Annotated in this window: 50 protein-coding genes and 1 pseudogene (1 of these 51 running past the window's edge); 25 read left to right on the top strand and 26 right to left on the bottom strand. The window is 65.4% G+C overall.

The genetic code is table 11. The features are described 5' to 3' along the window. The 9 genes from H162_RS0113445 to H162_RS0113405 form a co-directional block, all read left to right on the top strand. A protein-coding gene (locus H162_RS0113445) for an NAD kinase (RefSeq protein WP_020653998.1) crosses the window boundary here: on the top strand, positions 1-666 show its 3' portion. The gene continues 237 nt to the left of window position 1, outside the view; only the last 666 of its 903 coding nucleotides appear in the window; its start codon lies beyond the left edge, outside the window; the stop codon is at positions 664-666. Positions 667-694: 28 nt separating this feature from the next. Continuing rightward, positions 695-2,359 carry a DNA repair protein RecN gene (recN, locus tag H162_RS0113440; protein ID WP_020653997.1) on the top strand — a complete coding sequence of 555 codons (1,665 nt, stop codon included), beginning with the start codon at positions 695-697 and terminating at the stop codon, positions 2,357-2,359. 152 nt (positions 2,360-2,511) lie between these two features. Then, a complete protein-coding gene (locus H162_RS0113435) occupies positions 2,512-2,940 on the top strand; it encodes an organic hydroperoxide resistance protein (RefSeq protein WP_020653996.1) in 429 nt (142 codons plus the stop codon). Between the two features lie 265 nt (positions 2,941-3,205). Further along, positions 3,206-4,309 (top strand): ferrochelatase, encoded by a 1,104-nt coding sequence (gene hemH, locus H162_RS0113430; RefSeq protein WP_020653995.1) that lies wholly within the window; start codon positions 3,206-3,208, stop codon positions 4,307-4,309. A 433-nt stretch (positions 4,310-4,742) separates the two neighbouring features. Beyond that, positions 4,743-5,303: a nucleotide exchange factor GrpE gene (gene grpE / locus H162_RS0113425; RefSeq protein ID WP_020653993.1), complete on the top strand. Its 561-nt coding sequence runs from the start codon at positions 4,743-4,745 to the stop codon at positions 5,301-5,303. A gap of 92 nt (positions 5,304-5,395) precedes the next feature. Continuing rightward, complete coding sequence (dnaK, locus tag H162_RS0113420; protein WP_020653992.1) at positions 5,396-7,345, top strand: molecular chaperone DnaK; 1,950 nt, start codon at positions 5,396-5,398, stop codon at positions 7,343-7,345. A gap of 120 nt (positions 7,346-7,465) precedes the next feature. Next, the gene (gene dnaJ, locus H162_RS0113415; protein WP_020653991.1) at positions 7,466-8,590 is read left to right on the top strand and encodes a molecular chaperone DnaJ; all 1,125 of its coding nucleotides are present in this window, start codon (positions 7,466-7,468) and stop codon (positions 8,588-8,590) included. 99 nt (positions 8,591-8,689) lie between these two features. After that, the gene (can, locus tag H162_RS0113410; RefSeq protein ID WP_020653990.1) at positions 8,690-9,358 is read left to right on the top strand and encodes a carbonate dehydratase; all 669 of its coding nucleotides are present in this window, start codon (positions 8,690-8,692) and stop codon (positions 9,356-9,358) included. Between the two features lie 8 nt (positions 9,359-9,366). Then, complete coding sequence (locus H162_RS0113405) at positions 9,367-9,726, top strand: nucleotide pyrophosphohydrolase (protein WP_026354607.1); 360 nt, start codon at positions 9,367-9,369, stop codon at positions 9,724-9,726. 50 nt (positions 9,727-9,776) lie between these two features. Here H162_RS0113405 and H162_RS0113400 read toward each other — a convergent pair whose 3' ends face one another. Beyond that, positions 9,777-11,231, bottom strand: coding sequence for an NAD-dependent succinate-semialdehyde dehydrogenase (locus H162_RS0113400; RefSeq protein WP_020653988.1), 1,455 nt, complete (start codon positions 11,229-11,231; stop codon positions 9,777-9,779). 192 nt (positions 11,232-11,423) lie between these two features. Here H162_RS0113400 and H162_RS0113395 point away from each other — a divergent pair, with 192 nt between their 5' ends. After that, entirely contained in the window at positions 11,424-12,794 is a 1,371-nt protein-coding gene (locus tag H162_RS0113395; protein WP_020653987.1) for a S41 family peptidase, read from the top strand. 15 nt (positions 12,795-12,809) lie between these two features. On the opposite strand, the gene H162_RS0113390 is transcribed toward H162_RS0113395, so the two are convergent. After that, entirely contained in the window at positions 12,810-13,370 is a 561-nt protein-coding gene (locus H162_RS0113390) for a PEP-CTERM sorting domain-containing protein (RefSeq protein ID WP_211223701.1), read from the bottom strand. Between the two features lie 416 nt (positions 13,371-13,786). After that, positions 13,787-14,353 (bottom strand): PEP-CTERM sorting domain-containing protein, encoded by a 567-nt coding sequence (locus tag H162_RS0113385; protein ID WP_020653985.1) that lies wholly within the window; start codon positions 14,351-14,353, stop codon positions 13,787-13,789. 537 nt (positions 14,354-14,890) lie between these two features. Here H162_RS0113385 and H162_RS0113380 point away from each other — a divergent pair. The 3 genes from H162_RS0113380 to H162_RS0113370 all read left to right on the top strand — a co-directional run bounded on the left by H162_RS0113380 (position 14,891) and on the right by H162_RS0113370 (position 18,610). Then, positions 14,891-15,649 (top strand): gamma-glutamyl-gamma-aminobutyrate hydrolase family protein, encoded by a 759-nt coding sequence (locus H162_RS0113380; protein ID WP_026354605.1) that lies wholly within the window; start codon positions 14,891-14,893, stop codon positions 15,647-15,649. Positions 15,650-15,762: 113 nt separating this feature from the next. Further along, the gene (locus H162_RS0113375; protein ID WP_020653983.1) at positions 15,763-17,133 is read left to right on the top strand and encodes a glutamine synthetase family protein; all 1,371 of its coding nucleotides are present in this window, start codon (positions 15,763-15,765) and stop codon (positions 17,131-17,133) included. 43 nt (positions 17,134-17,176) lie between these two features. Next, positions 17,177-18,610, top strand: a complete 1,434-nt coding sequence (locus H162_RS0113370; protein WP_020653982.1) for an aspartate aminotransferase family protein — start codon at positions 17,177-17,179, stop codon at positions 18,608-18,610. Positions 18,611-18,720: 110 nt separating this feature from the next. Here H162_RS0113370 and H162_RS30800 read toward each other — a convergent pair. Next, a pseudogene (locus H162_RS30800) lies at positions 18,721-20,187 on the bottom strand (high affinity choline transporter 1). A gap of 128 nt (positions 20,188-20,315) precedes the next feature. Here H162_RS30800 and H162_RS0113360 point away from each other — a divergent pair. Continuing rightward, a complete protein-coding gene (locus H162_RS0113360) occupies positions 20,316-21,800 on the top strand; it encodes an aldehyde dehydrogenase (protein WP_026354603.1) in 1,485 nt (494 codons plus the stop codon). A 6-nt stretch (positions 21,801-21,806) separates the two neighbouring features. On the opposite strand, the gene H162_RS0113355 is transcribed toward H162_RS0113360, so the two are convergent. Together H162_RS0113355 and H162_RS0113350 are read right to left on the bottom strand one after the other, a co-directional pair. After that, positions 21,807-22,565, bottom strand: a complete 759-nt coding sequence (locus H162_RS0113355) for a LytR/AlgR family response regulator transcription factor (protein WP_020653978.1) — start codon at positions 22,563-22,565, stop codon at positions 21,807-21,809. Next, the gene (locus H162_RS0113350) at positions 22,562-23,641 is read right to left on the bottom strand and encodes a sensor histidine kinase (protein ID WP_040787345.1); all 1,080 of its coding nucleotides are present in this window, start codon (positions 23,639-23,641) and stop codon (positions 22,562-22,564) included. The genes H162_RS0113355 and H162_RS0113350 overlap by 4 nt, the downstream gene beginning before the upstream one ends. 156 nt (positions 23,642-23,797) lie before the next feature. Here H162_RS0113350 and H162_RS0113345 point away from each other — a divergent pair, with 156 nt between their 5' ends. Next, on the top strand, positions 23,798-25,135 hold the full coding sequence (locus H162_RS0113345) for a glutamine synthetase family protein (protein ID WP_020653976.1): 1,338 nt from the start codon (positions 23,798-23,800) through the stop codon (positions 25,133-25,135). A gap of 6 nt (positions 25,136-25,141) precedes the next feature. On the opposite strand, the gene H162_RS0113340 is transcribed toward H162_RS0113345, so the two are convergent. Further along, positions 25,142-26,695 carry a response regulator gene (locus H162_RS0113340; protein ID WP_020653975.1) on the bottom strand — a complete coding sequence of 518 codons (1,554 nt, stop codon included), beginning with the start codon at positions 26,693-26,695 and terminating at the stop codon, positions 25,142-25,144. 198 nt (positions 26,696-26,893) lie between these two features. Here H162_RS0113340 and H162_RS0113335 point away from each other — a divergent pair, with 198 nt between their 5' ends. Then, positions 26,894-28,045, top strand: a complete 1,152-nt coding sequence (locus H162_RS0113335; RefSeq protein ID WP_020653974.1) for an MFS transporter — start codon at positions 26,894-26,896, stop codon at positions 28,043-28,045. Positions 28,046-28,265: 220 nt separating this feature from the next. Here H162_RS0113335 and thpR read toward each other — a convergent pair whose 3' ends face one another. From thpR to H162_RS0113295, 8 genes are all read right to left on the bottom strand, one after another. Continuing rightward, on the bottom strand, positions 28,266-28,775 hold the full coding sequence (gene thpR, locus H162_RS0113330; RefSeq protein WP_020653973.1) for an RNA 2',3'-cyclic phosphodiesterase: 510 nt from the start codon (positions 28,773-28,775) through the stop codon (positions 28,266-28,268). A 9-nt stretch (positions 28,776-28,784) separates the two neighbouring features. Further along, a complete protein-coding gene (panB, locus tag H162_RS0113325; RefSeq protein ID WP_026354600.1) occupies positions 28,785-29,648 on the bottom strand; it encodes a 3-methyl-2-oxobutanoate hydroxymethyltransferase in 864 nt (287 codons plus the stop codon). A 74-nt stretch (positions 29,649-29,722) separates the two neighbouring features. After that, the gene (locus H162_RS0113320) at positions 29,723-30,070 is read right to left on the bottom strand and encodes a DMT family protein (RefSeq protein ID WP_020653971.1); all 348 of its coding nucleotides are present in this window, start codon (positions 30,068-30,070) and stop codon (positions 29,723-29,725) included. 4 nt (positions 30,071-30,074) lie between these two features. After that, complete coding sequence (gene folK, locus H162_RS0113315; RefSeq protein ID WP_020653970.1) at positions 30,075-30,548, bottom strand: 2-amino-4-hydroxy-6-hydroxymethyldihydropteridine diphosphokinase; 474 nt, start codon at positions 30,546-30,548, stop codon at positions 30,075-30,077. Next, a complete protein-coding gene (pcnB, locus tag H162_RS0113310) occupies positions 30,545-31,924 on the bottom strand; it encodes a polynucleotide adenylyltransferase PcnB (RefSeq protein WP_020653969.1) in 1,380 nt (459 codons plus the stop codon). The genes folK and pcnB overlap by 4 nt, the downstream gene beginning before the upstream one ends. Then, the gene (locus H162_RS0113305) at positions 31,917-32,591 is read right to left on the bottom strand and encodes a histidinol-phosphatase (RefSeq protein WP_020653968.1); all 675 of its coding nucleotides are present in this window, start codon (positions 32,589-32,591) and stop codon (positions 31,917-31,919) included. Before H162_RS0113305 ends, pcnB begins: the two co-directional genes overlap by 8 nt. Continuing rightward, positions 32,588-33,271, bottom strand: a complete 684-nt coding sequence (gene hda, locus H162_RS0113300) for a DnaA regulatory inactivator Hda (RefSeq protein ID WP_020653967.1) — start codon at positions 33,269-33,271, stop codon at positions 32,588-32,590. Before hda ends, H162_RS0113305 begins: the two co-directional genes overlap by 4 nt. Before the next feature lie 45 nt (positions 33,272-33,316). Further along, positions 33,317-34,399 carry an AI-2E family transporter gene (locus H162_RS0113295; protein ID WP_026354599.1) on the bottom strand — a complete coding sequence of 361 codons (1,083 nt, stop codon included), beginning with the start codon at positions 34,397-34,399 and terminating at the stop codon, positions 33,317-33,319. A gap of 117 nt (positions 34,400-34,516) precedes the next feature. Between H162_RS0113295 and purM the strand changes: the two genes are divergently transcribed. Beyond that, positions 34,517-35,560, top strand: a complete 1,044-nt coding sequence (gene purM / locus H162_RS0113290; protein WP_020653965.1) for a phosphoribosylformylglycinamidine cyclo-ligase — start codon at positions 34,517-34,519, stop codon at positions 35,558-35,560. Between the two features lie 65 nt (positions 35,561-35,625). Here the strand turns inward: purM and H162_RS0113285 are convergent, their stop codons facing one another. The 6 genes from H162_RS0113285 to H162_RS0113260 all read right to left on the bottom strand — a co-directional run bounded on the left by H162_RS0113285 (position 35,626) and on the right by H162_RS0113260 (position 44,496). Next, a complete protein-coding gene (locus tag H162_RS0113285; RefSeq protein ID WP_020653964.1) occupies positions 35,626-37,638 on the bottom strand; it encodes an alpha/beta hydrolase family protein in 2,013 nt (670 codons plus the stop codon). A gap of 97 nt (positions 37,639-37,735) precedes the next feature. Next, on the bottom strand, positions 37,736-39,772 hold the full coding sequence (locus tag H162_RS30795; protein WP_020653963.1) for an alpha/beta hydrolase family protein: 2,037 nt from the start codon (positions 39,770-39,772) through the stop codon (positions 37,736-37,738). A 105-nt stretch (positions 39,773-39,877) separates the two neighbouring features. Continuing rightward, the gene (locus H162_RS0113275; protein WP_020653962.1) at positions 39,878-41,926 is read right to left on the bottom strand and encodes a sodium:solute symporter family protein; all 2,049 of its coding nucleotides are present in this window, start codon (positions 41,924-41,926) and stop codon (positions 39,878-39,880) included. Further along, the gene (locus H162_RS30790) at positions 41,923-42,234 is read right to left on the bottom strand and encodes a DUF4212 domain-containing protein (RefSeq protein ID WP_020653961.1); all 312 of its coding nucleotides are present in this window, start codon (positions 42,232-42,234) and stop codon (positions 41,923-41,925) included. Before H162_RS30790 ends, H162_RS0113275 begins: the two co-directional genes overlap by 4 nt. Continuing rightward, entirely contained in the window at positions 42,224-43,759 is a 1,536-nt protein-coding gene (locus tag H162_RS0113265; RefSeq protein WP_020653960.1) for a sensor histidine kinase, read from the bottom strand. The genes H162_RS30790 and H162_RS0113265 overlap by 11 nt, the downstream gene beginning before the upstream one ends. A gap of 38 nt (positions 43,760-43,797) precedes the next feature. Further along, positions 43,798-44,496: a response regulator gene (locus H162_RS0113260; RefSeq protein ID WP_020653959.1), complete on the bottom strand. Its 699-nt coding sequence runs from the start codon at positions 44,494-44,496 to the stop codon at positions 43,798-43,800. 225 nt (positions 44,497-44,721) lie between these two features. Between H162_RS0113260 and recA the strand changes: the two genes are divergently transcribed. The 7 genes from recA (at position 44,722) to H162_RS0113225 (ending at position 52,191) form a co-directional block, all read left to right on the top strand. Next, complete coding sequence (recA, locus tag H162_RS0113255) at positions 44,722-45,798, top strand: recombinase RecA (protein ID WP_020653958.1); 1,077 nt, start codon at positions 44,722-44,724, stop codon at positions 45,796-45,798. 73 nt (positions 45,799-45,871) lie between these two features. Then, the gene (recX, locus tag H162_RS0113250) at positions 45,872-46,330 is read left to right on the top strand and encodes a recombination regulator RecX (RefSeq protein ID WP_020653957.1); all 459 of its coding nucleotides are present in this window, start codon (positions 45,872-45,874) and stop codon (positions 46,328-46,330) included. 427 nt (positions 46,331-46,757) lie between these two features. Continuing rightward, on the top strand, positions 46,758-47,321 hold the full coding sequence (locus H162_RS0113245; protein WP_020653956.1) for a DUF2889 domain-containing protein: 564 nt from the start codon (positions 46,758-46,760) through the stop codon (positions 47,319-47,321). A 72-nt stretch (positions 47,322-47,393) separates the two neighbouring features. Continuing rightward, entirely contained in the window at positions 47,394-48,563 is a 1,170-nt protein-coding gene (gene sucC, locus H162_RS0113240) for an ADP-forming succinate--CoA ligase subunit beta (protein ID WP_020653955.1), read from the top strand. An 18-nt stretch (positions 48,564-48,581) separates the two neighbouring features. Then, on the top strand, positions 48,582-49,463 hold the full coding sequence (sucD, locus tag H162_RS0113235; RefSeq protein ID WP_020653954.1) for a succinate--CoA ligase subunit alpha: 882 nt from the start codon (positions 48,582-48,584) through the stop codon (positions 49,461-49,463). Between the two features lie 626 nt (positions 49,464-50,089). After that, entirely contained in the window at positions 50,090-51,346 is a 1,257-nt protein-coding gene (ltrA, locus tag H162_RS0113230) for a group II intron reverse transcriptase/maturase (RefSeq protein ID WP_020653953.1), read from the top strand. Positions 51,347-51,663: 317 nt separating this feature from the next. After that, positions 51,664-52,191, top strand: coding sequence for a pilin (locus H162_RS0113225; protein WP_020653952.1), 528 nt, complete (start codon positions 51,664-51,666; stop codon positions 52,189-52,191). Positions 52,192-52,280: 89 nt separating this feature from the next. Here H162_RS0113225 and H162_RS0113220 read toward each other — a convergent pair whose 3' ends face one another. Next, positions 52,281-54,335 (bottom strand): S9 family peptidase, encoded by a 2,055-nt coding sequence (locus H162_RS0113220; RefSeq protein WP_026354595.1) that lies wholly within the window; start codon positions 54,333-54,335, stop codon positions 52,281-52,283. A 186-nt stretch (positions 54,336-54,521) separates the two neighbouring features. Between H162_RS0113220 and H162_RS0113215 the strand changes: the two genes are divergently transcribed. Next, positions 54,522-55,487 carry a MerR family transcriptional regulator gene (locus H162_RS0113215; protein ID WP_040787341.1) on the top strand — a complete coding sequence of 322 codons (966 nt, stop codon included), beginning with the start codon at positions 54,522-54,524 and terminating at the stop codon, positions 55,485-55,487. Between the two features lie 23 nt (positions 55,488-55,510). Here H162_RS0113215 and H162_RS0113210 read toward each other — a convergent pair whose 3' ends face one another. The 4 genes from H162_RS0113210 to H162_RS0113195 all read right to left on the bottom strand — a co-directional run. Next, positions 55,511-56,224, bottom strand: a complete 714-nt coding sequence (locus H162_RS0113210) for a flagellar brake protein (protein WP_020653949.1) — start codon at positions 56,222-56,224, stop codon at positions 55,511-55,513. 198 nt (positions 56,225-56,422) lie between these two features. Further along, entirely contained in the window at positions 56,423-56,974 is a 552-nt protein-coding gene (locus H162_RS0113205) for a hypothetical protein (protein WP_020653948.1), read from the bottom strand. 9 nt (positions 56,975-56,983) lie between these two features. Then, positions 56,984-57,322, bottom strand: a complete 339-nt coding sequence (locus H162_RS0113200; protein WP_020653947.1) for a hypothetical protein — start codon at positions 57,320-57,322, stop codon at positions 56,984-56,986. A gap of 144 nt (positions 57,323-57,466) precedes the next feature. Continuing rightward, positions 57,467-57,671 (bottom strand): cyclic pyranopterin monophosphate synthase MoaC (locus H162_RS0113195; RefSeq protein ID WP_020653946.1); only part of this gene is annotated, 205 nt, incomplete at its 5' end.

Below are 57,671 nucleotides of genomic sequence, written 5' to 3'. Positions count from 1 at the left end.
CTCGGCATCGCGCGCCAGCTCGCCAAGTACGACATCCCGCTGATCGGCATCAACCAGGGACGGCTCGGCTTCATCACCGACATCCCGATGGAAGACATGCTGCCCGCGCTCGGCGAGATCCTGCAGGGCGAGGCGCGCACCGAGAAGCGCACCCTGCTGGAAGCGCGCGTGGTGCGCGACGGCCAGGTGATCTTCTGCGGCCTCGCGGTCAACGACGTGGTGGTGGCGCGCGGCACCGGCGCCGGCATGGTCGAACTGAAGCTGATCGTGGACGGCGAGTTCATGTACAACCAGCGTTCGGACGGCCTGATCATCTCGACCCCGACCGGCTCGACCGCCTATGCGCTGTCGGCGGGCGGCCCGCTGCTGCATCCGAGCCTGCAGGGCACCGTGCTGGTGCCGATCGCGCCGCATGCGCTGTCGAACCGGCCGATCGTGGTGCCCGATTCCAGCGAGATCGTGGTCGAACTGGTGAGCGGCCGCGACATCAGCGTCAACTTCGACATGCAGACCTTCACCAACGCGCAGCTCGGCGACCGCATCGTCATCTCGCGCTCGCCCAACATGATCACGTTCCTGCATCCGGACGACTGGAGCTACTACCACACGCTGCGCCAGAAGCTGCACTGGAACGAATACCCGACCAACGAAGGCAAGCTCAAGTAAATCGCCACAACAGGAGACACGATTTTTCATGCTGCGCACACTTACCATCCGCGACTTCGTCATTGTCGACACCATCGAGCTTGAATTCTCGAACGGGTTCACGGTGTTCACCGGCGAGACCGGCGCCGGCAAGTCGATCCTGATCGATGCGCTGCAACTGGCGCTGGGCGGGCGCGGCGATGCCAGCATGGTGCGCGAAGGCGCGGCCAGGGCCGACATCACGGCGGACTTCGCGCCGACCGAAGCGGCGCGCGCATGGCTGGTACAGAACGAGTTCGAGGCCGACGAAGGCGGCGCGCTGGTGCGCCGCGTGATCGACAACGCGGGCCGCTCGAAGGCCTACATCAACGGGGTCGCCGCCACCGCCGCGCAGCTGCGCGAGCTGGGCGAGATGCTGGTCGACATCCACGGCCAGCACGCGCACCAGTCGCTGCTCAAGCCGGACGCCCAGCGCGACCTGCTCGACAACCAGATCGCCGTGCGCGATCCGGGCGCGCGCGCCGAGGTGGTGGAGGTCGCGAGCCTGTACCGCGCCTGGCGCGCACTGGTGCGCCAGCGCGAGGAATACGAGACCAATGCCAAGAACGTGCTGATGGAGCGCGAGCGCCTCGAATGGCAGGTGGGCGAACTCGACAAGCTGGCGCCGAAGCAGGGCGAGTGGACCGAGATCAGCAACGAGCACAGCCGCCTGTCGCACGCCGCCAGCCTGCTCGAAGGCGCGCAGGAGGCGCTGGCCGCGATCTCGGAATCGGACCATCCGATCCTGTCGCAGCTGTCGTCGCTGAACCAGAAGCTGGGCAAGCTGGTCGATGTGGACACCCAGCTGCAGGCGGTGCTCGACTGCATGGAGCCGGCCCGCATCCAGCTGCAGGAAGCCGTGTACGCGCTGAACAACTACATCGACAAGGTCGAACTCGACCCGGACCGCCTGCGCGAGGTCGATGCGCGCATGGAAGCGCTGCACAGCTCCGCGCGCAAGTACCGGGTCACGCCGGAAGAACTGCCGGAAGAGCACGCGGCGCTGGCCGCCAAGCTGCGCCAGCTGGCCGACGCCACCGACATCGAAGGCCTCAGGAAGCAGGAAGACAAGGCCAGGGCGGCCTATACCGAAGTGGCCAGGCGCCTGTCGGCGCGGCGCGCCAGGGCGGCCGCCGAACTCAGCGTGCAGGTGACGGCCGCGATGCAGGAGCTGAGCATGGGCGGCGGCAGTTTCGCCATCGGGCTCAACCCGGCCGAGCCGAACGCGCACGGCCTGGAGCAGGTCGAGTTCCTGGTGGCCGGCCACGCCGGGGTGGCGCCGCGTCCGCTGGCCAAGGTGGCATCGGGCGGCGAGCTGGCGCGCATCTCGCTGGCGATCTCGGTGATCACGTCGAATGCGACGACCGTGCCGACCCTGATCTTCGACGAAGTCGACACCGGCATCGGCGGCGGCGTGGCCGAGGTGGTGGGGCGCCTGCTCAAGCGCCTGGGCCAGCAGCGCCAGGTGCTGTGCGTGACCCACCTGCCGCAGGTGGCGAGCCAGGCCAACCAGCATTTCCAGGTGGCCAAGGGCCTGACCGACGCGGGCCGCACGGTGTCGCGCATCGATGTCCTCGACAGCCGCTCGCGGGTGGAAGAGGTGGCGCGCATGCTGGGCGGGATCGAGATCACGGAGACGACGCGCAAGCATGCGCGGGAGTTGCTGGCGTCCTGAATGCCCGTCATGACCGCCAATGGCGGTCATGACTCCCCTTTTCGGCCTATCGTCATCTTTCCTTCTCCATTCTGTGGCAAAGTTCTACTGATCCGCGGCCACGCCGCGGCTTTGCACTGTTTGACCCACCACTCACACAGAAGGGAGTTCGAATGAGCATCGAAAAAGTGCTGTACCGTGCCCAGGCCACCTCGCAAGGCGGCCGCGAAGGCAGCTCGAAGAGTTCCGACGGCGTCCTCGACCTGAAACTGTCCACCCCGAAAGAGCTGGGCGGCGCCGGCGGCAGCGGTACCAACCCCGAACAGCTGTTTGCAGCCGGCTGGTCGGCCTGCTTCCTGGGCGCCGTCAAGTTTGTGGCTTCCCAGCAGAAAGTGACTTTGCCGCCAGACCTGACCGTCACCGGCGACGTCGGCATCGGCCAGATCCCGACCGGCTTCGGCATCGAGGCCGTGCTGACCATCCACGGCCCGGGCATGGACAAGGCCCAGCTCGAGGGCATCGTCGAGAAGGCGCACATCGTGTGCCCTTACTCGAACGCCACCCGTGACAACATCGACGTCAAGCTGAACGTCACCACCTGACGCTCCCCCGATGCAGCCCGGTCCGCAGGGCCGGGCCACGCGCCCATGTTCGCGCCACGGGACCCTACTGAGAGCCTATCTCGGTAGTCAGGGGGCGCTACTGGCGCGCCTGACAAGCGTGGGCGGCGTTGCTCGTCATTGCATGGCTTGCCATGCGGCCTCCTCGCGCCTTGCCCTCGCTTGCCATGCATCGCCATTAGCATCCCCCCTGCCTACTGAGATAGGCTCTTATAATGTAAGCCGTCCCGTCACCATCCCTGCATCCATGCCATTCCGCAAAGAACCGCCGCACGCCCACGGCAGCATCCCGCAACATGCGATCGTCCTGGTCAATCTCGGCACCCCCGACGAGCCGACCCGCCCGGCCGTGCGCCGCTACCTGAAGCAGTTCCTGTCCGATCCGCGCGTGGTCGAGATCCCGAGCCGGATCTGGTGGTTCATCCTGCACCTGTTCATCCTGCCCTTCCGCTCCGGGCAGTCGGCCGCCAAGTACCGCACCATCTGGACCCGCGAAGGGTCGCCGCTGATGGTCCATACGCAGAAGCAGGCCAACTTGCTGGACCGCATGCTGGCCGAGCGCGGCCACGAAGGCGTCAAGGTGGTGATGGCGATGCGCTACGGCACGCCCGCGCTGTCCGACGTGCTCGAGCGCCTGAAGGAAGAACATTGCGACCGCATCGTGGTGCTGCCGGCCTACCCGCAGTATTCCGGCACCACCACCGCATCGATCTGGGACGCGGTCTTCGGCCACTACCGGCGGGTGCGCAACATCCCGGAACTGCGCCTGGTGAAGCACTACCATGACCACGAAGGCTATATCAAGGCGCTGGCCGCGAGCGTGGAAGCGCACTGGGACAACCACGGCCGCGGCCAGAAACTGGTGATGAGCTTCCACGGGGTGCCCAAGCGCACGCTGCTGCTGGGCGACCCGTATTTCTGCGAATGCCAGAAGACCGCGCGCCTGCTGGCGGCCGAGCTCGGCATCGGGCCGGAAGCCTACCTCGTCACCTTCCAGTCGCGCTTCGGCAAGGCCGAATGGCTGCAGCCCTATACCGCGCCCACCGTGCAGCAGCTGGCGCGCGAAGGCGTCGAGCGCATCGACGTCATCTGTCCGGGTTTCACCAGCGACTGCCTGGAAACGCTGGAAGAGATCAACATGGAAGTGCGCCACGAGTTCGAGGCGGCGGGCGGCAAGGAATTCCATTACATTCCCTGCCTGAACGAATCGCCGGCCTGGATCACCGGCATGGCCGAGATTGCCGAGCAGCACCTGATCGGCTGGCCGACCGTGACGACGCCGGTCCAGCAGGCCGCGCAACGGCGCGATCTCCAGGTCGGCGCGCAGCACGCGGCGCAGCTCGGCGCCTGAATCCTGCGGCACGCCGCCGGCGGTGCTCAGCGCCTGCCGCCGGCCGGTTTTGCCAACCTGTTAAAATGCCTGGTTTGTCAGGGCGTCGCGCCGATTCCCGCGTAGCACAACCAGGCCAGTGCGGCGATGGTGTACAACACGACGGCGCCACTGATCAGCTGTAGTCTCATGATGTCTGCTCCCGATGGCTTGTTCCCGGGCGGATGATCCGCCGGCAAGCTTGTCGATAAGGTTAATCTTTATCGTTGGGAAATGAATCAGGGAAATAGTAAATCCTGTAACAAATGTTGTCAGGCATTGTTACTGGCCATTTTTGAATGGCATTTCCACAATTCCCCTTGAAATTGTAGGAGTTCGCCCCATCTGGGGGGCTGTATGTCAGGCAGGACACGTTACTAACTCAGCCAAGTCCTTGATTCTAGGAGTTTTTTCGATGCAAGACCAAGAAAACAAAGAGGTGACCAATCAGCCGGAAGCCGAGGCAGTCGCCGACGCAGCGGCAGGGACCGCGCAGGCTGCGAGCGCATCGGCGGAGCCGGGCCTCGAAGAACAGCTGAGCGCAACCGAGGCCAAGCTGGCCGAGATGCACGATGCGTTCATGCGCGCCAAGGCCGATGCCGAGAACATCCGCCGCCGCGCCCAGGAAGACGTGAGCAAGGCCCACAAATTCGCCATCGAGAGTTTCGCCGAGGCCATGGTGCCGGTGCGCGACAGCCTGGAAATGGCGCTGAAGGTCGAAGCGCCGACGGTGGAGTCGATCAAGGAAGGCGTCGAGATGACCCTCAAGCAGCTCACCGCCGCCTTCGAGAAGAACCGCCTGGTCGAAGTCATGCCCCAGCCGGGCGACAAGCTCGACCCGAACCGGCACCAGGCCGTGGCCGTGGTGCCGTCCGAGCAGGAAGCGAACACCGTCGTCGCCGTGCTGCAAAAGGGCTACATGATCGCCGACCGCCTGCTGCGTCCGGCCATCGTGACCGCCGCACAGCCAAAATAAGAAGACAAGCTGCGGCCTAAACACTTGAAAGCACGCAGTTTTTCCCAATATTGAATCCATCCGAATTTCATCAAATATAAAAGGAACACATCATGGGCAGAATCATTGGTATCGACCTGGGAACCACTAACTCCTGCGTCGCGATCATGGAAAACGGCCAGCCGAAGGTGATCGAGAACGCCGAAGGCGCGCGTACCACGCCGTCGATCATCGCTTACCAGGAAGATGGCGAAATCCTCGTCGGCGCGCCGGCGAAACGCCAGGCCGTCACCAACCCGAAGAACACCCTGTTCGCGGTCAAGCGCCTGATCGGCCGCAAGTTCCAGGAGAAGGAAGTCCAGAAGGACATCGGCCTGATGCCGTACCAGATCCTGCAAGCCGACAACGGCGACGCATGGGTCGGCGTGCGCGACAAGAAACTGGCGCCGCCGCAGATCTCCGCGGAAGTGCTGCGCAAGATGAAGAAGACCGCCGAGGACTACCTGGGCGAGGAAGTGACCGAGGCCGTGATCACCGTGCCGGCCTACTTCAACGACTCGCAGCGCCAGGCGACCAAGGACGCCGGCCGCATCGCGGGCCTGGACGTCAAGCGCATCATCAACGAGCCGACCGCGGCTGCGCTGGCATTCGGCCTGGACAAGACCGACAAGGGCGACCGCAAGATCGCCGTGTATGACCTGGGCGGCGGCACCTTCGACGTCTCGATCATCGAAATCGCCGACGTCGAAGGCGAGAAGCAGTTCGAAGTGCTGTCGACCAACGGCGACACCTTCCTGGGCGGCGAAGACTTCGACCAGCGCGTGATCGACTACATCATCGACGAATTCAAGAAGATCAACGGCCTGGACCTGTCGAAGGACCCGATCGCCCTGCAGCGCATCAAGGCTTCGGCCGAGCGCGCGAAGATCGAGCTGTCGTCCTCGCAGCAGACCGAGATCAACGAGCCGTACATCGCCATGGCGAACGGCGCGCCGGTCCACCTGAACCTGAAGATCACCCGCGCCAAGCTGGAAGCGCTGGTCGAGGAACTGATCACCAAGACCATCGAACCGTGCCGCATCGCGATCAAGGATGCCGGCGTCAAGGTCTCGGACATCGACGACATCATCCTGGTCGGCGGCATGACCCGCATGCCGAAGGTGCAGGAGAAGGTCAAGGAGTTCTTCGGCAAGGATCCGCGCAAGGACGTGAACCCGGACGAGGCGGTGGCAGTCGGCGCCGCCATCCAGGGCTCGGTGCTGTCCGGCGAGCGCAAGGACCTGCTGCTGCTGGACGTGACCCCGCTGTCGCTGGGTATCGAAACCCTGGGCGGCGTGATGACCAAGATGATCCACAAGAACACCACGATCCCGACCAAGTTCTCGCAGGTGTTCTCGACCGCCGACGACAACCAGCCGGCCGTGACCATCAAGGTCTACCAGGGCGAGCGTGAAATCGCAGCGGGCAACAAGGGCCTGGGCGAGTTCAACCTCGAAGGCATCCCGCCGGCGGCGCGCGGCACCCCGCAGATCGAAGTGACCTTCGACATCGACGCCAACGGCATCCTGCACGTGGGCGCCAAGGACAAGGCCACCGGCAAGGAAAACAAGATCACCATCAAGGCCAATTCGGGCCTGTCGGAAGAAGAGATCCAGAAGATGGTGAAGGACGCCGAGCTGAACGCGGAAGAGGACAAGAAGGTCAAGGAACTGGCCGAAGCCCGTAACCAGGGCGACGCGCTGGTGCACTCGACCAAGAAGTCCCTGACCGAGTACGGCGACAAGCTGGAAGCCGGCGAGAAGGAAAAAGTCGAGGCGGCGATCGCCGACCTGGAAGGCGCCCTGAAGAGCGGCGACAAGGGCGACATCGACGCCAAGGTTGCGGCCCTGTCGAGCGCGGCGCAGAAGCTGGGCGAGAAGATGTACGCCGACATGCAGGCGCAGCAGGCAGGCGGCGCCGGTGCGGCTGGCGGCCAGCAGGCTGCCGGTGGCGCCGAATCGTCGGGCAAGCAGGACGACGACGTGGTCGACGCCGACTTCAAGGAAGTCAAGGACGCCAAGTAATACCTCTGGTAGGGCCCTTCCGGCCCTACCGCACGGGACCGAGCCGATGACCACACTGGTTCCCGGCTCGGTTTTTTTGCATAGACCGTTCGTTACTGAATTAACAGCAAGGTGCCGACAATGGCAAAGCGTGATTTTTACGAGATCCTCGGGGTCGCGAAGAATGCGTCGGAAGACGACATCAAGAAGGCCTATCGCAAGCTTGCGATGAAATACCACCCCGACCGCAATCCTGACAACAAGGAAGCGGAAGAGAAGTTCAAGGAGGTGAAGGAAGCCTACGAAATGCTGACCAACGCGGAGAAGCGCGAAGCCTATGACCGCTACGGTCATGCCGGCGTCGATCCGAATGCGGGCGTGGGCGGCGGTTTCGGCGCGGGCGGCTTCGGCGACGCGTTCGGCGACATCTTCGGCGACATCTTCGGAGGCGGCCGGGGCGGACGCAGCGCGGGTCCGCAGGTCTACCGCGGCGCCGATTTGCGCTACAACCTCGAGATCACGCTGGAGCAGGCGGCGCACGGCTTCGATACCACCATCCGCGTGCCGAGCTGGGACAAGTGCGACACCTGCCACGGCAGCGGCGCCAAGCCGGGCACCTCGCCCGTCACCTGCACGACCTGCGCCGGCCACGGCCAGGTGCGCATGCAGCAGGGCTTCTTCAGCATCCAGCAGACCTGCCCGAAGTGCCATGGCAGCGGCAAGATCATCCCGGAACCGTGCGCGGCCTGCGCCGGCGCCGGACGCATCAAGCGCAACAAGACGCTGGAAGTGAAGATCCCGGCCGGTATCGACAACGGCATGCGGATCCGCTCGTCGGGCAACGGCGAGCCGGGCACCAACGGCGGGCCGCCGGGCGACCTGTATGTGGAGATCCACATCAAGCCGCACACGGTGTTCCAGCGCGAGGGCGACGACCTGCACTGCGAGATGCCGATCTCGTTCTCGAAGGCTGCGCTGGGCGGCGAGATCGAGGTGCCGACCCTGAGCGGCAAGGTGTCGTTCACGGTGCCCGAAGGCACCCAGACCGGCAAGACCTTCCGTCTCAAGGGCAAGGGCATCAAGGGCGTGCGTTCCGGGTACGTAGGCGACCTGTTCTGCCACATGATCGTCGAGACCCCGGTCAAGCTGACCGAGAAGCAGAAGGACCTGCTGCGCGAATTCGACCGCCTGACCAACGAAGGCGGCTCGAAGCACAGCCCGCAAAGCAAGGGCTGGATGGACAAGGTCAAGGACTTCTTCGAGTAAGAAGTCGTCACTACCGCTGACCGGCGCGAGCCCTCAGCGGTTTTTTTTCAGCCCGGCCGGGCGGCCGCGACAAGGGCACAATACAAGATGAGGAGTCGTATGGACAAGACGAAGGGACTGACCGCGGAAGAGCTGTTCTCCCGCAACCGTAACTGGGCCGCCTCGATGGTGGCGGAAGATCCGAACTTCTTCAAGGCGTTGTCCGAGCAGCAGGCTCCGGAATACCTGTGGATCGGATGTTCGGACAGCCGGGTGCCGGCCAACGAGCTGCTCGGCATGGCGCCGGGCGAACTGTTCGTCCACCGTAACATCGCCAACGTGGTGGTGCACTCCGACCTGAACTGCCTGAGCGTGCTGCAGTTCGCGATCGACGTGCTGAAGGTCAAGCACGTCATCATCTGCGGCCACTATGGCTGCTCGGGCGTGCACGCGGCCTTGAACAACCTGCGCGTCGGCCTGGCGGACAACTGGCTGGGCCATGTGCGCGACGTGCGCGAGAAGCACGGCAAGTACCTCGGCAACGTGAGCGGCCGCGCGGCGACCAACCGCATGGTGGAGCTGAACGTGGCCGAGCAGGTGATCAACGTGGCGCAGACGACGATCGTGCGCGACGCCTGGGACCGCGGCCAGCCGCTGACCATCCACAGCTGGGTGTACGGCGTGCACGACGGCCTGCTGCGCGACCTGGGCATCACGGTCAGCAGCCAGGAAGAGATCGCGCCCAAGCTCGAGCGCGTGCTCAGTGGCTACCTGGAGCAGGGCGAGTGAACCAGGCAATGCCTGACGGCGAACTGGCGCGGCTGCGCGCCATCGTCCGTGAATTCGTGGACGAACGCGACTGGGACCAGTTCCACACGCCGAAGAACCTGGCGTCCGCGCTGACCGTCGAAGCGGCCGAGCTGCTCGAGCATTTCCAGTGGCTGCAGTCGGGACGGATCGACGAGCTGGGCGCGGACAAGCTGGCCGAGGTGAGGCACGAGATGGCGGATGTGCTGGTGTACCTGGTGCGGCTGGCGGACAAGCTCGATGTCGACCTGCTGGCGGCGGTGCAGGAGAAGATGGTGCTCAACCGCGCCAAGTATCCGGCGGAGCAGGTGCGCGGGGATGCGCGCAAGTACCACGAGTACAGGAAGTAAGCTGGCCGGCCCGCGCCCTCGGGGGCGCGGGCCGGTCGCAGGCGCGGCGGTTACACCCCGCCCATGCAGATGTACTTCACGACGAGGTAATCGTCCATCCCATAGATCGATCCTTCCCGTCCCAGCCCCGACTGCTTGACCCCGCCGAACGGCGCCACCTCGGTCGAGATCAGGCCGGTATTCACGCCCACCATGCCCGTCTCGATCGCCTCGGCCATGCGCCACACGCGACCGATGTCGCGCGAATAGAAGTACGACGCCAGCCCGAACTCGGTATCGTTGGCCATCGCGATCACTTCCTCCTCGGTCCTGAAGCGGAACAGCGGCGCCAGCGGCCCGAAGGTCTCTTCGCTCGCCACCAGCATGTCGGGGGTCACCTCGGCCAGCACGGTCGGCTGGAAGAAGCTGTGCCCCAGTTCGTGGCGCTTGCCCCCCAGCAGCAGCCTGGCGCCCTTGCCGACCGCATCCTCGATATGCTGCTCGACCTTGCGCACCGCCTTCTCTTCGATCAGCGGCCCCTGGTTCACGCCTTCCTCGACGCCGTTGCCGACCTTGAGCTTGCCCACCGCCGCCACCAGCTTGCGCGCGAACTCGTCGTAGATCCCGTCCTGCACGTAGATGCGGTTCGCGCAGACGCAGGTCTGGCCCGCATTGCGGTACTTCGATGCGATCGCGCCCTCGACCGCCGCATCCACGTCGGCATCGTCGAACACGATGAAGGAGGCATTCCCGCCCAGCTCCAGCGAGATCTTCTTGATCGTCGGCGCGCACTGCTCCATCAGCAGGCGGCCCACGGCGGTCGAGCCGGTGAAGCTCAGCTTGCGCACCGTCGGGTTGCCGGTCATTTCGCCGCCGATGGCTTTGGAATCGCCGACGACGATGCTGAACACGCCCTTCGGCACGCCGGCGCGCTCGGCCAGCACGGCCAGCGCCAGCGCGGAGTAGGGCGTCAGCTCGGCCGGCTTGACCACGATCGGGCAGCCGGCGGCCAGCGCCGGACCGACCTTGCGGGTGATCATCGCGGCCGGGAAGTTCCAGGGCGTGATCGCGGCGCACACGCCGATCGGCTCCTTCGTCACCACGATGCGGCGGTCCGGCCACGGCGACTGCAGCGTCTCGCCGGCGACGCGCTTGGCTTCCTCGCCGAACCATTCGAAGAACGAGGCCGCATACGCCACTTCGCCCCTGGCCTCGGGCAGCGGCTTGCCCTGCTCGGCGGTCATCAGGAGCGCCAGGTCGTCCGCGTTTTCCAGCATCAGGTCGCTCCACTTGCGCAGGATCGCGGCGCGCTCCCTGGCGCTCTTCCTGCGCCAGGCGGGCCACGCGGCTTGCGCGGCCTCGATCGCGCGGCGGGTCTCGAGCGCCCCCATGTGCGGCACCGTGCCCAGTGTTTCGCCGGTGGCCGGATTGATCACGGGGACCGTGGCCCCGCCTTCGGCGTCGCACCAGGCGCCGTCGATGTAAGCCTGCTGGCGCAGCAGGGAAGGGTCTTTCAGGTTCAGCATAAGGCTCCTTGTGCATGTGGCATCGGATTGCGATGCGTAATAGTAGACCCTTTTGTCACGTTCCGCGCCCGCCCCGGCGATGCAGGATGCGCAGCCTGCTCCACGAAAAACGCCGCCTGTCGCACGGCCCTGCGCGATGGGCCAGCCCATCCCTAGAATCCCGGCCATACCAACAACCGAGAGGAGACGCACATGGCACGTCGCATCATCCTGGCCGCGGCACTGGCCGCCCTGTCCACCGCCGCCTTCGCGCAGGAAGCCGTCGATCCGGCCGCCGAGCGCCGGCGCGCGTTCGACGCGAAGCTGTTCGATTCGCCCGCGCTGGCCACGCCCTACCGCGACAACCTGAGCGAGGACGAGAAGGTCGCCGGCCTGTCCAAGTTCTGGTCCGAAGTGAAGTACAACTTCGTGTACGTGGACAAGCTCAAGGAGCTCGACTGGGACCGCCTGTACCTGGAATACCTCCCGAAGGTGCGCGCCACCGCCAGCACCGCCGAGTACTACCGCGTGCTGGCCGAGCTGTGCGCGAAGCTGCAGGACGGCCACACCAACGTCTACCCGGGCGCGGAAGTGCGCGACCTCTTGATGGCGCGCCCGCTGTTCACCACCCACCTGGTCGAGGGCAAGGTATTGGTGCGCGAGGTGTTCGACGCCGCCTTGCGCGCCAGGGGCGTGGCGCCGGGCGTGGAAGTCGTCGCGGTCGACGGCGAGCCGGTGCAGGCGTATGCGAACCGCGAACTGCTGCCTTATCTGAGCGCGTCCACGCCGCAGGACATGGAACGCCGCGCCTACGGCTATTCCTTCCTGACGGGCGCGCTGACGCATACGCCGCGCGTGAGCTTCCGCAGCGCGGCCGGCAAGGCCTTCGAGGCCGACACGCCGCGCGTCAGCTGGGATGCCTTCGTGAAGGCGGCCATCATGAAGGAGCCGTTCGAACTGCGCATGCTGCCGGGGAATGTCGCCTACGTGGCCCTGAACAGCTTCGGCGACGACCGCAGCGCCGACGCCTTCCTGGCCGCATTCGACCGGATCGCCAGGGCGTCCGCGCTGGTGATCGACGTGCGCAATAACGGCGGCGGCAATTCCAGCGTCGGCTACCGCGTGCTGGCCACGCTGGCCGACAAGCCCTTCGACACCAGCAAGTGGGCGACCCGCCAGTACCTGCCGGCCTACCGCGCCTGGCAGCGCCCGATGCCGGACCTGGAAAAGAAGATGGATGCGTGGCCGGTCGACGACAAGCGCCATTTCAGCGGCCCGGTCGCGGTGCTCACGTCCGGCGCGACCTATTCGGCGGCGGAAGATTTTGCGGTTGCCTTCGATACGATGAAGCGCGGGATCCTCGTCGGCGAGGCCACCGGCGGCAGCACCGGGCAGCCGCTGCTGGTGCAGTTGCCGGGCGGGGGCAGGGCGCGCATCTGCACCAAGGCCGATACCTATGCGGACGGCACCGTCTGGGTAGGCAAGGGAATCCAGCCGACCGTCAGGTCGGCGCAGACGCTGGCCGACCTGCGGCGGGGACGTGACACCGTGCTGGAAGCCGCGCTCGCCCGCTTGGGCAGGTAAGCACGGCCGGTCCGGTCAGGCGCCCTGGCCGGACCGGCCCCTGCGCGCGGCGCGGCGGCGGGCCGCGCTCAGGCCGAGCAGGCCGGCGCCGAGCGACAGCAGGGTCGCCGGTTCAGGCACCGGGGTCGGGTTCGGGTCCGTGTGCGAGAGCTTGATCTTCAAGGTCGACCTGTCGAACCAGACATCCTGGGGCAGGCAGATGATGATGAGATTGGTGCAGCCGACGCTGATCTTGACGTTCAGGATGCCGTCGTCGAGCAGCGAGGTCAGCAGGCCGAACTGGTATTTTTCCCCTTTCCAGTCCACGTTCTTCACGACCTTCTTCTGCTCGCCTTCGAAGTTGAAGGTGACCGTTTCCAGGAAGTTCAGGCTCGGATCGCGCAGGACGACCGACAGCTTGGCCCATTCCACCGTGGCATCGGACAGGTCCTCGCCGCTCAGGTCGTGCTTGTACTCGTAAGGCTTGCTTGTCGTGATCTTCACGTCGGACGGATTGAACGTGTCCGTAATGATGTTCGCCTGGGCAGCACCGCAGACACCCAGGGCAAGGGTGGCTGCACCGATCAATCTTTTCATTACTTTCATTTGGACACTCCAGATAATTGATGAGTTACTTTCGGTAATTCATATATTTACACTGGAGGTCTTTGCAAGCGGCGTGCCAAGGTAAAAATAGCTTGGAAAATCATGTACTTAAAAAAATTTGTAAGAATCTGCCGAGCCAAATGTAAAGTTCGCCGACAAGGCGCAGGAGGAAACTTTCCAGATGCTCATCCTGCTTGCGAATGCGCCAAGGCTTGGGCGTCGAGGCTGAGGCTTCGGAGCTGGAAAAGAGGAGGGAATGTGGCGGGTGGACGGCAGGCGCCGCTTCAGCGTCCGGCCCGGGGGCAATGCGTGGACAGGAATCGCGTCACCGTCAGGTCGGCCAGGCGCCGGCCGGCCTGCGGCGAGGCTGCGCCCACCCGATTGCGCGGGTGAGCGCGGACCGGCTCCTAGGCCGGGACGGCAGTGCCCAGTTGCTCGGTGCTGCGCGCGGCATGGCGGCGACGGACCGCGCCCAGTCCCAGCAGGCCGGCGCCCAGCGTGAGCAGCGTGGCAGGTTCCGGAATCGGGGTGATGTCGGCCGTCAGTTCGGATTTCACGAGCGTGACGGTCTGCTGGTTCCAGCACAGGCCGAAGATGCTGCCGTTGCAGCCGACGCTCAGCGCGACCTGCAGCAGACCGGTGGAGAGCAGCGAGGTGGCGACGCCGAAGGTGTAGTTCTGGCCGAGGAACGGCACGTTCTGCACGCTGGTCGCATTGGTACCGTTGAACTTGAACGTGACCTTTTCGTTGCCGAGCAGCGGGTCGGCCAGGTAGACATCCAGTGAGGCCCAGTTCACCGTCGCCGAACCCGGCACGCCGTTATCGGTCAGGTCGTGCCAGTAGGTGTAGGGCGAAGTCGCGGTCGTGATCGTCTTCAGCGGGTAGAGCGTATCGGTAACGATAGAGGCATTTGCGGCGCCGGAAGCGCAGAGGGCGACGGCTGCTGCGGCGATCAGGGTTTTCATGGCTTTCATTTGGACACTCCAGGTTTGTTGTTGGAATACTTCGGTACTTCCTTCATCCCCTTGCTGGAAGCACTGACAGTCTATGCAAATGCCATGCCATAAAGATAATATTTCATAAAATCAAATGCTTATAGGAATTAACAAAAATTTAACAAGCGTATATGTAAAATTCGTCGACAAAGTCTATTGCTAAAACTTTCTATGGAATTCATCGAATTTTCCGAATGAAATATTAATTCTGATCCATCCCTCATGGTGGGACGCCACTTCGCTTGCTTTACCTATAGCGAAGTAATCAGGTTGAAACATTAGTTGAAATAAAGCCCTTTCTTCAGAGCACTGGCCTTCGAGTCTACTGTCGAGCCGTGTTGGCATCACTCGGCGATTGGCGTTAAGATTTTGATATGGAATCGCATTTTTACTAGCAGATCGGCAGGAGAAGCGCGGACCAATCGCGCTGTGTTTGATCTGGATTAACGGCCCCTCGCGTTCGGACCAGATTGCTCGTATCATGGTTTCGTGCGCTTCAACCACAAGGTGGAAACCATGCGCCCCCTCGTCATCGTCCCTGCGTGCACGCGTGATTTCGGCGAACATCCTTACCACGCCGCCCAGCACAAGTATGTCGACGCCGTCGTCCTTGGCGCCGACTGCGCTCCCATGATCCTGCCGTCGCTTGGCGCGTCGCTCGATCTGGAAACCGTGTTCGCGCTCATCGACGGCATCATGCTGACCGGCTCGGCATCGAACGTCCATCCCAGCTATTACTCGCAGGAATTGCTCGATCCCTCGCTGCCGCAGGACCCGGCGCGCGACCAGACCACCTTGCCCCTGATTCGCGAAGCGGTGAAGCGCGGCGTGCCGATCATCGCGATCTGCCGCGGCTTCCAGGAGATGAACGTGGCGCTGGGCGGCAGCCTGCACCAGGCGGTGCAGTCGGTGGCGGGCAAGTTCGACCACCGCGAGAAACCCGACCTGGGCATGGACGAGCAGTATGGCGATGCCCACAACGTGCAGATCACGACGGGCGGCTTCCTCGAGGGCATCCTCGGCGTTCCCGAAATCCCCGTCAATTCGCTGCACGGGCAGGGCGTGGCCGAACTCGCGCCCGGACTGACGGTCGAAGCGGTCGCCGAGGACGGACTCGTCGAGGCCTTCACGGTGGCCGACTCCCCGGGTTTCACGCTGGCGGTGCAATGGCATCCCGAGTGGCGTATCCAGCACAATCCTTTCTCGATGAAGATGTTCGGGGCGTTCGGCCAGGCTTGCCGCACCTACCGCGAACAGCGCCGGAGCCGAGGATGACCGCCTGCGAGAAATGGGCGGCGCGTCCCGTCCCCTAGCTTCCCTGCCTGCTGCATCAGCGCGCCCGGCGGTGCCGTGCGCGCGCGCTTACGTTTCAAGACAGAGAGGCAATCATGGCAATCCGCGACAATTTCAGCTATACCGACATGGAAGAGTGGCTCAATGCAAAGCGAGTCACCGAAATCGAATGCCTGGTCCCCGACCTGACCGGCGTCGCCCGCGGCAAGATCCTGCCGCGCGTGAAATTCACTGAAGACCGGGGCATGCGCCTGCCGGAGGTCGTGCTCGGCATGACCGTCACCGGCAACACCCCGAACCACGACGACGCCTACGACCGCGCCATCGCCACCACCGACCGCGACATGATCCTGAAGGCCGATCCGGGCACCATCACGATGGTGCCGTGGGCGGTCGATCCGACCGCGCAGGTGATCCACGACTGCTATTTCTCCGATGGCAAGCTGGTCGATTTCGCGCCGCGCAGCGTGCTGCGCCGCGTGCTCAAGCTGTATGCGCAGCGCGGCTGGAAGCCGCTGGTCGCGCCCGAGCTGGAGTTCTACCTTACCGCCAAGAACATCGACCCCGACCTGCCGCTGGCCGCCCCGATCGGGCGCAGCGGCCGCGCCGAGACCAGCCGCCAGGTGTACAGCATCGACGCGGTCAACGAATTCGACCCGCTGTTCGAGGACATCTACGACTACTGCGAGATGATGAGCCTCGACGTCGACACCCTGATCCACGAGATCGGCGCCGGCCAGATGGAAATCAACTTCCAGCACGGCGAGCCGCTCGGCCTGGCCGACAAGGTGTTCTACTTCAAGCGCACCCTGCGCGAAGCGGCGCTCAAGCACGACATGTACGCCACCTTCATGGCCAAGCCGATGGCGGGCGAGCCGGGTTCGGCGATGCACGTGCACCAGAGCGTGGTGAACGCCGACTCCGGCCGCAACATCTTCAGCAACGACGACGGTTCGCCATCGACGCTGTTCAGCTACTACATCGGCGGACTGCAGCGCTACATGCCATCGGCGATGGCGATCGTTGCTCCCTACGTCAATTCCTACCGCCGCATCGTGCGCCACACCGCCGCGCCGATCAACCTGCAATGGGGCATCGACAACCGCACCGTGGGCTTCCGGGTGCCGATGTCGGGTTCGCAGGACCGCCGTGTGGAAAACCGCGTCATCGGCGCCGACGCCAACCCGTATCTCGCACTGGCAGTGACCCTGGCCTGCGGCTACCTCGGCATGATCGAGCACATCGAGCCGTCGCCGATGGTCGAGGGCAGCGCCTACCAGATGCCGGTCGAGCTGCCGCAAGGCCTGTCCGAGGCCATCACCCAGCTGCGCCGCGAAGACCGCCTGCGCGACATCCTGGGCGAGCGCTTCATCGACGTCTATTCGGCGGTGAAGGACCTCGAACACCAGGAATTCATGACCGTGATCAGCCCGTGGGAGCGCGAGCACCTGCTGCTGCACGTCTGAAGCGTCGCCAGCATATAAAGGTTCGAAACGATGGGAGTCGATCATGGAAACCAACAGCACGGCGGTCACCCTGCGCGCGCCGGCCCAGGACAGCTTCGATACGCAAACGCTGCAGCAGCTCGATGCGGCGCACTACCTGCATCCGTTCACCGACCACGGCGCGCTGCGTGAGCGCGGCGCGCGCGTGATCGTGCGCGGCGACGGCATCTACCTGTGGGATTCGGAGGGCAAGAAAATCATCGACGGCATGGCCGGACTGTGGTGCGTGAACGCCGGCTATGGCCGCGCCAGCATCGCCGACGCGGTGCATGCCCAGATGCTGGCCCTGCCGTTCTACAACAGCTTCTTCAACACCACCAACGTGCCGGCCGTGAAGCTGGCGGCGCTGCTGGCGGACCTCGCGCCGCCGCAGTTCGAGCACGTGTTCTTCACCAATTCGGGCTCGGAAGCCAACGACACCATCGTGCGCATGGTGCGCCGCTACTGGCACCTGATGGGCCAGCCGGAGCGCCAGGTCATCATCAGCCGCCGCAACGCCTACCATGGCAGCACGATGGCGGGCGCCTCGCTGGGCGGCATGGCGGCCATGCATGCGCAGGGCGGGCTGCCGATTCCCGGCATCGTCCACATCGACCAGCCGAACTACGCCGAGAACGGGCGCGGCATGAGCGAAGCGGAATTCGGCCTGGAAGCGGCGGGCTGGCTGGAAGCGAAGATCCTCGACGCCGGGCCGGACAAGGTGGCCGCCTTCATCGGCGAGCCGGTCCAGGGCGCGGGCGGCGTCATCATCCCGCCCTCGACCTACTGGCCCGAGGTGCAGCGCATCTGCGACAAGTACGACATCCTGCTGGTGTCCGACGAAGTGATCTGCGGGTTCGGCCGGCTGGGCGCCTGGTTCGGCTGCGAGCTGATGGGCGCGCAGCCCGACCTGATCGCCTTCGCCAAGGGCGTGACCTCGGGCTACGTGCCGCTGGGCGGGGTGCTGGTGGGCAGCCGGGTGGCGCACACCCTGATCGAGAAGGGCGGCGACTTCAACCACGGCTTCACGTATTCCGGGCATCCGGTGGCGTGCACGGCGGCGCTCGAGAACATCCGCATCCTGATCGAGGAGCGGCTGGTCGAGCGGGTGGCGCTGGAGACCGGGCCGCACCTGAAGGCGCGCTTCACGTCCCTGGTCGCGCATCCGCTGGTCGGGCATGCCGAGACCTGCGGGCTGGCGGCGGGGCTCAACCTGGTGCGGCGCAAGGGGGAGACGGTGCACGACTGCGTGGCGTTCGCGCCGATGCACGCGGTGGGGATGCTGTGCCGGCAGCACATGTTCGACAACGGGGTCATCATGCGCGCGGTGGGCGACCGCATGATCGTGGCGCCGCCGCTGTCGATCACGGTGGCGCAGATCGACGAGATGGTGGACAGGATCCGGTACTGCCTGGACCTGACGCTGGAGGAGGTGAGGGAGAGAGGGTGGATGGCGTAGGGTGGACGGCTGTGCCGTCCACGCGTTCAACCACATCACGCGTTGTGCTCACGCATGCGCTGGTTGAACGCGTGGACGGGAAACCCGTCCACCCTACAGCGCTGTCTCCCTCAAGCAGCGCCGGCGCCCGCCACGTGCTTCGGCGGCTCATGCCGGTTCTTGAGCACCTGCGGCGCCAGCGACCCCACGAACATGCCGGCAAACGCCGCCAGCAGCCCGGCCAGCTGGCCCGGGAAGTGCTCGCCCAGGGTCGAGATCTGCGGGAAGAACAGCAGCCACACGAAGATGCCGGCGCCGATCGACAGGATCGCGCCCTGGGTGGTCGCGCGCGACCAGTACAGGCCCATCACCAGCGGCACGAAGGCTCCCACCAGGGTCACCTGGTAGGCGCTCGACACCAGTTCGTAGATCGAGGTGCCTTCCATGGCGATCGCATACGCCAGCACGATGGCCGCGAAGACCACCACGGATACGCGCATCGCGAACAGCTGCTGGCGGTCGTTCATGCCTGGACGCAGGTTCTTCAGGATGTTCTCGACGAAGCTGGTCGACGGCGCCAGCAGGGTCGCCGACGAGGTGCTCTTGATCGCCGACAGCAGCGCGCCGAAGAACAGGATCTGCATGACGAGCGGCATCTTGGTCATCACGAAGGTCGGCAGCAGGCGCTGGTAGTCGTTCTTGGCGATGTCCATCGCGTTATCGCCCATCACCACCACGGCCGCCGCCACGATGAACATCGGGACGAAGCCGAACAGGATGTAGCTGGCGCCGCCGATCACGGCGCCGCTGCGCGCGGTCGGCGCATTCTTGGCCGACATCACGCGCTGGAACACGTCCTGCTGCGGGATGCTGCCGAACATCATGGTGATGGCCGCGCCGATGAAGAACACGATGTCGGTGAAGGTCGGTTCCGGCAGGATGCGCCACAGGTCGGCCTGCTGCGCCATCGCCAGCACCTTGTCGGGCCCGCCGGCCAGGTCGGCCGCGAAGAAGGCGATGACGCTCATGCCCACGACCAGCACGATCATCTGGATGAAGTCGGTGATCGCCACGGCCAGGAAGCCGCCCACCACCACGTAGACCAGCACCGCCAGGGTGCCGATGATCATGCCGGTGGCCGGCGCCATCGCGCCATTGGTCAGCACCGAGAACACCAGGCCGAGCGCGGTGATCTGCGCCGCCACCCAGCCCAGGTAGCTCAGGATGATGGCGACCGAGCAGAACACCTCGATGCCCTTGCCGTAGCGCTGGCGGTAGTAGTCGCCGATGGTGAGCAAGTTCAGCTTGTACAGCTTGGTGGCGAAGAACAGGCCGACCAGGATCAGGCAGGTGCCGGCGCCGAACGGGTCTTCGATCACGGCGTTCAGGCCGCCCTGGACGAACTTGGCCGGCACGCCCATCACGGTCTCGGCGCCGAACCAGGTGGCGAAGGTGGTGGTGATCACCATGACCAGTGGCAGGCTGCGTCCGGCGACCGCGAAGTCGCTGGTATTCTTGATCCGCGTGCCTGCCTACATCCCGAGTGCAAGCGTACCCAGCAGGTAGAGCACGACAAAAGTGATCAAAGTGGTGTTCATGCGGTGTGCTCCGAGGGGCAGAAAGTTATCGGGCGGAAAATCCGCGATTATAAAGGCAGAACCTGGCGCCTGGATCATCTATCCCAGGATTTGTACCCGTATGTTGTTCTCAAGGGAAGGGTTGCTTTATGACAATGACTTCATGGCATGAACGAGCCGCCGCGCTGAACGCCGACGGCCGCGCCTTCATCGATGGCTGGCGGGTGGACGCGCACAGCAAGCAGCGTTTCGACAAGATCTCGCCGGTCGACGGCCGCAAGCTGGCCGAGGTGGCGCGCTGCGACGTGCTGGATGTCGACCTGGCGGTGACGGCGGCGCGCGCCGCCTTCGAGGACCGGCGCTGGGCCGGCATGGCGCCCGCGAAGCGCAAGCGCGTGCTGATCCGCTTCGCCGACCTGATGCTGGCGCACCGCGACGAGCTGGCGCTGCTGGAAACCCTGGACATGGGCAAGCCGATCCGCTACAGCCAGAGCGTGGACGTGCAGCTGGCCCAGAACTGCATCCGCTGGTACGGCGAGGCGGTCGACAAGATCTACGACCAGATCGCGCCCAGCCCCGAGGACAGCCTGGCCCTGATCACGCGCGAGCCGGTGGGCGTGGTGGCGGCCATCATTCCCTGGAATTATCCGATGCTGATGGCGGCCTGGAAGATCGGCCCGGCCCTGGCCGCCGGCAACAGCGTGGTGCTCAAGCCGTCCGAGAAGGCGCCGCTGAGCTCGCTCCGGCTGGCCGAGCTGGCGCTGGAGGCGGGCGTGCCGCCCGGCGTGTTCAACGTGCTGCCCGGCTACGGCGACGAGGCGGGGAAGGCGCTGGCGCTGCACATGGACGTGGACTGCATCGGCTTCACCGGCTCGACCCGGGTCGGCAAGCAGATCCTGCAGATGGCCGGCCAGTCGAACCTGAAGCGGGCCTGGACTGAGCTGGGCGGCAAGTCGGCCAACATCGTGTGCGCCGACTGCCCCGACCTCGACGCCGCGGTCGAGAGCGCGATCGGATCGATCTACTTCAACCAGGGCGAGAGCTGCAACGCGCCTTCGCGCCTGTTCGTCGAGGAGTCGATCAGGGCAGCCTTCCTCGACAAGGCCCTGGCCCTGATCCCGCGCCACGCGCCGGGCGACCCGCTGGACGAGGCCACCGTGATGGGAGCCATCGTCGACAGCATCCAGATGAAGACGGTGCTCGGCTATATCGAGGAAGGCAAGGCGGGCGGCGCGCGCCTGCTGGCCGGCGGCGGCGTGGCGCGCCAGGAGAGCGGCGGGCTGTATATCGAGCCGACCCTGTTCGACGGCGTCGACGCGTCGATGCGCATCGCGCGCGAGGAGATCTTCGGGCCGGTGCTGTCGGTGCTGTCGTTCACCGACCTCGACGAAGCGGTGCGCCAGGCGAACTCCACGCCCTACGGACTGGCGGCGGCGGTGTGGACGGCGGACATGAGCAAGGCGATCCGCACGGCCAGGGCCCTGCGCGCCGGCACCGTGCACGTCAACCAGTACGACAGCGACGACATCACGGTGCCCTTCGGCGGCTACAAGCAGTCGGGCAACGGGCGGGATAAGTCGCTGCATGCCTTCGACAAGTACACCGAGCTGAAGACCACCTGGATCCGGGTGTAGGTCGTCCTAGATCGCCATGTCGCGCAGCAGCTTGGAGGCTTCGCGGCTGGCGGTGACCACGCTGCCGTCGCGCATCCGGATCTGGAGCTGCGACTGGTCGTCGGCGCGCATCGAGTCGACGAAATCGAGGTTCACCAGCGCCGAGCGGTGCACCCGGATGAAGTGCGCCGGGTCGAGCTGCACCTCCAGTTCCGAGATCCCGATCCGCACCAGGAAGCTCTGGCCGCGCGCCGCGATGACGGTGTACTTCGAATCCGCCTTCATGTATTCGATGTCGCCGACCGCGAGCGGGAAGATGCGGCCGCGGTCGCGCACCAGGATGCGTTCCAGGCGCGCAGGGCCGCTGGCCGGGCCGCCGCCTGCCTGCGCCAGCGCCCCGGCCAGCGTGTCGCGCGCGTGCAGCGGGCCGTCGAGCAGGCGCGCCACCGCATCGGCGAAGCGCGCCGGCGTGAACGGCTTGAGCAGGTAGTCGACCGCGTGCAGTTCGAACGCGGTCACCGCATACTGGTCGTAGGCCGTGGTGAACACGATCTGCGGCAGGTAGTCGAGCCGGCGCAGCACTTCCAGGCCGGTCATCTCGGGCATCTGGATATCCATGAACACCACCTCGGGACGCAACTGGCGGATGCGCGCCAGCGCGCTCGCGCCGTCGGCGGCTTCGCCCACCAGCCGCAGCATGGGATGGGCGTAGATGGCGTCGCGCAGCAGGTCGCGCGCCAGCGGTTCGTCTTCGGCAAACAATACGGTTTTCGCGGTTTTCGTCATCGCGCGTTCAGCCCTGTGGTGGCGGGAATGGAAACGGACACGGCGAAGCCTGCGCCGGGCGTGGAATCGATATCGAGTGCGGCGCCCTGCCCGTAGTCGAGCAGCAGGCGGCGCCCGATGGTGCGGATGCCCAGCCCCGACGAGGCGGCAATGCTGTCGCGGCTGGCGCCCGGACCGTCGTCGCGCACCGTCATGGTCAGGCTTCCGTCCTGCGGATCGCAGCGGGTGGCGATGTGCAGCAGGCCGGGCCGGCTGTGCGGATTGAAGGCATGCTTGATGCTGTTCTCGACCAGCGGCTGCAGGGTCAGCGCCGGCAGCAGATGGCCGCCGGCCTCCGGGTCGAGGTCCCATTCGACGCGCAGGCGCGGCCCCAGGCGCAGCTGTTCCAGCTCCAGGTAGTCGCGCACGAAGTCCAGTTCGGCGTCCAGCGTGACCCGGTCGTGGCCGGCGCGTTCGGTGTCGAGCACGTAGCGCAGCATGTCGGAAAACTGGAAAAGCGCGGTCTCGGCCGCCGCCGGATTGCGCTGGGTGAGGGCGATGATCGAGTGCAGGGTATTGAACAGGAAGTGTGGATTGAGCTTGCTGCGCAGCGCATTCAGTTCGGCCGCGACCAGCAGGGTGCGCGCCTGCTGGGCCGCCAGCGCCTGGCGCTGGGCCGCGGCGCCGGTGCGCACGGTGTGGAAGATGCCGGCGATCAGGCCATAACTCATCAGGCTGTACATGAAGGGCCAGGCATGCCATTCCAGCGGCCGGTTCCCGCCCCCGATATGCGCCATCATCAACAGGTGGGCGAACACCCCGAACGCGAGCGCACCGCCGGCGTGCACGGCCAGCAGCCGTAGCGTATGCACCCTGCGCGCTTCCAGCAGGCCGGTGAGCGGCCAGACCAGCGCCAGCAGCGCCCCGGACGGCCCCGTGCTCCAGGCCGAATGCAGGATGAGCGCCATGTCGAAGCGGCCGTTCGCGATGGCGTCGGCCTGCACCAGCAGCGCCACCAGCAGGATGTAGGCGCACCAGCCGGCGATATAGAAGCGCCACATCGGGGGCAGCCGGGAGACATGCAAGCTTGTTTTCATGCTTGCAAGTATCGCGCAGAATATTGCGCTTGGGGCAAGCGATGCGCCGAATCGCCGGCTGGCGACGCCAGTTGCGGCATCCGTGGCACGAACGCGGGCGCGGCGCCCCGGCCGGCGGTGCTATAGTGGGTTCATCGTCCAACCATGGGGAGAACGATGAGCGAGGCGATGCGCGACTTTCTACGCCAACACAACATCCATGAGGTGGAGTGCGTCATCGCGGACATGACGGGCATCGCACGCGGAAAGATCCTGCCGAAAGACCTGTTCCTCGACGGCGAGCACATGCGCCTGCCGAAGAGCGTGCTGCTCAACACCGTCAACGGCGAGCAGCCCAATAACTCGCCCTATGTCGGCTCGACCGATCCCGACATGATCTGCGTGCCCGACCCGGCCACGATCCGCGTGGTGCCGTGGGCGTCGGAACGCGTGGCGCTGGTCATCCACGATTGCCAGGAATTCGACGGCACGCCGGTCGAACTGGCGCCGCGTTCGGTGCTGCGGCGCGTGCTGGCCCTGTATGCCGCACGCGGCTGGCGTCCGGTGGTGGCGCCCGAGATGGAGTTCTACCTGGTCGCGCGCAACACCAATCCGCACGAACCGCTGGTGCCGCCGATGGGGCGCACCGGCATGACCGAGCTCGGCCGACAGTCCTATTCGATCGACGCGGTCAACGACTTCGATCCCTTTTTCCTCGAACTGTCGGCGTTCTGCAAGCAGCACGAGCTGGGCGTCGAGACCCTGATCCACGAAGCCGGCGCCGGCCAGATGGAGATCAACTTCGCCCACGGCGATGCGCTCGAGCTGGCCGACCGCGTGTTCCTGTTCAAGCGCGCGGTGCGCGAGACGGCGCTGCGCCACGGCATCTTCGCGACCTTCATGGCCAAGCCGATGGAAACCGAGCCGGGCAGCGCGATGCACGTGCACCAGAGCGTGGTCGACGCCATCACCGGCAGGAACATCTTCTCGAAGGAGGATGGCGGGCCGAGCGAGCTGTTCTTCAGCTATATCGCCGGGCTGGAAAAGTACGTGCCGCCGGCGCTGCTGATGTTCGCGCCGCACGTGAACTCCTACCGCCGCCTGTCGCGCTTCCAGTCGGCCCCGACCAATGTGCACTGGGGCTACGACAACCGCACCTGCGGCATCCGCGTGCCCAATTCCTCGCCCGAGAGCCGGCGGGTCGAGAACCGGGTGCCGGGGGTGGACGTCAATCCCTACCTGGCCATGGCGGCCACCCTGAGCTGCGGGCTGCTGGGCATGATCGAAGCGCTCACGCCGTCGGAGCCGACGCCGGACAGCGCCGAGCACGTGCACGACGACCTGCCGCGCAACCTGGAGGACGCCATCCTGCGCATGCGCCAGTGCCCGCAGCTGGCGAACATGCTGGGGGAGCTGTTCGTGCAGGCGTTCTGCGAGGTCAAGGAGCTGGAGTTCGCGACCTTCAGCAGGGTGATCAGCTCATGGGAGCGCGAGCACCTGATGCTGCTGGTATGACGCGCTTCAGGGGCAGGGCAGCGTAACGGTCAGGCGGGTCGTCCCGGCGCCGCTCTCCATGCCCACGCTTCCGCCCTGCACCTCGGCCATCAGGCGGATCGAATACGTCCCCAGGCCCGACCCGCCGATCTTGTTCGACGTCGCATACTTGTCGAAGAAGCGCTCCCGCATCTCCTCCGGCACCGCGCCCGGATTGTCGATCATGACATGCAGCTTGCCGTCGTCCGGCGCAAGCGCCATGCGCACCACGCCCCCCGGCGGCGACGCTTCCACCGCGTTCTTCAGCGCATTGGTGAACAGCGAATAGCACAGGATCGTCTCGCCCAGGCACATCACGTCCCGCGGCGCCTCGAAGCGCAGGCTCACGTCGCGGCCGGCGCACGCCAGCGCGACCTGCTGCGCCACCCTGGCCAGCAGCGCGCCGAGGTCGAAGGCCTGCAGCGCCGGCTGGTAGCTGCCCTGTTCCATCTTGTGGATGTCGAGCGTGCGGTTGACCATCTCGAGCGCATTCCCGGCCGCATCGAGGATCATGCGCGCCTGCTCCTCCTGGGCTTCGCTCAGCGGGCCGGCCAGCAGCGACTGGCTGCCGTGCAGGGCCACCGCGATCGGGCTCTTCAGGTCGTGGCGGGTCATGCGCTCGACGTCCTCGCGCAGGCGCGCGTTCTCGATCAGGAGTTCGTTCTGGCGCTTCAGGTCCTGCATCGCGGTCGCCAGCAGCAGGTGGGCCGACAGGCGCGCCTTCAGGATCACCGGGTCGGCCGGCTTCGACACGTAGTCCACCGCGCCCAGGCGCAGCCCGGCCACCACGTCCTCGGAACCGTCGCGCGCCGACAGGAAGATGATCGGGATGTGCGCCGTCTTCGGATTCGCCTTGAGCTGGCGGCAGACCTCGAAGCCGTCCATCACCGGCATCATGATGTCCAGCAGGATCAGGTCGAGGTGGAAGGCATCGGCGATCTCGAGCGCCTTCCTGCCGCTGATCGCGACCTTGATCGTGTAGTCGTCCTTCAGCACCCCGGCCAGCACCTCGATGTTGGTCGGGATGTCGTCCACGATCAGCACCGTGCACTTCTTCACCCGCTCGCCGATCGGCTGGTCCAGGCCGATGACGTTCGACGGCGGCAGCGCGGCGGGCGGCGCTACGGCCACGGCAGGAGCTGGGACCGCCGGCGCGCTGTCGGGCGCGATCCCGAGCATGCTCAGGAACTTGGCGGCGAAGCTGTGCACCGTGAACGGCTTGATCATGTAGGCGTTCACGCCGGCCTGCAGCGCGGTGCGCACCGAGGACGGATTGGCTTCGGCGGTCAGCATCATGAACGGCGTGGCGGCATGGCGGTGGTCGCCGCGCATCCACTTGAGCAGGTCGATCCCGCTCATCACCGGCATGTTCCAGTCGCCCACGACGATGTCGATCCGCTGCTTGCGCATCACTTCCTGCGCCGCCTTGCCGTTGTCGGCCTGGAATACGTTCATGAAGCCGAGCTCGGCCAGCACCTGCCGCACATGGGTGCGGATCAGGAGGTAATCATCGACGATGAGGATGGCGGCGGACTTGTCCATAATGTTCTGGCAACGTGTGTTGGTGAAGTTTAGCAACTAATCCATGGGAAGCCTACGCCGCCGTCCGTCCACTGTTGCGCGATGACGCCGCCGGTTTTTCCCGTTCTTCCTAAACATGCGTGTTTGCGCCTTGATTTGCTTGCGTGGCTCGCAGGCTTGTGTAGAGTTGCGCAGGATTCAGGAAAGGAAAGAAAAGGCATGACCAAGGTTTCCACCACCAGCGCGCGCACCATCGAGGCCGGCCGCTGGTCGATCTCGACGGTATTCCTGCTCAACGGCGCCGGCATCGGCCTGTGGGCGGCCCACATCCCGGTGGTGCAGGCACGCACCGGCATCGACACCGGGATGCTGAGCATGGTGCTGCTGACCATTGCCGCCGGCGCGCTGCTGGCCATGCCGCTGATGGGCGGGCTGACCGCGCGCTGGGGCACGCGCCGCATGACCCTGCTGTCGGGCTTCGCCTTCGCGCTCACGCTGTCCGTGGTCATGGGCCTGACCGACCTGCGCCTGCTGTTCGCGGCCGCCTTCCTGTTCGGCGTCAGCAACGGCGCGCTGGACGTGGCGATGAACGCCAACGCCAGCGAGGTCGAGACGGCGCGCGGCTTGCCGACCATGTCCTCGTTCCACGGCTTCTTCAGCCTGGGCGGCCTGGTGGGCGCGGGGCTGGGCGGGCTGGTCATCGGCCAGGGCTGGGGCAACGGCGAGGGCGCGCTGGCGCTGGGGGTGCTCACCGCCATCGTGCTGGCGCTGGCGGCGCCGCGCGTGATGGGTTCCGCGGCCAGCCACGAAGCGGGCAGCCATTTCATGCTGCCGCGCGGCGCCGCGCTCGGCCTCGGCCTGCTGGCGCTGCTGTGCTTCGCGGTCGAGGGCGCGCTGGTGGACTGGAGCGCGCTGCTGCTGCAGGAGCGCACGGGCGCCGCGCCGGCATCGGCGGCGCTGGGCTACTCGGCGTTCTCGATCGCGATGGCGGCCTGCCGCTTCCTGGGTGACCGCATGATCGTCCGCTTCGGCGCACTGCGCGTGATGGTGGTGGGCGGCATCGCGATGTTCGCCGGCCTGGCCACGGCGGTGCTGAGCACCCACTTCCTGCTGTCGGCCGGCGGCTTCGCGCTGATCGGCCTGGGCGCGGCCAACGTGGTGCCGCTGCTGTTCGGCGCGGCCTCGCGCATCCCCGGCATGGGCGCCGGCGCCGGCGTGGCGGCGGTGGCGACGCTCGGCTACGGCGGCCTGCTGCTGGCGTCGCCGGTGCTGGGCTATATCGCGACGCAGTCGAGCGTGATGTTCGCGCTCGGGATGCTGTCGCTGTCGGGACTGGTGATCGCGCTGAGCGCCGGAGTGATCAGGCGCTAGCGTTCAGGGTCAGGTCTGTCATTCGGACAGGAGCGCACAATCCTTGCGAAATCTCAGCACGGCCTTGAATATGCCGAGCCTTTTTCCGTTCCATTGTCATGCACAGGTTCCGGTGAATACGGTGAACCGAGCTACTAACAACGTTGGAATAAACAAGCCAGCGTGTTGAGATAGATTAAAGGTGCTTGATCGATGTCCGAATGACAGACCTGACCCTGAATCAGGCATAGTGATGCAGGACGGTGTAGGCGCCGTCGCGCGACGCGACCAGCGCGTAGCCGGCCACGTCCCACCGGACGGCCGGTCCAGTGGCCGGGATGCCGGCGCCGGCCGCGCGCCGCGCCAGGGTCACGTGCGGCCGGTACTTGCGTGCTTCGGGCGCCAGGCCCAGCGCGGCCACGGCCTGTTCAAGGCGCGCGTACAGCGCCAGCAGCTCGGGCGATTCGCCGTGCGGTTCCAGCACCGCCAGGCCGCGCGGCCACAGCACGGGCAGGCCCAGCTCGAGGCGGAAGGGCGTGAAGGGGACATCGAGGCCGCCCTGCAGCGCCGGCAGGCGTTCGGACGCCAGGTTGCCGAGGAAATGCAGGGTGACGTGCAGCTTGTCGCTGTGGACCGGGGCGGCGCCGCGCGGCCACTGCCAGGCGTCGCGCCATGCGGCCAGCTGGTGGCGCACGCCAGGCTCGGGCCAGAGGGCCAGGAACAAACGGGTGCTGTCCGGCTGGCCGCTCATGGCGTCTCCTCAGAAGCAGTGCTCGACCGCGGGGAAGCTGCCGTCCTTGACGGCCGTCACATAGGCCTGGATGGCCGCGTCGATGCTGGTCTGGCCTTCCATGAAGTTCTTCACGAAGCGCGCCTTGCGGCCCGGGAAGACGCCCAGCAGGTCGTGCATGACCAGCACCTGGCCCGAGCAGTCGGGACCGGCGCCGATGCCGATGGTCGGGATGTCGAGCAGGTCGGTGACTTCCTTGCCCAGCGCCGCCGGAATCGCTTCCAGCACGATCATCGCGGCGCCCGCGCCCTGCAGCGCTTTCGCGTCGATCTTGAGCTGGTCGGCGCCCTGGGAGGTCTTGCCCTGGACCTTGAAGCCGCCCAGCTGGTGCACGAACTGCGGGGTCAGGCCGATGTGCGCGCACACCGGGATGCCGCGTTCGACCAGGAAGCGCACGGTCTCGGCCAGCCAGGCGCCGCCTTCGATCTTGACCATCTGCGCGCCGGCGCGCATCAGCTGGACCGCGTTGTCGTAGGCCTGTTGCGGGCTGCCGTAGCTGCCGAAGGGCATGTCGGCCAGCACCAGGGCGCTCTTGTTGCCGCGTGCGACCGAGGCGGTGTGGTAGGCCACGTCGGCCACCGTCACCGGCAGGGTCGAGTCGTAGCCGGCGCAGACCATGCCGAGCGAATCGCCGATCAGGAGGACCTCGACGCCGCAGCGGTCCATCAGGGCCGCGAAGCTGGCGTCGTAGCAGGTCAGCATCGAGATCTTGTTGCCGGCCGCACGCATGCCGAGCAGCGAGGGAACGGTCACGGCTTTCGTCACCGGCTTCGGTGCGGCGGCGGCGGCAACGGCGCCCCCGGCCATGTCATTACCCTGCAAATAAGCGCTCATACAAATCCTTTGAAAAAACGAAACGTTCAGACCGCGTAGTGTAATGCCATGGCCGCGAACGCGCACAAGACGCGTCAGGAGCGGAAGATGAAGTACACCGCGCCCACCAGGCACAGCGCGGCCCACACGTAATCGAGCTTGAACGGCTGGTTCATGTAGAACATCGCGAACGGCACGAACACGCTCAGCGTGATCGCTTCCTGCATGATCTTCAGTTGCGCCAGGCTGAACTGGGTGTGGCCGATGCGGTTGGCCGGCACCTGCAGCAGGTATTCGAACAGGGCGATGCCCCAGCTGATCAGCGCCGCCACGTACCAGGCGCGGTTCTGCAGGCCTTTCAGGTGGCCATACCAGGCGAAGGTCATGAACACGTTCGACAGCACCAGCAGGCCGCCAGTCTGTACCCAGACGGGAATCTGCATCACTTCAAGCCATCCTTGCGATGGCCTGGTCCGCCACGTGCGGCGCGAAATCGCGCGCCGGGCCCAAACCGGGAATCTGTGCATCCGGCGCGATCTCGAGCAGCGGCGCCAGCACGAAGGCGCGCTCGTGCATGCGCGGATGGGGCACGCACAGGGTGGCGCTGCGGATGACCTGGTCGCCGTACAGCAGCAGGTCGAGGTCGAGCGTGCGCGGCGCGTTGCGGTAGGGGCGTTCGCGTCCGTGCGCCAGCTCGATGCCGTGCAGCGCGCTCAGGAGTTCGTGCCCCGACAGGGTGGTGTCGAGGCAGGCGACGGCATTGATGTAGTCGTCGCCGCCGGCGTCGACCGGCGCGCTGCGGTACAGGCCGGAGGCGCGCACCAGGCTGGCGCCGGGCAGGGCGGCCAGGCGCGCCAGGGCGTCGACCACGTTCGCGCGCGCATCGCCCAGGTTGGCGCCGATGCCGACATAGGCGATCATTCGTCGCCGCCCCCGGCCGTGGCCTGGGCCTGGACCGGCGCGCCTTCGCCGGCGCTCTTGCGCGGACCGCGGCGCGGACGGCGCTTCTTCGGCGCGGCCGCTTCGCGGGTGCTGGCGACGGCCACCAGGCGCTCGCGTTCGCCGCCCTCGGCTTCGTAGAATTCGGTCCACCACTCGCCGATCTCGGCCGGCAGTTCGCCCGAGGCGCAGCGCAGCAGCAGGAAATCGTAGCCGGCGCGGAAGCGCGGGTGCTCCAGCAGCTTGTACGGCGCGCGGCCGGCGCGGCGCTCGAAGCGCGGCTGCATGGCCCAGATGTCGCGCATGTCGGTGGCGATGCGGCGCTGCAGGGCCAGGTTGTCGGTCTGGGTCTCGAGCACGTCGTCGGCCGCCAGGTGCAGCGCCGGGATCGGCATTTCGCCGGCGGCGCGGTAGGCGTTCCACTTCTCCAGCACCTGGTGCCACAGCAGCGAGGCGAACAGGAAGCCCGGCGAGACGCCCTTGCCGGCCTTGACGCGGCCATCGGTCGAATCCAGCGCCAGGGTCACGAACTTCATGCCGATCGGCTGCTCCAGCACCACGTCCAGCAGCGGCAGCAGGCCATGGTGCAGGCCGGCCGAGCGCAGCTCCTTCAGGCAGGCCAGTGCGTGGCCCGACAGCAGCAGCTTGAGCATCTCGTCGAACACGCGCGCCGCCGGCACGTTGTCGATCAGGGGCGCCATGACGGGGATCGGCGCGCGCGTGGTCGGCTCGATGGTGAAGCCCAGCTTGGCCGCGAAGCGCACCACGCGCAGCATGCGCACCGGGTCTTCGCGGTAGCGCGCTTCCGGCATGCCGATGATGCGCAGGGTCTTGGCGCGGATGTCCTCGATGCCGCCGTGGTAGTCCAGCACGCTCTGCGTCGCCGGATCGTAGTACATCGCGTTGATGGTGAAGTCGCGCCGCGCCGCGTCCTCGTGCTGCGGGCCGAAATGATTGTCGCGCAGGACCCGGCCATGCTCGTCCTTGGGCGCGTTGTCGCTGCCGGCGCCGCGGAAGGTGGTCACCTCGAGCAGGTCCTGGCCGAACATCACGTGCACGATCTGGAAGCGGCGCCCGATGATGAACGCGCGCCGGAACAGGCGCTTGACCTGCTCGGGCGTGGCGTCGGTGGCGATGTCGAAATCCTTCGGCTTCACGCCCAGCAGCAGGTCGCGCACCGCGCCGCCCACCACGAAGGCCTTGTAGCCGGCTTCCTGCAGGGTCTGGGTCACCCGGACCGCGTTCGCCGAGACGTTCTTCGGATCGATCTGGTGCTCGTCCGGGCCGAGGATCACCGGCTCGGTCAGGTCGCGCTGGTCTTTGACGCCGAGGATTTTACGGATGAATTTTTTAATCATTGAATAGACGGATGGTTGGCCAGCCCTGCTGCTCTGCGTGGCTTGCGAGCGCGGCGCTCGGGTTGGTGGCGACCGGATGGGACACGACCGACAGCAGCGGAATGTCGTTGTGCGAATCGCTGTAGAAATGGCTGCGTTCGAAGCTTTCGAACGGCCGTCCCAGGCGCTCCAGCCAGGCGTGCATGTGGGTGACCTTGCCCGGGCCCGAGGTCGGGGTGCCGGCCAGCTTGCCGGTCAGGAGGCCCTGGGCGTCGAATTCCGGCATCGCGGCGATGTGGTGCTCGACCCCGAAGGCGCGCGCGATCGGCGCGGTGATGAAGTGGTTGGTGGCGGTGATGATCGCCACCAGGTCGCCCGCTTCCATGTGCTCGCGCACCAGCGCCAGCGCCTGTGGGTGGATATTCGGCGTGATCACCTCGCGCATGTACTGCGCGTGCAGGGCGTCGAGCCGCTCGCGCGGGAAGCGCGCCAGGGTGCCGAGTGCGAACTCGAGGTACTCGACAGGATCGAGCACGCCGGCCTGGTACTGGGCGAAGAATTCATCGTTGCGGCGGCGGAAGGCGGTTTCGTCGACCGCCTGCACGCGCACCAGGAACTCGCCCCATTCGTAGTCCGAATCGATCGGAAGCAGCGTATGGTCGAGGTCAAACAGCGCAAGGTTTTTCATTCTTTGGGTTCCGACTGCTGATTTTCCTGCAACAACAGGTCACGCAGCAGGGGCAGCGTGACCGGGCGCTGGGTCTCGAGCGAATATTGGTCGAGAGCGTCCAGCATCGTGGCGAGGGAACGCATGTCGCGTTTGAAGTGGGACAACAAATAGGGTAACACGCTGGCGGACAGGGTCAAACCGCGCGCCTCGGCGGCCTGCGTGAGCGCGGCGATCTTCTCGTCGTCGGACAGGCCGTGGATCTGGTACACCAGGCCCCAGCCCATGCGCGTGCGCAGGTCTTCGCGCACCTGCAGCACCGCCGGCGGCACCGGGCCGGTGCAGACCATGTAGGCGCCATGCTCGCGGATCTGGTTGAACAGGGCGAAGGCGTCGATCTGGCGCTGCGGCGACAGGCGGTCGCAGTCGTCGAGCAGGTAGAGCGTGATGCCCGGCGCATGGACGAACTGGTCTTCCGGCGCGTCGAACGGGATGTAGCGCGAACCGGGGCTGGCTGCCAGCGCCTGCAGCAGGTGGGTCTTGCCGGCGCCGGTGTCGCCCCACAGGTAGGCGAAATGCTCGCGCGAAGCGCGTTCCGCGAACAGGTGCATCAGGTGCGCCAGTTCGGCATTTGCTCCTACCTGGAAGGTGTCCAGGCTGTGCGCCGGCTCGGCGCCTAAGTCGAGCACCAGCTGTTTCATGGCGTCCGCATCATGCAATGGTACATGCAAAAAAGATCATAAGCCTCAGGCATTATAGAAGCTGCTGCGCAGATAGTGTCGCCGCACGTGGCGGAATGCCACCATCAGGACCGCCGACGCGGGCAGGGCCAGCAGCACGCCGGCGAAGCCGAACAGCTCGCCGAAGGCCATCAGCGCGAAGATCACCGCCAGCGGATGCAGGCCGATACGCTCGCCCACCAGGCGCGGCGTCAAAATAAAACTCTCAATCAATTGCCCGGCGGTATAAATCACGCCGACCCAGACCAGGCCTTCCCAGCCGGTGAACTGCAGCAGCGCCGCGATCAGCGCCAGCAGCAGGCCCAGGCCGAAGCCCAGGTAGGGCACGAAGCCCAGCAGGCCGGTCAGGATGCCGACCGGCAGCGCCACGTCCAGCCCGAGCATGGACAGGGCGGCCGAGTAGTACACGGCCAGCACCAGCATCACCAGCAGCTGGCCGCGCAGGTATTGCGCCAGCAGCCCGTCGGTCTCGCGCGCCATCACGATCGTCTGCGGCGCATAGCGGCGCGGGATCGCGCCTTCGATGCGGGCCAGCAGGGGATGCCAATCCAGCAACAGGTAGAACAGCACCACCGGCACCAGGGTCAGGGTCGCGATCCAGCCGAGCAGGGCGCTGCCGCCGACGCGCACCTTGGCCAGCACCGTGGTCCAGACATCCTGGCCGCTGGCCGCGACCTGCTGGGTGAGCAGGTCGCGCAGGCCCGCGCTGTCGAGCTTTACCCGGATGCCATACTCTGCCAGGAAGGGCGACAGAATGCTGTCGAGCTTGGTGAAGAAGGCCGGGATCTTGGCCTGCAGCAACGGAAGCTCGGCGCGCAGCACCGGGATCACGATCAGCACCACGGCCACCACCGCCGCGAAAAAGGCCAGCATCACCAGCGACACCGCCACCGTGCGCGGCATCCGGGGGCGGCCCTGGCGCGTCCGGTTCAGCCGGTCGACCGCGCCGCCCAATGCATAGGCCAGGATCGCCGAGGCGATAAACGGCGACAGGATCGGTCCCAGGGTGTATAACAAAAGCGCCAGTGCCAGCCAGAGCGCGAACCAGAATGTCGATTGCTTCTGCTCTGGAGTCAAAAAAAATGGCATGCGTTTGTTGTTATGTTCGTTAAACGGGTTGGAAGAGAGCCGTTTTGCTAAAATAGAGGATTGACCAGTTCTCCCCGGTCGCCGCCTTCTATTTTACCGCCTCCGCTGCCAAATACCATGAGCCAACCATCTAATGTTTCTCTCTCCTACCGCGACGCGGGTGTCGATATCGATGCCGGCGACGCCCTGGTCGAAGCGATCAAGCCCTTCGCCAAGCGCACCATGCGCGAAGGCGTACTGGGCGGCATCGGCGGTTTTGGCGCGCTGTTTGAGATCAGCAAGAAGTACAAGGAGCCGGTGCTGGTCTCCGGCACCGATGGCGTCGGCACCAAGCTGAAGCTGGCTTTCGAGCTGAACCGCCACGACACGGTCGGCATCGACCTGGTCGCCATGAGCGTGAACGACATCCTGGTGCAGGGCGCCGAACCCCTGTTCTTCCTCGACTATTTCGCCTGCGGCAAGCTGGACGTGCCGACCGCGACCGACGTGGTCAAGGGCATCGCCCAGGGCTGCGAACAGGCCGGCTGCGCGCTGATCGGCGGTGAAACCGCCGAGATGCCGAGCATGTACCCGGACGGCGAATACGACCTGGCCGGCTTCGCCGTCGGCGCGGTGGAAAAATCGCAGATCATCGACGGCACCAAGATTACTCCGGGCGACGTGGTGCTGGGCCTGGCCTCGTCGGGCGCGCACTCGAACGGCTACTCGCTGGTGCGCAAGATCATCGACGTCGCCAAGCCCGACCTGGAAGCCGACTTCCACGGCCGCAAGCTGGCCGACGTGCTGATGGCGCCGACCCGTATTTACGTCAAGCCGCTGCTGGCCCTGATGCAATCGATGGAAGTGAAGGGCCTGGTGCACATCACCGGTGGCGGCCTGGTCGAGAACATCCCGCGCGTGCTGCAGGATAAGCTGACCGCGGTGCTGGACGGCAAGTCCTGGACGATGCCACCGCTGTTCCAGTGGCTGCAGCAGCACGGCGGCGTGGCCGACGCCGAAATGCACCGCGTGTTCAACTGCGGCATCGGCATGACCGTGATCGTCTCGAAAGAGAACGCGGACGCCGCCATGGCCCAGCTGCAGGCGGCCGGCGAGACCGTGTACCGCATCGGCGAGATCCGCGCCCGCGCGGAAGGCCAGGCGCAGACCGTGGTCGAATGATCCGGCTTGAATGAAGCACAACGGGCGCCCCGCGGGGCGCCCGTTGTCGTTCAGGACCCGGGGCGTCAGCGCGCGGCGCCGGCGCCGATGTGCCGGTCGAGGAACTTCTCGACCCGGGTCCAGAAGTCGATCCGGTTCTTCGGCAGCGACCAGCCATGGCCTTCGTCCTGATACTCGATCCATTCCACCTGCTTGTTGGTGCGCGAGACCGCATCGCGGAATGTCGTGCCGTGGTACATCGGCACGCGCCGGTCGACGCCGCCGTAGGCCATCAGCAGCGGCCGGGTGAGGCGCGCCGCCTGCTCGATGGGCGAAGTGGCCTTCAGCTGGGCGGCGTCCCTGACCTGGTCGCCGATCAGCACCGGCATGCCGTAGTTCTTCCAGTCGGCGCCGAGGTCGGAGTCGAAGCTCCAGTGGCCGTCGTACAGCAGGTTGATGTCGGTCACGCCCGCCCAGTTGACGCCGCAGCGGTACAGGTCGGGGTCGCGCACCAGTCCCATCAGGGTGGCGTAACCGCCGTAGCTGGCGCCGGCGATGCAGACGCGCTGCGGATCGGCGATGCCCTTGTCGATCGCCCAGCGCACGCCGTCGGCGATGTCGTCCTGCATCGCCAGGCCCCACTGCTTCCAGCCTGCCTGGAAGTGCGCCATGCCGAAGCCGGTGCTGCCGCGGAATTCCGGTTCCAGCACCGCATAGCCGCGCGAGGCGAGGAACTGCGATTCCGGCTCCCATCCCCAGCTCTTGCCGCGCACATAGGGGCCGCCGTGCACCAGCACCACCAGCGGCAGCTTGCTCCTGGCGCCGCCGGCCGGCAGCGTCAGGAGTCCGGGAATGGGGCGCCCGTCGCGCGCCTGGTAGCGGATCGGTTCCTGCCGGCCCATGCGTTTCGGATCGATGCCGGGATGGGTGTCGCCGATCTTGCCCAGGGCGCCAGTCTTGAGGTTGTACAACAGGAAGCTCAAGGGTTGGACGTCGGAGTAGGAGCGTACCAGCACCCATGGGGCATCCGGGCTGGCGGCCACCGAGACCAGGTTGACCGTCGCCGGCAGCAGGGCGTCGACTTTCTTCTGGATGGCCTGCATGCCGGGATCGAACCAGATGCTGGCGGTGGCGTCGGTGCGCAGCGTGACCCCGAGCAGCTTGCCGGCGCGGCTGACCAGGGCGCCGGAAAAATCGTAGCCCTCGGCCTCGACCACCGGTTCGGGACCGAGTTTCCCGGTCGTGAGGTTGAAGGTGTACAGCGCCTCGGTGTCCTTGCCGCCCGTGGCAATCACGTACAGCGCGCCGTCGTTTCCGAAACCGACCGGATCGAAGGTTCCCTCGCCGCCGGTGTAGGACCCAAAGCTGGCGATGGCGCGCCATTGCGAACTCGCCGGGTCGCGGTAATGCACGGTGGTGGTCGCGCCTTCCCATGACACCGTCAGCCGCGGCTCCCCCGCATTGTCCAGCAGCCAGTGCTTGACGGCGCGGGGACGCTGCACGGCCTGGCTCTGGCCGGTCACGGTGTTCAGGCGCAGCAGGTTGACCGCGCGCAGCTCGCCATTTTTTTCGTAGTCGTGGCTGCTCACGTAGACCCAGTCGGAGTCCTGCGCGCCAGGCTGGTCCAGCATGAAGGTATGCCAGGGCAGGAGGCGAACCTTGATGTAGCTTTCGACATCGGTGATCGTGATCCCGCGGCGCGCGGCCAGCTGGCGCAGGTGCGAGCCGTCGCGGTTGACCGCATACAGGCCGCTGGCCTCGAACTTGCCGCCCGGGCCCACCTGCTTGTCGCTGACATTGAACAGCAGGCGCTGGTCGTTGACCCATTGGAAGTCGAGCACGTCGACGTTGCTGTAGCCGGCGACCACCTTGAGCTTGTTCTCCTGCAGGTCGATCACGACGAGCATGTCGCGGCGCTCCTCGGCGCCCGACAGCGCGGCCAGGTAGCGGCCACTGGGCGACAGGCGCGCGTCGTCGAGCTGTGGATTGGCGAAGAAGTGCTGGATGGGCGGCGGGGCTGGCTGGGCCACGGCATGCGGCGCGGCCCACAGTGCGGCGGCAAGCAGGACGCTCGCCAGCTGAAAACGGCGGATGGACATGGTTCACCTCGAAAGCGAAGGCGGAAGCCTGTCAGCGGGAAACAGGAGCATACCAGCGCGAGGGCGCTGGAAGCTCACCGATTGTCACGACGCGGCCTTACGGCGCCGCCGCGCCCGCGGAGACGCCCTTGCCGATGTGCCGGTCGAGGAACTTCTCGACCCGGGTCCAGAAGTCGACGCTGTTCTTCTCCAGCCTGAAGCCGTGGCCTTCCTCCGGATACTCGACCCATTCCACCTGTTTGTTGGTGCGCATGACCGCGTCGCGGAATTGGGTGCCGTGGTTGATCGGCACGCGCATGTCGACGCCGCCGTAGGCCAGCAGCAGCGGCTGGGTGATGCGCGCCGCCTGCACCAGCGGCGAGGTGGCCTTCAGCTGGGCCGCATCCTTGATCCGGTCGCCGATCATCTCGGGCATGCCGTACATCTTCCATTCGTCGGGCAGGTCGGACTCGAAGTTCCAGCCGTTGTCGTACATCAGGTTGATGTCGGTGACGCCGACCCAGTTGATGCCGCACTTGTACAGGTCCGGATCGTTGACCAGGCCCATCAGGGTGGCATAGCCGCCATAGCTGGCGCCCGCGATGCAGACGCGCTTCGGATCGACGATGCCCTTGTCGATCGCCCAGCGCACGCCGTCGGCGATGTCGTTCTGCATCGCCAGGCCCCACTGCTTCCAGCCGGCCTTGAAGTGCTTCGCGCCGAAGCCGAGGCTGCCGCGGAATTCGGGTTCCAGCACCGCGTAGCCGCGCGAAGCGAGGAACTGCGACTCCGCATCCCAGCCCCAGGAATTGCCGCGCACGTAGGGACCGCCGTGCACCATGACCACCAGCGGCAGGGCGCGGGGCTTGGCGCCGGCCGGTATGGTCAGCAGGGCCGGGATGTCCAGGCCGTCGCGCGCCTTGTAGCGCACGAACTGCTGGCGGCCCATCCGGGCCGGATCGATCGCCGGACGCGAGGTCCCGATCTTTTTCAGCCCCCCGGTTTCCTTGTTGTACAGCGCGTACTGGGACGGAATGATGTCGGAATACGAGCGCACCAGCACCCAGGACGAGTCGGCCTGCGCCGGCACCGTGATCACGTTGACCGTCGACGGCATCAGCTTGTCGACCGCCTGCTGGACCTGCTTCATGCCCGCATCGAACCATTCGTTCGAGACGGCATCGGTCCGGAAGCTCACGCCCAGCACCTTGTCGCGGTTCGAGACGAGGGTGCCGTCGAAGTCGTAGCCGGCCGTGACCAGCACCGGCTCGGGATTGATCTTGCCGGTGCCGAAGTTGAAGGTGTGGACCGAGGTCGTTTCCTTGTTGCCGCGCGCTTCGACGAACAGCGTGCCGTCCGGGCCGAAACCGAGCGGGGTCACGGCCTGGCTGCCGTCGCCATAGGCCGGGTAGCTGGCCAGGGCGCGCCATTGGCTGCTGGCCGGATCGCGGTAGTGGATCGTGACCAGGTTTTCCTCGAAGTTCGTGGCCAGCCGCGGCTCGCCCTTGTGGTCGAGCAGCCAGCCGCGCGTGTTGCGGCCCGGACGCGGGACCGCCTGGGAAAAACCGGTCAGCGTGTTGACGCGCACCAGGTCGATGTGGCTCATCTGGTCCCTGGTGTCCCAGACGACGCTGGCGACGTAGACGAAGTCGGAATCCTGGGCGCCCTTCTGGCCGAGCATGAAGGTATTCCAGGGCAGCAGCTTGCGGCCGCGCGCTTCGCCTTCGACCATGCCGCCGCGGGTGCGCTCGGCCAGTTGCACGAATTTCCCGCCGTCGCGGTTGACCGCGTACAGGCCCGGCGCCCGGCGTATATTGCCCTCGCCGACACCCTTGTCGCGGGTGTCGAAGATCAGGCGTTCGTCGTTGACCCATTCGAATTCGCCGACGTCGGAGTCGGAGTACGAGGCCACGACCTTGCCGCTGTTGTTCTGCAGGTCGACCACCAGCAGGAAGTCGCGCTGGCCGGGCGCGCTCGAGCGAACCGCCAGGTAGCGCGCGCTCGGCGACAGCCTGGCGCCGCCGAAGGGGGAGTTGCCGAAGAAGCTGCTGAAGGACGGCGGGGCGCCCGGAGGCTGCGTAGCGGCAGCCTGGGCGCCGCACACGGCGAACGCCGCCAGCACGGCGGCGCCCAGGGCGCGGGTCAGGTAGGACATGGATTTTCCGTAAGCGAATAATTGTTATTGTGCCGACAACGGCTAGACCAGAATAACATTTACTTGAGGGAAAGTCTTCCTCTCAACGCTGACAGTTGTTTTAGATCATTCCGGCGACCGGATGTAGTCGACCATCCCGTCGCTGGCCCGGCTGGGCGGGGCCGTCAGCAGGCTCACCGCGACCACGGTCAGCAGGCCCGCCGGCACCCCGAACACGCCCGCGGCCAGCGGCGCGATGCCCAGCCACAGCGCTTCCGCGCTGCCGCCCAGGGTGGGGCTGGCGCGCAGCATGTAGTACAGGCAGACCGCGAACCCGGCCACCATGCCGGCGATCGCGCCCGGATGGTTGGCGCGCTTCCAGAACACGCCCAGCACCAGCACTGGGAACAGGGTGGAGCCGGCCAGCGAGAACGCCGCGCCCACCAGCGACAGGATGTCGGCCGGCTTCTGCGAGGCGGCGTAGGCCGCGATGAAGGCGACCGCCAGCAGCAGCAGCTTGGAGATCGTGACCCGCTTCTGGGTCGAGGCGCCCGGGTCGACGATCTTGTAGTAGATGTCGTGCGACAGGGCGTTCGAGATCGCCAGCAGCAGGCCGTCGGCGGTCGACAGCGCCGCCGCCAGGCCGCCCGCCGCCACCAGGCCCGAGACCACGTAGGGCAGGCCGCCGATCTCGGGCGTGGCCAGCACCAGCACGTCGGCGTCGATCGCGAACTCGGCCAGCTGCACGATGCCGTCGCCGTTGATGTCGGTCACGCTCACCAGCGGATTGGCCTTGTCGACGTTGGCCCAGTACGAGATCCAGGTCGGCAGCGAGCTGAAGTCGCTGCCCACCAGCGAGGTATAGATGTCGTACTTGGCCAGCACCGCCAGCGCGGGAATGGTCAGGTACACCAGCAGGATGAAGAACAGGGTCCAGAACACCGAGACCCGGGTCTCGTGCACCGAGGGCGTGGTGTAGGCCCGCATCAGGATGTGGGGCAGGGCGGCGGTGCCGAACATCAGGCAGAACACCACCGCCAGGAAGTTGTTGCGGCGCTGGTCCGACTCCGCCTCGGTCGCGCCCGGGAAGGGCGTGGCGTGCGGCTCGGGCGGGCGCGCGCGCGCCAGGTTGGCGTCGCGCAGCTCGGTCCAGCGGACGCGCGCTTCGTCGGCCGAGTTGGGATAGGTGTTCAGTTCGCGCTCGGCCTGGCGCACTTCGCCCAGCGAGGCGTTGTGCGTGCGGACCGCCGCCAGGCGGCGCTGCGCTTCCATCTTGCCCGCTTCCCACGACGCCGGCAGCGTCCGCAGGCGGGCGTCGTATTCGCCGGCGCGGCGGCGGAATTCGGCGCGCACCTGTTCTTCGCGCGGGTCGCGCGCCAGCTGCGCCTCGCGCTCGCTCAGCTTGGGCAGCAGCGAGCCGTAGGCGACCGCCGGCACCGGGTTGTCGGCGTGCTTGGCCGACAGCCAGATGGTCGGGATCAGGAAGGCCACCAGCAGGATGATGTACTGGGCCACCTGGGTCCAGGTGATGGCGCGCATCCCGCCCAGGAACGAGCAAACTAGAATACTGGCCAGGCCCAGGAAGATCCCGACCGAGAAGTCGACCCCGGTGAAGCGCGAGGCGATCAGGCCCACCGCGTAGATCTGCGCGACCACGTAGGTGAACGAGACCACGATGGTCGCGCCGACCGCCATCGCGCGCACCGGCCCGCCGCGCCCGTCCGCGCCGCCGCCGTAGCGCGCGGCCAGGAAATCGGGGATCGTGTACTGCGCGAAGCGGCGCAGGTAGGGCGCGATCAGGAGCACCACCAGGCAGTAGCCGCCGGTCCAGCCCATGATGTAGGCCAGCCCGTCGAAGCCGGTCAGGTACAGGCCGCCCGCCAGGCTGATGAAGCTGGCCGCCGAGATCCAGTCGGCGGCGGTGGCCATGCCGTTGAACATGGCCGGCACGCGGCGCCCGGCCACGTAGTACTCGGTGACGTTCGAGGTGCGGCAGATCACGCCGATGGTGGCGTACAGCGCGATGGTCGCGAACATGAACAGGTAGCCGATCCACAGGCGCGGCATGCCTTCCTGCTCGAGCAGGGCCACCGACACCAGGAACAGGCCGAAGCAGCCGGTGTACCAGAGGTAGTAGCGCGAGAGCTTGCGGAAATATCGCTGCTTGCCGCTCACGCCTGCTCCCCGAGTTCTCGCACGTAGCGGCGGTCCAGGCGCCGCATGGCCCATGCGTAGGCGCCGATGATGGCCAGCGACACCAGCGACGCGCCCTGGGCCGCCATGTAGAACGACAGCGGCCAGCCGAACAGCGAGAACTGCGCCAGGTCGCGCGCGAAGAACACGGTGCCGAAGCCGGTCGCCAGCCACACTCCGAGCAGCGCCAGGGTGATGCGGCGGGTGCGTTGCCAGTGCGCGGCGCGCGCGGCCAGGAGCCGGCGGCGCGGGGCGTCGGAGTCGGGAGGGGAGGGCTGGTCAGGCGGCATCGTCGGGTTCATGGACAGGAGGCGGGAAGGTCAGCCGGAACAGGCTGCCCGGGTATTTTTTCGAATGGCTGCGCGGATTGTTGAAGATGTCGATCTCGGCGCCGTGCTGGCGCACGATCTCGCGCACGATCGCCAGCCCCAGGCCGCTGCCCTGGGTATTGCTGCCGAGGATGCGGTAGAAGCGCTCGAACACGCGTGCGCGCTCGCCGGGGGCGATGCCGGGACCGGTGTCCTCGACCTCGACCACCGACTGCTCGCCGTCGCGCCGCACGCGCACCGTGACGCTGCCGCCGGCCGGGGTGTAGCGCAGCGCGTTGTCGATCAGGTTGGACAGCATCTCGCGCAGCATCAGCGGATTGCCGGCGATCGTGACCGGCTCGTCGGGCGGCTCGAAGCCGAGGTCGATGCGCTGCGCGAACGAGGCCTGGACCCAGTCCTGCACCGTCTCGCGGGCAAGGCGCGGCAGGTCGACCTCGTCGAAGGCCAGGCCGGCCTGCGGCTGGTTCTCGGCGCGCGCCAGCGCCAGCAGCTGGTTGACCAGGCGGGTGGCCGATTCCGAGCTCTGGGCCAGCTGTTCCAGCGAGCGGTGGATCTCGTCGGGATCGGCCTGGCGCAGCGCCAGCTCGGACTGCATGCGCATGCCGGCCAGCGGGGTCTTCATCTGGTGCGCGGCGTCGGCGATGAAGCGCTTCTGCATCTCGATGGTCTGGGCCAGGCGCTGCAGCATGTCGTTGAACGAGCCGACCAGCGGCGAGATCTCTTCCGGCACCTGGCGCGGGTCGATCGGCGACAGGTCGTCCTGGGGCCGGGTGCGGATGCGCTCCTGCAGTTCGGCCAGCGGGCTGAGGCCGCGCGACAGCGCGAACCAGACCAGCCCCAGGATCACCGGCAGGATGATGAACTGGGGCAGGATCACGCCCTTGATGATCTCGTTGGCCAGGTGGGCGCGCTTCTCGAGGGTCTCGGCCACCTGCACCAGCGCCATGCCGTCGGTGTCGCGCCGTTCGCGCAGCGGGTCGAGGTTGACGTAGGAATAGGCGATCCGGATCGGGGTGCCGTGGAAGCTGTCGTTGCGGAAGGCCACCGCGCCGGTGCGCGCGCGGTCGTCGGTATTCCCGGGCCGGGGACGCGCCAGGTCGCGGTCGCCGTCGAGGTGCTCGCCGCCCGGGCCGCTGATCTGGAAGTAGACGCTGTCGACGTCGTCGGCGCGCAGGATGTCGCGCGCGCCGTTGCGCAGCTGGGCGGTGACCCGGCCGTCGACCATGCGCACCTGCTGGGTCAGCACCGTCACGCGGTCTTCGAGCGCGTCGTCGAAGGGCTGGTTGGCGATCGACTTGGCGACCAGGTAGGTGATCGCGATGCTCATCGGCCACAGCAGCAGCAGCGGGGCCAGCATCCAGTCGAGGATCTCGCCGAACAGCGAATGCCGGATGTTCTCGTCCGGCTCGGGATTGGGCGGGACGTACAGCGGCCCGGCCAGCCCGCCATCGGGCCGGGTGTCGAAGCCGTTGTCGTAATCGTTCACTTGCAATCGTTCACGTGCGGTCCTTCACCTGTGGTCCTTCACTTGTCGCCCGGTGCGGCGCCTGCGGACTCGGCGTATTTTTCGAGGCAGTAGCCGAGCCCGCGCACGGTGGCGATGCGCACCCCGCCGACCTCGATCTTCTTGCGCAGGCGGTGCACGTAGACCTCGATCGCGTTGTTCGACACTTCCTCGCCCCATTCGCACAGGTGGTCGACCAGCTGCTCCTTCGACACCAGGCGCCCGGTGCGCGCCAGCAGCACTTCGAGCAGGCCCAGTTCGCGCGCCGACAGGTCGAGCATCTGGTCGTTGATGTAGGCGCTGCGGCCGACCTGGTCGTATACCAGTGGGCCGTGGCGCACCACGGTCGGACCGCCGCCGGCGCCGCGCCGGGTCAGGGCGCGCACCCGCGCCTCGAGTTCGGACAGCGCGAAGGGCTTGGCCATGTAGTCGTCGGCGCCCAGGTCGAGGCCCTCGACGCGCTGCTCGACCGAATCGGCCGCCGTCAGGATCAGCACCGGCAGCAGCGAGGCGCGGGCGCGCAGGCGGCGCAGCACTTCCAGGCCCGACATCTTCGGCAGCCCGAGGTCGAGGATGAGGAGATCGAACTCCTGGGTGGACAGGGCGGTGTCGGCGTCCTGCCCGTTCTTCACGCAGTCGATCGCATAGCCGGACTGGCGCAGCGACCGCGTCAGGCCATCGGCAAGTACGCTATCATCTTCGGCAAGCAGGATTCGCATGGGACACCACCTTCATTCCAGGTTAAACGTTTTCCAGGCCCGTATTGTGTTTGATTTGTCGCAACAACGCGAGCCTTGCCAATATACTCACCTTCAGTGCTTGCCACACCTGTGGTTTTACCTGATTTAGTGCTTGCCAAAACCACTGGATTTTTATACAGTAGTAGCTCTTGATATGGGCGGTCTAGCCCACACCTTGCCTACTCCACGATTGAAAGTACACCCATGGACGACAAAAAACTCGCAGTAAACGCCTCCGAAAAAGGCAAAGCGCTGGCAGCCGCCCTGGCCCAGATCGAAAAGCAGTTCGGCAAGGGCTCGGTTATGCGTATGGATGCCAATACGCCGGTCGAGGAAGTGCAGACTGTTTCCACCGGCTCGCTGGGCCTGGACATCGCGCTCGGCGTCGGTGGCCTGCCGCGCGGCCGTATCGTCGAAATCTACGGTCCGGAATCGTCGGGTAAAACCACGCTGACGCTCCAGACCATCGCCCAGATGCAGAAGCTGGGCGGCACCTGCGCCTTCATCGACGCCGAGCACGCGCTCGACGTGGGCTACGCGCAAAAGCTGGGCATCAACCTGAGCGAGCTGCTGATCTCGCAGCCGGACACCGGCGAGCAGGCGCTCGAAATCACCGACGCGCTGGTGCGCTCGGGCAGTGTCGACCTGGTGGTCATCGACTCGGTGGCGGCGCTGACCCCGCGCGCCGAGATCGAAGGCGACATGGGCGATTCGCTGCCGGGCCTGCAGGCGCGACTGATGTCGCAGGCGCTGCGCAAGCTGACCGCCTCGATCAACCGCACCAACACGCTGGTCATCTTCATCAACCAGATCCGCATGAAGATCGGCGTCATGTTCGGCAGCCCGGAAACCACCACCGGCGGTAACGCGCTGAAGTTCTACGCCTCCGTGCGCCTGGACATCCGCCGTACCGGCTCGATCAAGTCGGGCGACGAAGTGATCGGTAACGAAACCAAGGTCAAGGTCGTCAAGAACAAGATCGCGCCGCCGTTCAAGGAAGCCCACTTCGACATCCTGTACGGAGAAGGCACCTCGCGCGAAGGCGAAATCCTGGACCTGGGCGCCGACAACAAGATCGTCGAGAAGTCGGGCTCGTGGTACAGCTACGGCGGCGAGCGTATCGGCCAGGGCAAGGACAACGCCCGCCTGTTCCTGAAGGAGCGCCCGGCCCTGGCGCGCGAGATCGAGAACAAGGTCCGTGCCGCCCTCGGCGTGCGCGAACTGCCGCCGGTGTCGGGCGACGACGACGGCAAGCCGAAGCTGCAGGCGGTTGGTGAGTAATTGGCGACGTCCATGCGGCAGGGTAGCGCCGCATGAACCAGCCAATGAAGCAGCCACTGAGCGTTACTGAGCCATGCCCGCACCTGTACTGAGCCTGAAAGCGCGCGCGCTGCGCTACCTGTCGCTGCGCGAGCACAGCCGGCTCGAACTGGGGCGCAAGCTGGCCCGCTACGCCGAGGAGGGCGACGACGTCGAAGCCCTCCTGGATTTCCTCGAAAAGAACAACTGGCTGTCGCAGGAACGTTTCGCCGAATCCCTGATTCACCGGAAGGCTAGCCGTTTCGGCAACAGCCGCGTCATGGCCGAGCTGCAAAGCCATGGCGTGAGCAGCGAAGCACTTGCCGACATCAAGGCCGGGCTGGCCGACAGCGAGACGGCGCGCGCCGTCGAAGTCTGGCGGCGCAAGTTCGGTACGGTCGCCATCGATGCGGCGGGGCGCGCCAAGCAGATGCGCTTCCTGCTGCAGCGCGGCTTCTCGCAGCGCGCCGCCCGCGTCGCCATGCAGGGCGCTCCGGACGACGACGATATGTAGACGAACGACGGCGCTATATATATAAGCAGGCGCCAGCGCGGAGCGTCATCCCCGATATGCCCCGGCATATTCCTCAACGGGTGATGGCGCTGCGCGCTGGCGTCTGTTTTTCCGTATGCAGCCTTGCTTATGGCTGAAATCATCGAAGCTGATATCTGTGCCGATCACGATCGCTACGTGGACCGGACAGCTCCCATCCTTCCTCTTCCCCTCCAGGGCAACGTTGACCACTCTGCAATAAAGTGGCCTGATCGTCGCGCACCTGCAGTGAATTGCCGCCTGTTGCAGTGCAATGGATAGCCCGCTGTGATAAACTTTTGTGGTTTAAGCAGCGCCGCATGAGCGGTTGTTGCCGTGGAAGCCGCGGCAACGTGCATGAAGCACACCGGCTGCACCACTAACCGCCGCTCTGACGGCATTGGTTTTTATGTCCCTGTCTCCTCCCGTATCGCGCTCGCTCCGGCATACGCGGGCCATTACCGTCGACGCCTATGCGCGCGACGATGGCTTGTGGGATCTCGACGCCAGTATCCGCGACGTCAAGACGCGCGACATCGCGCTCGCGTCCGGCGATCGTCCCGGCGGCGTTCCGGTGCATGACCTGAAGCTGCGCATCACCATAGACCGCGATTTCACGATCGTCGATGCCGAAGCCGCATCCGATTCCGTGCCCTATCCCGGTTTCTGCGATACGATCGCTCCCGCCTACAAGAAGCTGATCGGCTTGTCGCTGATGAACCACTTCCGGCTGCACCTGAAAGACCGCCTCTCGGGCGTGCTCGGCTGCACCCACTTGACCGAATTGGCCCAGCTGCTGCCTACCGCAGCGCTGCAAGCCTACGCCGACGATGTCTTCGAGACCCGCGGCGGCGCCGACGACAACTCGGCTGAACGGCCCTTCGAGCTCGACCGTTGCCACGCCCTGCGCAGCGACGGACCTGCCGTGGCCAAGTACTATCCACGCTGGTCGATCAAAGCCGTGTCGGGTTAGCATACATAGTTGTTATTTTTCTGTAGTTCAACCGTATTTCTTAATCAGGAATAGAAGAGAAGGGAAGCCAGCATGAAAATCCATGAGTATCAGGGCAAAGAAATCCTCCGGAAGTTCGGAGTGACGGTACCGCGCGGCATCCCGTGCATGTCGGTCGAAGAGGCAGTCAAGGCTGCTGAAGAGCTGGGCGGCCCGGTCTGGGTGGTCAAGGCCCAGATCCATGCTGGCGGCCGCGGCAAGGGCGGTGGCGTGAAGGTTGCCAAATCGCTGGAACAGGTCAAGGAATACGCTGACCAGATCATGGGCATGCAACTGATCACCCACCAGACCAGCCCGGAAGGCCAGAAAGTGCGCCGCCTGCTGATCGAAGAAGGCGCGGACATCAAGAAAGAACTGTACGTGTCGCTGGTCACCGACCGCGTCACCCAGAAAGTCGTGCTGATGGCCTCGTCGGAAGGCGGCATGGACATCGAGGAAGTCGCACACTCGAACCCGGAAAAGATCCACTCGATCGCCATCGACCCGGCCGTCGGCCTGACCGATGCCGAAGCTGACGGCATCGCCGCCAAGATCGGCGTGCCGGAAGGCTCGATCGCCGACGCCCGCGCCAACCTGCAGGGCCTGTACAAGGCGTACTGGGAAACCGACGCGTCGCTGGCTGAAATCAACCCGCTGATCCTGACCGGTTCGGGCAAGGTCATCGCCCTGGACGCGAAGTTCAACTTCGACGCCAACGCCCTGTTCCGTCATCCGGAAATCGTCGCCTACCGCGACCTGGACGAAGAAGATCCGGCTGAAGTCGAGGCATCGAAGTTCGACCTGGCTTACATCTCGCTCGACGGCAACATCGGCTGCCTGGTGAACGGCGCCGGCCTGGCCATGGCAACCATGGACACCATCAAGCTGTTCGGCGGCGAGCCGGCCAACTTCCTGGACGTGGGCGGTGGCGCTACGGCCGAGAAAGTGACCGAAGCATTCAAGATCATGCTGAAGAACCCAGGCCTGAAGGCAATCCTGGTCAACATCTTCGGCGGCATCATGCGTTGCGACGTGATCGCCGAAGGCGTGATCACCGCATCGAAGGCCGTTCAACTGCAAGTGCCGCTGGTCGTCCGCATGAAGGGCACCAACGAAGACCTGGGCAAGAAGATGCTGGCTGACTCGGGCCTGCCGATCATCTCCGCAGACACGATGGAAGACGCAGCGAAGCAGGTCGTTGCCGCTGCTGCTGGACAAGCCTAATTCGCGAAGGAAAGAAAAATGTCGATTCTGATTAACAAAGACACCAAAGTAGTCACCCAGGGCATCACCGGCAAGACCGGCCAGTTCCACACCCGTATGTGCCGCGATTACGCGAACGGCAAGGAATGCTTCGTCGCTGGCGTGAACCCGAAGAAAGCCGGCGAAGATTTCGAAGGCATCCCGATTTTCGCCAACGTCACGGAAGCGAAAAAAGAAACCGGCGCCAACGTGTCGGTGATCTACGTTCCGCCGGCAGGCGCAGCCGCTGCGATCTGGGAAGCTGTCGAAGCCGAACTGGACCTGGCAATCTGCATCACCGAAGGCATCCCGGTCCGTGACATGATGGAAATCAAGGACCGCATGGCCAAAGCCGGTTCGAAGACCCTGCTGCTGGGCCCGAACTGCCCAGGCCTGATCACCCCGGACGAAATCAAGATCGGCATCATGCCGGGTCACATCCACAAGAAGGGCCGTATCGGCGTCGTGTCGCGTTCGGGCACCCTGACCTATGAAGCAGTCGGTCAGCTGACCGCGCTGGGCCTGGGCCAGTCGTCGGCAGTCGGCATCGGCGGCGATCCGATCAACGGTCTGAAGCACATCGACGTGATGAAGATGTTCAACGACGATCCGGATACCGACGCGGTCATCATGATCGGCGAAATCGGCGGCCCGGACGAGGCGAACGCTGCTCAGTGGATCAAGGACAACATGAAGAAGCCGGTCGTCGGCTTCATCGCTGGCGTCACCGCGCCTCCGGGCAAGCGCATGGGCCACGCCGGCGCGCTGATCTCGGGCGGCGCCGACACCGCGCAAGCCAAGCTGGAAATCATGGAAGCCTGCGGCATCACCGTCACCAAGAACCCGTCGGAAATGGCTCGCCTGCTGAAGGCCATGCTGTAATCCTGGCGATCTCTTGATCGACACGAGAAAGGGGAGCGCGAGCTCCCCTTTTTCTTTGGTGCGCCCGGCAGGGCGCACTTACTTGGAGGTGAAAGTCCTCTACTCGCCCGACAAGGGGAAGAGTTAGCTGAACGGCAAGGGTGTCGCGGGCGACTGCGAATCTGGAGGAAGCCGAAGGCAAAACGCTGGCCTGACGAACAGGAAGCGGATACGAGGCGACGCAGTCGGGTGAGGTGGCCAATATCATCAAAGCCCAAAACTTGTACGGAAGACTGCGGCGTATATCCGACAGGCATAAGCGCGAAGGTGAGTGCGCAATACCCGGGGAGATCTGCATGTGTGCCGACGTGCTACCGCCATCGCGAGGTGGCGGGATGCACATGCAGAAGTCAGCAGAGGGCATAGTAGGTCAGGACAAGGACGAGGAGTCCGGAGAGTCTGGCCGAAGGCCCGAACATTTAACAACGCGAGTAGGACACTTGACCTCGATGCGAACCGATGAAGCAGCAAGGCAGGCAACTGCGCCAGACAAGGAGGGACGCGACCGGATGTCGCCGAGGGCCGGGTCTGGAGCCGAGGCTGGCACGGCGGCGGGTGGGCGAACGAAAGCGGAAGGACTACGGCAGATGGAGGCCGTGGTCGAACGTGACAACCTCTGGCGAGCCTATGAGCGGGTCTTGCGGAACAAGGGAGCAGCGGGAGTCGATGGACTCACGATCGCCGACTTCAAGGCATGGCTGCAACAGCACTGGCCAGCTGTCAGGGCAGCACTGCTGGCAGGCGAGTACATGCCGATGGCGGTTCGCAAGGTGGAAATACCGAAGCCCAATGGCGGGGTACGACTGCTAGGCATCCCCACGGCACTGGACCGCCTGATTCAACAGGCGCTACTGCAAGTTCTGCAACCGGAATTCGAACCCGATTTCTCCGAACACAGCTATGGGTTTCGCCCCGGCCGCAATGCATGGCAAGCGGTACAGCAAGCACAAGGCTATATCCGGGAAGGTCGCCGCTGGGTGGTCGACCTCGACTTGGAGAAATTCTTCGACCGCGTGAACCACGACATCCTGATGTCGCGGATAGCGCGCAAGGTCAGGGACGAGCGGGTTCTGAAACTGATCCGGCGCTACCTCGAAGCGGGCCTGATGGCGGATGGGGTCGTCAGTGCGAGGACGGAAGGCACGCCGCAAGGCGGTCCACTGTCGCCGCTGCTGTCGAATATCCTGCTGACCGATCTGGACTGCGAACTGGAGCGACGGGGCCACCGGTTCTGCCGTTATGCCGACGACTGCAATATCTACGTCCGAAGCGAGAAGGCGGGACGGCGTGTGATGGAGGCGATCACCGATGATCTGGAGCGCAAGCTGCAGCTCCGGATAAATCGGGAGAAAAGCGCTGTCGCACGGCCTTGGGACAGGAAATTCCTCGGATACAGCTTTACGTGGCACAAGCAGGTGCGTCTGAAGATTGCGGATGGAAGTCTGAAGCGATTGAAGGACAAGGTGCGGGAAATCGTGGTCGGGAATGCCTCGCGCAACTTGGCGGCGGCGATCCACGGCCTCAACCCTGTGCTGCGTGGCTGGACTTCGTATTTCCGGCTGACCGAGGTAAAGGGAGTGCTGCAGGACCTGGACGGGTGGATACGCCGCAAACTACGCTGCCTGCTATGGCGGCAATGGAAGCGGCCATCTACCTATAACAGGAAGCTGCAAGCGAGGGGGCTCGACGAAGCGCGTGCACAAAAGTCGGCGAGTAACGGACGTGGCCCATGGTGGAACTCCGGAGCGAGCCACATGAACGTCGCCTACCCGAAAAGCCACTTCGATGCACTTGGGCTGGTTTCGCTGCTCGACACACGACAGCGCTTCCAGATTGTTAAATGAACCGCCGTATGCGGAACCGCATGTACGGTGGTGTGAGAGGGCGGCGAGGGTAACCTCGCCCCCTACTCGATGACTGTACTCTCATGGGCCCAATTCATGCACATGGAAGTCAACAAAAACCGCCACCTGACAAAAATTGCTCTGCGGAACTGACAAATTTTGTCACTCAACCGGACAATTCTTGCGCTGGCACAGGGTTTTGTTGGTTTGGTATTAATAAAATCGTCTATTTACGGGCTGGCACACCACTTGCATATAGGAAAGCGTAGCAAGCAGCAGTACAAGATTCCTGATCACACCACCCTGGAGAGATGAAAATGAATATCAAGCAAATGCAAACCAAGAAAGCCGAAGGCGGCTTTACCCTGATCGAATTGATGATCGTCGTCGCGATCATCGGTATCCTGGCTGCTGTGGCGATCCCGGCATACAGCGACTATACCGCGAAGGCCAAGGCTGCCAACGCGCTGACCGCTGCAGATCCGTACAAGACCGCGGTTGCAATGTGCGGCCAGGAAAACGGTTCGTTTACTAAATGCACCGAGACTGACAGCCCGAACCTGTTCCCTGATTTCACCGCGACCAAGGAAGCAACTGCGGCAGCCGTTGGTACTGGTGGCGAAATCACCCTGACCCTGGCTGACATCGGCAAAGATACCGTGGGCACCACGGTGGTGTTCACCCCGACTCTGGGCACCAGCGCTGTGACCTGGGAAATCGCTGCAAGCACCACTAACGCGGCCGTCAAGGAAGCTATCGAGAAGAACAGCGTCACCCCGCCTGCTGGCGGCGGCGGCGGCGACACCGGCGGCGGCGACACCGGCGGCGGCACCACCACCCCGTAATCTGATAGATTACCCTGCTTAGTAAAAAAGCCTGCTCTCCGGAGCAGGCTTTTTCGTTTGCGGCACATACTGCGGCCGGGGTGTCGATATCAGCGTTTCAGGTACTGGTCCAGCCACCCGATCACCGTGTGATGCCACTGCACCGAGTTCGCCGGCTTCAGCACCCAGTGATTCTCATCCGGGAACACCAGCAGCTTGCTCTCGATCCCCTTGCGCTGCAGCGCGGTAAAGCTCGACAGCGCCTGCGCGGTCGGAATCCGGAAATCCAGGTCCCCCTGGATCACCAGCATCGGCGTCTTCCACTTGTTCACGTGGTGAACCGGATTGAAGCGCTCATGGTTATGCGGCACCTGGAAGTAGGGCCCGCCGTTTTCCCAGTCCGTGAACCACTGCTCCTCGGTCGAATACGCCATGCCGCGGGTATCGAATACGCCGTCATGGTTCACGATGCACTTGAAGCCATCCGACCAGTTCCCCTGGATCCAGTTCATCATGTAGCCGCCGTAGGACGCGCCCAGCGCGCAGCTGCGCCCGCGGTCCAGCCAGTCGAACTTCTTCACCGCCGCATCCAGGCCCTTCTGCAGGTCTTCGAGCGGCTTGCCGCCCCAGTCGTTGCTGATCGAATCCGTGAACTTCTGGCCATAGCCGGTCGAGCCGTGGAAGTCGATGAACACCGTCGCATAGCCGGCGCCCGCATACACCTGCGGATTCCAGCGATAGCTCCAGCTGTTGCCGAAGCTGCCCTGCGGTCCGCCATGGACGATGAAGGCGATTGGATACTTCTGTCCCGGCTGGGCATTCCATGGCTTCATCACGTGGCCGTAGACCGTGTCGCCGTTCGCGCCCCTGAACGAGAACTGCTCGGCCTCGCCCCAGCGCACATCGGCCAGGCGCTCGGCGTTCAGATTGGTCAGCTGCTTCGGCTTGCCGCCCAGCTTCATGGTGTACAGCTGCGCGCCGGAGGACAGGTTCGCGTGCGTGTAGGCCACGGTGTCGCGCCGCACGTCATAGGCGCCGACCGCGCCCTTGTCGGTCAGCGGCGTGACCTTGCCGTTCGCGACCTCGATCGAGAACAGGCGGTGCTGGCCGATGTCTTCCGCATCGACGATCAGCGCCTTGCCGTCCGGGCGCCATTGCAGGTTGCCCGCCGAACGGTCCCAGTCCGCCGCCAGCGCACGCTTCTTGCCGCTCGCGACATCCATCAGCATGACCTGGAAGCGGTCGGCCTCGAAGCCCGGACGCGCCATCGCCAGGTAGGCGAGGGTGCGGCCATCCGGCGAGAACACGCCCTTGGTGTCCCAGGCCGGATTGTCCCCGGTCAGGTTGCGCGGCGCGCTGCCGCCCGCGGCCGGCACGGTGTACAGGTCGAAGTTGGTCGACCAGGCTTCGGTCTTGCCGGCGACGCGGACCGAGAACACGACGGTCTTGCCGTCGGGGCTGAAGCGGAATTCCTCGCGGTCGCCGAAAGGCTTGGACGGCACGTCGCCGTCGATCGAGCCCGACAGGCTGACCGGCGCCGCGCCGAGCTTGCCGCTGGCGTCGAGCGGCGCCGAGAACAGCACGGCGTTGCGGTGATCCGACCAGGTATCCCAGTGGCGGGCGAACAGGCGGTCATAGACCTTGCCGGTGGCCTTCTCCTTTTCCTTGGCCTCGATGCGCTGCTTGCTGCAGGCCAGGTCGGCGCAATCGCGGAACACCGCCATGCTGAACGCGAGGCGGTCGCCCGTGGGCGAGAGGCGGAAGCTGTCGACGTCCAGCGGCAGGTCGGTCACCTTGCCCGGTTCGCCGCCGGCGACCGGCTGGCGCCATACCTGCGACGAACCGGAGCGCGTCGACAGGAAGTACACGGCGTCGCCCGAGGGCGACCATTCCGGGTCGGTGCTGCTCGCGCTGTCGCTGGTCAGGCGTTTCGGGCTTGGCTTGTCGGCGCGCAGGTCGACCATCCAGAGCTCCGTGTGGCCACGGTTCTTGTCCATGTCCGTGCTGCGCACGGTATAGATGACGCGCGTGGCATCCGGCGACACGGCCGGGCTGCCGACCCGTTCCATGTTGACCAGGTCTTCCACGGTAAAGCCGCGCGGCGCGGCCATTGCGGTGGCGGCGGCCAGGGTGGCCGCCGCCATCGTCAGCAAACGAAATTTCATTCCATCCTCTTGATCAGGTCCGTACCCGGCAGGGCGCCGCGCACAAGGCCAGCAATTTACCATGTGACCCGGAGGGAAGTCGGCCCATGCCGCGGCAGAAGGGGAGCATTGCGGAATCTTGGCGCTATCGTCCAGGTCTTGACGCTATACTGAGTCATAACAGTAGTTCAATGCCGGGACATCAAGATGAGCTCATTATCGAAACCGGGACAGGATCCCATCATGTACCGCACCGGCGCGGCGGCCCGGCTGGCGGGCCTGCCCGTCGAGACGCTGCGGGTGTGGGAACGCCGTTACAGCCTGTCGGACGCGCAGCGCTCCGAGCGCGGACAACGGCTGTATTCGGCGGAGCAGGTGGCGCGCCTGAGTCTCCTGAAGCAGCTGGTCGACCAGGGCCACTCGATCGGCGTGCTGGCGGGACTCAGCCGCGAGCAGCTGCAATCCATGCTCGGACTGAACGGACAGGCGCCATCGACGGCCGCCATACCGGTGCGGGTGATGCTGGTGGGCGGCGCCCTGGCGCGGCGGATCGCCGCCATGGGGCGCGATGCCTCGGGACTGGACGTGCGCGGCCACTGCGCAAGCCTGGACCAGGTGCCGCAACTGCCGCGCGATGCGGGCGCCGAGGTCCTGGTCGCGGAGCTGTCCGAGCTGGACGACACGGCCGTGCCGCTGGTCGTGGCGGCGCGCGAGGAGGCGGGCGTCGCGGCGGTGGTGGTGCTGTATCGCTTCTGTCCCAGCGCGACCATCCGCGCCTTGCGCGCGCAAGGCTGCCTGGTCGCCCGCATTCCCGCCGACCTGGGCGAGCTCGGACTGCTGTGCCGTTCGGCCCTGGGCGGCCAGCGCATGCAGGTGCCGGAGCAGGGGATGCCCGCGGTCGCGCCGCGGCGCTTCGACGAGGACATGCTGGAGACGATCACGGCCGCCGGCAACCGGCTGGCCTGCGAATGCCCGCGCCATTTGTCCGATCTCTTGATGATGGTGGGCAGTTTCGAGCGCTACAGCATCCAGTGCGCATCGCGCAATCCCGACGACGCCGCACTGCATGCGCAACTGGCGCTGGCGGCGGGCCGCTCGCGCGTATTGCTGGAAGATGCGATGGAAAAGCTGGCGATCGCAGAAGGCTTGCCCTTGCCGAACCGCTGGAGTTGAGAAGAAGAGGCGCCTGGCCCCTTCTAGACGATCTTGTTGCGGTCCGCCAGCAAGGCTTCGTAGGTCATGTTCTGCAGCAGCGTGTAATGCACAGGATCGAGATCCACGAATTGCACGCCATAGCTGTACAGCCCGGACTGGTCCGGCGCCGGCTGGGCGACTGTCACGTTCCTGATGATGGCCGGCGTCTCCACCTGCGCTTCCTGGTTGCCGGGCGGGATGACGAGCGTGAAGCCCAGGCTCACGGTTTCTCCGTTGGGCGGCAGGGGATGCGCCGAGTCGATGCGCGCACCCGTCACCGAGACATTCGCCAGGAGGCAGTCAACCGGCGCCGCATCGCTGTCCTTGCCCGTCACCCGCACCGGAATCTCGGCCTTGACCCGCATCGCGCCGCGCAGGCTGGTGCCATGGATCGAGGTGGGGAAGGACAGGTGCACATAGGACAGGGGACGGGCGAACACGCGCTCGACCGTGCACGCGAACGAGCACACATGCACGCCCGAAAACACCCTGATCGTTACCCGTTCACCCTCCGTCAGCCCGATGGGCATGCCGTTTTCGTTCGGGATCTTGACGATGATGTACTCGTCCTTGACGTAACCGATCAGCGTCGAAAAATGCTGCACGGGCTTGACCCGGCGATGCGTGATGAGCTGCAGGCGAATGCCGACCTGCATGTTCAGCGTCTCGAACTCGAATTCTTGTGGTTTGAGCTCGTGGGCTTGTGCGCTGTTCATATCGTTGAAAGGGGATGCTGCTTGGCCATTGCCGCAGAGTAAAAGGCGAAATCATATCAGTTACCGGCGCAGCGAATGCCATCCCAAGGTCACGCATCTTGCCCCAAAGCTGGGAATGCGGCATAAATAAGACACTTGTAAAATTGGCCATGCAGGTCGGAATACTTGTTATGTTTTCCGCATGTGCACATTGATATGTCAGAGCGCCAGGCTCAGCGACACGGCGATGAGCCGCTGCTGCCGGTCATAGGTGAAACGCAAGCTCCCATTCACTTCCGGATCCCGGTATTCAAGGATGCGCGCGTCACCGTCATGCATGGGAGTGGGAATCTCCCAATTCATTCGCAGGCCCTGGCGTTCTGCATATTCGCGGAACCTGGCGACCACTTCTTTTTCGCGGTCCAGTCCCTGCGCGCGGCTGTAGCGCACCACGGATGTCTCCGGGGGCATCCATGAGGTCTCGAAGGTCGACTGGTCCGGCCAGGTGAATTCCAGCCGGCCTGCTTCTTCGCTGCCGACCTTGCCCCTGCATCCGGAGGGCTTGCCCTTCCATGCCACCAGTTGCTGGTAGAAGCGGTCGTGGGCACGGGTAGCGTCAGCCGCCCTGGCGAGCCCGGCGCCCGAACTTCCTGGCGCCGGCGAGCAGCGTAAGGGCTCACTTGCATTCGCGCTCGCCGAGGTGGCGGCCAGTGGCAGCAGGAACAGCCACCCCATCAGCGGCGCGCGCCATGCGTGGATGATCCTGGCCACTCCCGTGCCTCAGCGTGCGGGCTTCATGGCGCCTGTCATGGTGTCGGTATAGACCTGGCCCATGATCTCGAACGCTTTCTGGTTGGCGTCGACCAGCCGCCCGAACGATTGCTGCGTGACCGACTCCGCATTTTTTGCCAGGGCTTCCATGCACGATTGCGATGCGCTCACGAAGGCCTTGATGGTTTCTTCCTGGACGATCTGCGTCGAGCTCAGCCAGAGCTGTTCCGTATTGGCACGGATCGAATCCGCATAGACCTTGGTAATCTTCGAAAACGCGTCCTGATAAGGCTGGGTATTCAACTGGACAGACACTGCAGTGAATTGCGGGTAGGCGCTGGTGGTCATGACACATCCTCTCGGGACAGATTCAGGTGAAAAAGCGAGAAACGCGTTTTGTGCGATGCACCATCAGTATAGGCTGAGCATTGGAATTGTCTACAGCGATTCAGTTCGCTTTTAACAAAGTGCCTGCGTGCGACATTTTCTTATTCACAGCGCATCGATATCGGCAGTCCAGTCCCCGCTCTTGCCGCCGTGCTTTTCCAGCACCCGCACATTGCTCATGACCATGCCGCGGTCCACCGCCTTGCACATGTCGTAGATGGTCAGCAGGCCGACCTGCACCGCAGTGAGCGCTTCCATCTCGACCCCGGTCTTGCCGATGGTCTCGACCTGGGCGCGGCAGTGCACGCTG

It is taken from the genome of Massilia niastensis DSM 21313, assembly GCF_000382345.1.
Classification (GTDB): Bacteria; Pseudomonadota; Gammaproteobacteria; order Burkholderiales; family Burkholderiaceae_D; genus Telluria; species Telluria niastensis.
The sequence above is the reverse complement of the archived record's forward strand: the minus strand, read 5'-3'. Positions and strand labels throughout refer to the sequence as shown.

Bases quoted from the DNA above. Each gene is read 5' to 3' on its own strand.
- recN (WP_020653997.1), top strand. From the start codon at position 695: ATGCTGCGCACACTTACCATCCGCGACTTCGTCATTGTCGACACCATC.
- H162_RS0113435 (WP_020653996.1), top strand. From the start codon at position 2,512: ATGAGCATCGAAAAAGTGCTGTACCGTGCCCAGGCCACCTCGCAAGGC.
- hemH (WP_020653995.1), top strand. From the start codon at position 3,206: ATGCCATTCCGCAAAGAACCGCCGCACGCCCACGGCAGCATCCCGCAA.
- grpE (WP_020653993.1), top strand. From the start codon at position 4,743: ATGCAAGACCAAGAAAACAAAGAGGTGACCAATCAGCCGGAAGCCGAG.
- dnaK (WP_020653992.1), top strand. From the start codon at position 5,396: ATGGGCAGAATCATTGGTATCGACCTGGGAACCACTAACTCCTGCGTC.
- dnaJ (WP_020653991.1), top strand. From the start codon at position 7,466: ATGGCAAAGCGTGATTTTTACGAGATCCTCGGGGTCGCGAAGAATGCG.
- can (WP_020653990.1), top strand. From the start codon at position 8,690: ATGGACAAGACGAAGGGACTGACCGCGGAAGAGCTGTTCTCCCGCAAC.
- H162_RS0113405 (WP_026354607.1), top strand. From the start codon at position 9,367: ATGCCTGACGGCGAACTGGCGCGGCTGCGCGCCATCGTCCGTGAATTC.
- H162_RS0113400 (WP_020653988.1), bottom strand. From the start codon at position 11,231: ATGCTGAACCTGAAAGACCCTTCCCTGCTGCGCCAGCAGGCTTACATC.
- H162_RS0113395 (WP_020653987.1), top strand. From the start codon at position 11,424: ATGGCACGTCGCATCATCCTGGCCGCGGCACTGGCCGCCCTGTCCACC.
- H162_RS0113390 (WP_211223701.1), bottom strand. From the start codon at position 13,370: ATGAAAAGATTGATCGGTGCAGCCACCCTTGCCCTGGGTGTCTGCGGT.
- H162_RS0113385 (WP_020653985.1), bottom strand. From the start codon at position 14,353: ATGAAAGCCATGAAAACCCTGATCGCCGCAGCAGCCGTCGCCCTCTGC.
- H162_RS0113380 (WP_026354605.1), top strand. From the start codon at position 14,891: ATGCGCCCCCTCGTCATCGTCCCTGCGTGCACGCGTGATTTCGGCGAA.
- H162_RS0113375 (WP_020653983.1), top strand. From the start codon at position 15,763: ATGGCAATCCGCGACAATTTCAGCTATACCGACATGGAAGAGTGGCTC.
- H162_RS0113370 (WP_020653982.1), top strand. From the start codon at position 17,177: ATGGAAACCAACAGCACGGCGGTCACCCTGCGCGCGCCGGCCCAGGAC.
- H162_RS0113360 (WP_026354603.1), top strand. From the start codon at position 20,316: ATGACAATGACTTCATGGCATGAACGAGCCGCCGCGCTGAACGCCGAC.
- H162_RS0113355 (WP_020653978.1), bottom strand. From the start codon at position 22,565: ATGACGAAAACCGCGAAAACCGTATTGTTTGCCGAAGACGAACCGCTG.
- H162_RS0113350 (WP_040787345.1), bottom strand. From the start codon at position 23,641: ATGAAAACAAGCTTGCATGTCTCCCGGCTGCCCCCGATGTGGCGCTTC.
- H162_RS0113345 (WP_020653976.1), top strand. From the start codon at position 23,798: ATGAGCGAGGCGATGCGCGACTTTCTACGCCAACACAACATCCATGAG.
- H162_RS0113340 (WP_020653975.1), bottom strand. From the start codon at position 26,695: ATGGACAAGTCCGCCGCCATCCTCATCGTCGATGATTACCTCCTGATC.
- H162_RS0113335 (WP_020653974.1), top strand. From the start codon at position 26,894: ATGACCAAGGTTTCCACCACCAGCGCGCGCACCATCGAGGCCGGCCGC.
- thpR (WP_020653973.1), bottom strand. From the start codon at position 28,775: ATGAGCGGCCAGCCGGACAGCACCCGTTTGTTCCTGGCCCTCTGGCCC.
- panB (WP_026354600.1), bottom strand. From the start codon at position 29,648: ATGAGCGCTTATTTGCAGGGTAATGACATGGCCGGGGGCGCCGTTGCC.
- H162_RS0113320 (WP_020653971.1), bottom strand. From the start codon at position 30,070: ATGCAGATTCCCGTCTGGGTACAGACTGGCGGCCTGCTGGTGCTGTCG.
- folK (WP_020653970.1), bottom strand. From the start codon at position 30,548: ATGATCGCCTATGTCGGCATCGGCGCCAACCTGGGCGATGCGCGCGCG.
- pcnB (WP_020653969.1), bottom strand. From the start codon at position 31,924: ATGATTAAAAAATTCATCCGTAAAATCCTCGGCGTCAAAGACCAGCGC.
- H162_RS0113305 (WP_020653968.1), bottom strand. From the start codon at position 32,591: ATGAAAAACCTTGCGCTGTTTGACCTCGACCATACGCTGCTTCCGATC.
- hda (WP_020653967.1), bottom strand. From the start codon at position 33,271: ATGAAACAGCTGGTGCTCGACTTAGGCGCCGAGCCGGCGCACAGCCTG.
- H162_RS0113295 (WP_026354599.1), bottom strand. From the start codon at position 34,399: ATGCCATTTTTTTTGACTCCAGAGCAGAAGCAATCGACATTCTGGTTC.
- purM (WP_020653965.1), top strand. From the start codon at position 34,517: ATGAGCCAACCATCTAATGTTTCTCTCTCCTACCGCGACGCGGGTGTC.
- H162_RS0113285 (WP_020653964.1), bottom strand. From the start codon at position 37,638: ATGTCCATCCGCCGTTTTCAGCTGGCGAGCGTCCTGCTTGCCGCCGCA.
- H162_RS30795 (WP_020653963.1), bottom strand. From the start codon at position 39,772: ATGTCCTACCTGACCCGCGCCCTGGGCGCCGCCGTGCTGGCGGCGTTC.
- H162_RS30790 (WP_020653961.1), bottom strand. From the start codon at position 42,234: ATGCCGCCTGACCAGCCCTCCCCTCCCGACTCCGACGCCCCGCGCCGC.
- H162_RS0113260 (WP_020653959.1), bottom strand. From the start codon at position 44,496: ATGCGAATCCTGCTTGCCGAAGATGATAGCGTACTTGCCGATGGCCTG.
- recA (WP_020653958.1), top strand. From the start codon at position 44,722: ATGGACGACAAAAAACTCGCAGTAAACGCCTCCGAAAAAGGCAAAGCG.
- recX (WP_020653957.1), top strand. From the start codon at position 45,872: ATGCCCGCACCTGTACTGAGCCTGAAAGCGCGCGCGCTGCGCTACCTG.
- H162_RS0113245 (WP_020653956.1), top strand. From the start codon at position 46,758: ATGTCCCTGTCTCCTCCCGTATCGCGCTCGCTCCGGCATACGCGGGCC.
- sucC (WP_020653955.1), top strand. From the start codon at position 47,394: ATGAAAATCCATGAGTATCAGGGCAAAGAAATCCTCCGGAAGTTCGGA.
- sucD (WP_020653954.1), top strand. From the start codon at position 48,582: ATGTCGATTCTGATTAACAAAGACACCAAAGTAGTCACCCAGGGCATC.
- ltrA (WP_020653953.1), top strand. From the start codon at position 50,090: ATGGAGGCCGTGGTCGAACGTGACAACCTCTGGCGAGCCTATGAGCGG.
- H162_RS0113225 (WP_020653952.1), top strand. From the start codon at position 51,664: ATGAATATCAAGCAAATGCAAACCAAGAAAGCCGAAGGCGGCTTTACC.
- H162_RS0113220 (WP_026354595.1), bottom strand. From the start codon at position 54,335: ATGAAATTTCGTTTGCTGACGATGGCGGCGGCCACCCTGGCCGCCGCC.
- H162_RS0113215 (WP_040787341.1), top strand. From the start codon at position 54,522: ATGAGCTCATTATCGAAACCGGGACAGGATCCCATCATGTACCGCACC.
- H162_RS0113210 (WP_020653949.1), bottom strand. From the start codon at position 56,224: ATGAACAGCGCACAAGCCCACGAGCTCAAACCACAAGAATTCGAGTTC.
- H162_RS0113200 (WP_020653947.1), bottom strand. From the start codon at position 57,322: ATGACCACCAGCGCCTACCCGCAATTCACTGCAGTGTCTGTCCAGTTG.